Annotated in this window: 57 protein-coding genes and 1 pseudogene (2 of these 58 running past the window's edge); 14 read left to right on the forward strand and 44 right to left on the reverse strand. The window is 44.7% G+C overall.

Going from position 1 to position 57,671, the window contains the following annotated elements; genetic code table 11:
- Window positions 1-212, reverse strand: the 5' portion of a protein-coding gene (locus tag L1076_RS01490; RefSeq protein ID WP_186174801.1) for a PaaI family thioesterase. 202 nt of this gene lie to the left of the window's left edge; the window shows 212 of its 414 coding nt (coding positions 1-212); its start codon is at window positions 210-212; the stop codon falls past the left edge of the window.
- Between the two features lie 295 nt (window positions 213-507).
- On the opposite strand from L1076_RS01490, the gene L1076_RS01495 reads away from it, so the two are divergent.
- Complete coding sequence (locus L1076_RS01495; RefSeq protein ID WP_237302983.1) at window positions 508-2,268, forward strand: ABC transporter ATP-binding protein/permease; 1,761 nt, start codon at window positions 508-510, stop codon at window positions 2,266-2,268.
- A gap of 609 nt (window positions 2,269-2,877) precedes the next feature.
- On the opposite strand, the gene L1076_RS01500 is transcribed toward L1076_RS01495, so the two are convergent.
- The 3 genes from L1076_RS01500 to L1076_RS01510 all read right to left on the reverse strand — a co-directional run bounded on the left by L1076_RS01500 (window position 2,878) and on the right by L1076_RS01510 (window position 4,525).
- Window positions 2,878-3,336: a hypothetical protein gene (locus tag L1076_RS01500; RefSeq protein WP_009704523.1), complete on the reverse strand. Its 459-nt coding sequence runs from the start codon at window positions 3,334-3,336 to the stop codon at window positions 2,878-2,880.
- A gap of 112 nt (window positions 3,337-3,448) precedes the next feature.
- Window positions 3,449-3,640, reverse strand: coding sequence for a hypothetical protein (locus tag L1076_RS01505; RefSeq protein WP_009704524.1), 192 nt, complete (start codon window positions 3,638-3,640; stop codon window positions 3,449-3,451).
- A gap of 198 nt (window positions 3,641-3,838) precedes the next feature.
- The gene (locus tag L1076_RS01510) at window positions 3,839-4,525 is read right to left on the reverse strand and encodes a glutathione S-transferase (protein ID WP_237302984.1); all 687 of its coding nucleotides are present in this window, start codon (window positions 4,523-4,525) and stop codon (window positions 3,839-3,841) included.
- 252 nt (window positions 4,526-4,777) lie between these two features.
- Between L1076_RS01510 and L1076_RS01515 the strand changes: the two genes are divergently transcribed.
- Complete coding sequence (locus tag L1076_RS01515; protein ID WP_078609420.1) at window positions 4,778-5,170, forward strand: hypothetical protein; 393 nt, start codon at window positions 4,778-4,780, stop codon at window positions 5,168-5,170.
- Window positions 5,171-5,186: 16 nt separating this feature from the next.
- On the opposite strand, the gene L1076_RS01520 is transcribed toward L1076_RS01515, so the two are convergent.
- Complete coding sequence (locus L1076_RS01520; protein WP_237302985.1) at window positions 5,187-6,191, reverse strand: metal-dependent hydrolase; 1,005 nt, start codon at window positions 6,189-6,191, stop codon at window positions 5,187-5,189.
- Between the two features lie 284 nt (window positions 6,192-6,475).
- Here L1076_RS01520 and L1076_RS01525 point away from each other — a divergent pair, with 284 nt between their 5' ends.
- Window positions 6,476-7,267, forward strand: a complete 792-nt coding sequence (locus L1076_RS01525; RefSeq protein WP_237302986.1) for a CLCA_X family protein — start codon at window positions 6,476-6,478, stop codon at window positions 7,265-7,267.
- A gap of 114 nt (window positions 7,268-7,381) precedes the next feature.
- Window positions 7,382-8,713, forward strand: coding sequence for an MFS transporter (locus L1076_RS01530; RefSeq protein ID WP_237302987.1), 1,332 nt, complete (start codon window positions 7,382-7,384; stop codon window positions 8,711-8,713).
- Between the two features lie 46 nt (window positions 8,714-8,759).
- Here the strand turns inward: L1076_RS01530 and L1076_RS01535 are convergent, their stop codons facing one another.
- From L1076_RS01535 to L1076_RS01565, 7 genes are all read right to left on the reverse strand, one after another.
- Window positions 8,760-9,242 (reverse strand): tetratricopeptide repeat protein, encoded by a 483-nt coding sequence (locus tag L1076_RS01535; RefSeq protein WP_237302988.1) that lies wholly within the window; start codon window positions 9,240-9,242, stop codon window positions 8,760-8,762.
- A 62-nt stretch (window positions 9,243-9,304) separates the two neighbouring features.
- Window positions 9,305-9,808, reverse strand: coding sequence for a YgjV family protein (locus tag L1076_RS01540; RefSeq protein WP_237302989.1), 504 nt, complete (start codon window positions 9,806-9,808; stop codon window positions 9,305-9,307).
- 185 nt (window positions 9,809-9,993) lie between these two features.
- Window positions 9,994-10,815, reverse strand: a complete 822-nt coding sequence (locus L1076_RS01545) for an alpha/beta fold hydrolase (RefSeq protein WP_045405249.1) — start codon at window positions 10,813-10,815, stop codon at window positions 9,994-9,996.
- A 252-nt stretch (window positions 10,816-11,067) separates the two neighbouring features.
- Window positions 11,068-11,445, reverse strand: coding sequence for a VOC family protein (locus L1076_RS01550; protein WP_045405248.1), 378 nt, complete (start codon window positions 11,443-11,445; stop codon window positions 11,068-11,070).
- 184 nt (window positions 11,446-11,629) lie between these two features.
- Window positions 11,630-12,379 carry a phosphatase PAP2 family protein gene (locus L1076_RS01555; protein WP_039839456.1) on the reverse strand — a complete coding sequence of 250 codons (750 nt, stop codon included), beginning with the start codon at window positions 12,377-12,379 and terminating at the stop codon, window positions 11,630-11,632.
- Window positions 12,380-12,511: 132 nt separating this feature from the next.
- A complete protein-coding gene (locus tag L1076_RS01560) occupies window positions 12,512-12,763 on the reverse strand; it encodes a YceK/YidQ family lipoprotein (RefSeq protein WP_237302990.1) in 252 nt (83 codons plus the stop codon).
- Window positions 12,764-13,087: 324 nt separating this feature from the next.
- Entirely contained in the window at window positions 13,088-13,564 is a 477-nt protein-coding gene (locus L1076_RS01565; RefSeq protein ID WP_237302991.1) for a YHS domain-containing (seleno)protein, read from the reverse strand.
- A 110-nt stretch (window positions 13,565-13,674) separates the two neighbouring features.
- On the opposite strand from L1076_RS01565, the gene L1076_RS01570 reads away from it, so the two are divergent.
- The gene (locus L1076_RS01570; RefSeq protein ID WP_237302992.1) at window positions 13,675-14,514 is read left to right on the forward strand and encodes an AraC family transcriptional regulator; all 840 of its coding nucleotides are present in this window, start codon (window positions 13,675-13,677) and stop codon (window positions 14,512-14,514) included.
- Here the strand turns inward: L1076_RS01570 and L1076_RS01575 are convergent.
- Window positions 14,501-14,851 carry a DUF3147 family protein gene (locus L1076_RS01575; RefSeq protein WP_005440716.1) on the reverse strand — a complete coding sequence of 117 codons (351 nt, stop codon included), beginning with the start codon at window positions 14,849-14,851 and terminating at the stop codon, window positions 14,501-14,503. The two genes, L1076_RS01570 and L1076_RS01575, sit on opposite strands and share 14 nt — an antisense overlap.
- A gap of 695 nt (window positions 14,852-15,546) precedes the next feature.
- The gene (locus L1076_RS01580; RefSeq protein ID WP_237302993.1) at window positions 15,547-16,176 is read right to left on the reverse strand and encodes an SGNH/GDSL hydrolase family protein; all 630 of its coding nucleotides are present in this window, start codon (window positions 16,174-16,176) and stop codon (window positions 15,547-15,549) included.
- A gap of 235 nt (window positions 16,177-16,411) precedes the next feature.
- Here L1076_RS01580 and L1076_RS26960 point away from each other — a divergent pair.
- A pseudogene (locus L1076_RS26960) lies at window positions 16,412-16,513 on the forward strand (zinc-binding dehydrogenase); the annotation flags it as partial.
- A gap of 66 nt (window positions 16,514-16,579) precedes the next feature.
- Here L1076_RS26960 and L1076_RS01590 read toward each other — a convergent pair.
- Window positions 16,580-17,020 carry a YtoQ family protein gene (locus tag L1076_RS01590; protein WP_042604139.1) on the reverse strand — a complete coding sequence of 147 codons (441 nt, stop codon included), beginning with the start codon at window positions 17,018-17,020 and terminating at the stop codon, window positions 16,580-16,582.
- Between the two features lie 375 nt (window positions 17,021-17,395).
- Here L1076_RS01590 and L1076_RS01595 point away from each other — a divergent pair, with 375 nt between their 5' ends.
- Window positions 17,396-18,001 carry a transcriptional regulator gene (locus L1076_RS01595; RefSeq protein WP_237303270.1) on the forward strand — a complete coding sequence of 202 codons (606 nt, stop codon included), beginning with the start codon at window positions 17,396-17,398 and terminating at the stop codon, window positions 17,999-18,001.
- 68 nt (window positions 18,002-18,069) lie between these two features.
- Here L1076_RS01595 and L1076_RS01600 read toward each other — a convergent pair whose 3' ends face one another.
- The 5 genes from L1076_RS01600 to L1076_RS01620 form a co-directional block, all read right to left on the reverse strand.
- On the reverse strand, window positions 18,070-18,531 hold the full coding sequence (locus L1076_RS01600; RefSeq protein WP_042604138.1) for a hypothetical protein: 462 nt from the start codon (window positions 18,529-18,531) through the stop codon (window positions 18,070-18,072).
- Window positions 18,528-19,214, reverse strand: coding sequence for a winged helix-turn-helix domain-containing protein (locus tag L1076_RS01605; protein ID WP_042604137.1), 687 nt, complete (start codon window positions 19,212-19,214; stop codon window positions 18,528-18,530). Before L1076_RS01605 ends, L1076_RS01600 begins: the two co-directional genes overlap by 4 nt.
- Window positions 19,215-19,333: 119 nt before the next feature.
- A complete protein-coding gene (locus tag L1076_RS01610) occupies window positions 19,334-20,659 on the reverse strand; it encodes a diguanylate cyclase (RefSeq protein WP_237302994.1) in 1,326 nt (441 codons plus the stop codon).
- 360 nt (window positions 20,660-21,019) lie between these two features.
- Window positions 21,020-22,150: an AI-2E family transporter gene (locus tag L1076_RS01615; protein WP_045405423.1), complete on the reverse strand. Its 1,131-nt coding sequence runs from the start codon at window positions 22,148-22,150 to the stop codon at window positions 21,020-21,022.
- Between the two features lie 233 nt (window positions 22,151-22,383).
- Window positions 22,384-23,013 carry a DJ-1/PfpI family protein gene (locus tag L1076_RS01620; protein ID WP_237302995.1) on the reverse strand — a complete coding sequence of 210 codons (630 nt, stop codon included), beginning with the start codon at window positions 23,011-23,013 and terminating at the stop codon, window positions 22,384-22,386.
- A 308-nt stretch (window positions 23,014-23,321) separates the two neighbouring features.
- Between L1076_RS01620 and L1076_RS01625 the strand changes: the two genes are divergently transcribed.
- A complete protein-coding gene (locus tag L1076_RS01625; RefSeq protein WP_042602864.1) occupies window positions 23,322-23,894 on the forward strand; it encodes a YceI family protein in 573 nt (190 codons plus the stop codon).
- Between the two features lie 100 nt (window positions 23,895-23,994).
- On the opposite strand, the gene L1076_RS01630 is transcribed toward L1076_RS01625, so the two are convergent.
- From L1076_RS01630 to L1076_RS01665, 8 genes are all read right to left on the reverse strand, one after another.
- Window positions 23,995-24,591, reverse strand: coding sequence for a cytochrome b/b6 domain-containing protein (locus L1076_RS01630; protein ID WP_237302996.1), 597 nt, complete (start codon window positions 24,589-24,591; stop codon window positions 23,995-23,997).
- Between the two features lie 136 nt (window positions 24,592-24,727).
- Window positions 24,728-27,616 (reverse strand): Ig-like domain-containing protein, encoded by a 2,889-nt coding sequence (locus L1076_RS01635; RefSeq protein ID WP_237302997.1) that lies wholly within the window; start codon window positions 27,614-27,616, stop codon window positions 24,728-24,730.
- Window positions 27,617-28,445: 829 nt separating this feature from the next.
- Window positions 28,446-29,306 (reverse strand): hypothetical protein, encoded by an 861-nt coding sequence (locus L1076_RS01640; RefSeq protein WP_237302998.1) that lies wholly within the window; start codon window positions 29,304-29,306, stop codon window positions 28,446-28,448.
- 123 nt (window positions 29,307-29,429) lie between these two features.
- Complete coding sequence (locus tag L1076_RS01645) at window positions 29,430-30,308, reverse strand: helix-turn-helix transcriptional regulator (protein WP_237302999.1); 879 nt, start codon at window positions 30,306-30,308, stop codon at window positions 29,430-29,432.
- Between the two features lie 225 nt (window positions 30,309-30,533).
- On the reverse strand, window positions 30,534-31,853 hold the full coding sequence (gene mepM, locus L1076_RS01650; RefSeq protein ID WP_237303000.1) for a murein DD-endopeptidase MepM: 1,320 nt from the start codon (window positions 31,851-31,853) through the stop codon (window positions 30,534-30,536).
- 196 nt (window positions 31,854-32,049) lie between these two features.
- Window positions 32,050-32,922, reverse strand: coding sequence for an NAD(P)-dependent oxidoreductase (locus L1076_RS01655; RefSeq protein ID WP_237303001.1), 873 nt, complete (start codon window positions 32,920-32,922; stop codon window positions 32,050-32,052).
- Window positions 32,923-32,957: 35 nt separating this feature from the next.
- Complete coding sequence (locus tag L1076_RS01660) at window positions 32,958-33,497, reverse strand: AAA family ATPase (protein WP_237303002.1); 540 nt, start codon at window positions 33,495-33,497, stop codon at window positions 32,958-32,960.
- 43 nt (window positions 33,498-33,540) lie between these two features.
- Window positions 33,541-33,720 (reverse strand): hypothetical protein, encoded by a 180-nt coding sequence (locus L1076_RS01665; protein WP_237303003.1) that lies wholly within the window; start codon window positions 33,718-33,720, stop codon window positions 33,541-33,543.
- A gap of 544 nt (window positions 33,721-34,264) precedes the next feature.
- Here L1076_RS01665 and L1076_RS01670 point away from each other — a divergent pair.
- From L1076_RS01670 to L1076_RS01685, 4 genes are all read left to right on the forward strand, one after another.
- Complete coding sequence (locus L1076_RS01670; protein WP_054755267.1) at window positions 34,265-35,596, forward strand: cytochrome ubiquinol oxidase subunit I; 1,332 nt, start codon at window positions 34,265-34,267, stop codon at window positions 35,594-35,596.
- Between the two features lie 2 nt (window positions 35,597-35,598).
- On the forward strand, window positions 35,599-36,591 hold the full coding sequence (locus L1076_RS01675; RefSeq protein WP_237303004.1) for a cytochrome d ubiquinol oxidase subunit II: 993 nt from the start codon (window positions 35,599-35,601) through the stop codon (window positions 36,589-36,591).
- Between the two features lie 283 nt (window positions 36,592-36,874).
- Window positions 36,875-37,876, forward strand: a complete 1,002-nt coding sequence (locus tag L1076_RS01680; protein WP_237303005.1) for an NADH:flavin oxidoreductase — start codon at window positions 36,875-36,877, stop codon at window positions 37,874-37,876.
- Between the two features lie 214 nt (window positions 37,877-38,090).
- Complete coding sequence (locus tag L1076_RS01685) at window positions 38,091-38,798, forward strand: response regulator transcription factor (RefSeq protein ID WP_237303006.1); 708 nt, start codon at window positions 38,091-38,093, stop codon at window positions 38,796-38,798.
- Window positions 38,799-39,141: 343 nt separating this feature from the next.
- On the opposite strand, the gene L1076_RS27045 is transcribed toward L1076_RS01685, so the two are convergent.
- From L1076_RS27045 to L1076_RS01725, 8 genes are all read right to left on the reverse strand, one after another.
- Window positions 39,142-40,413 carry a HAMP domain-containing sensor histidine kinase gene (locus L1076_RS27045; protein ID WP_038878091.1) on the reverse strand — a complete coding sequence of 424 codons (1,272 nt, stop codon included), beginning with the start codon at window positions 40,411-40,413 and terminating at the stop codon, window positions 39,142-39,144.
- 11 nt (window positions 40,414-40,424) lie between these two features.
- Window positions 40,425-41,117, reverse strand: a complete 693-nt coding sequence (locus L1076_RS01695) for a response regulator transcription factor (protein WP_080774363.1) — start codon at window positions 41,115-41,117, stop codon at window positions 40,425-40,427.
- Window positions 41,118-41,134: 17 nt separating this feature from the next.
- Window positions 41,135-41,677 (reverse strand): prepilin-type N-terminal cleavage/methylation domain-containing protein, encoded by a 543-nt coding sequence (locus L1076_RS01700; protein WP_039976492.1) that lies wholly within the window; start codon window positions 41,675-41,677, stop codon window positions 41,135-41,137.
- Window positions 41,678-41,715: 38 nt separating this feature from the next.
- Window positions 41,716-43,413, reverse strand: a complete 1,698-nt coding sequence (locus L1076_RS01705) for a GGDEF domain-containing protein (protein WP_237303007.1) — start codon at window positions 43,411-43,413, stop codon at window positions 41,716-41,718.
- A 330-nt stretch (window positions 43,414-43,743) separates the two neighbouring features.
- Window positions 43,744-44,217: a prepilin-type N-terminal cleavage/methylation domain-containing protein gene (locus L1076_RS01710; protein ID WP_237303008.1), complete on the reverse strand. Its 474-nt coding sequence runs from the start codon at window positions 44,215-44,217 to the stop codon at window positions 43,744-43,746.
- A 220-nt stretch (window positions 44,218-44,437) separates the two neighbouring features.
- On the reverse strand, window positions 44,438-46,099 hold the full coding sequence (locus tag L1076_RS01715) for a SpoIIE family protein phosphatase (protein WP_237303009.1): 1,662 nt from the start codon (window positions 46,097-46,099) through the stop codon (window positions 44,438-44,440).
- Between the two features lie 26 nt (window positions 46,100-46,125).
- Complete coding sequence (locus L1076_RS01720; protein ID WP_038878106.1) at window positions 46,126-46,386, reverse strand: hypothetical protein; 261 nt, start codon at window positions 46,384-46,386, stop codon at window positions 46,126-46,128.
- A gap of 254 nt (window positions 46,387-46,640) precedes the next feature.
- Window positions 46,641-47,255: a glutathione S-transferase gene (locus L1076_RS01725; RefSeq protein WP_237303010.1), complete on the reverse strand. Its 615-nt coding sequence runs from the start codon at window positions 47,253-47,255 to the stop codon at window positions 46,641-46,643.
- Between the two features lie 284 nt (window positions 47,256-47,539).
- Between L1076_RS01725 and L1076_RS01730 the strand changes: the two genes are divergently transcribed.
- Window positions 47,540-48,115, forward strand: a complete 576-nt coding sequence (locus L1076_RS01730) for a TetR/AcrR family transcriptional regulator (protein WP_005375904.1) — start codon at window positions 47,540-47,542, stop codon at window positions 48,113-48,115.
- A 1-nt stretch (window position 48,116) separates the two neighbouring features.
- Window positions 48,117-48,521 (forward strand): PPC domain-containing DNA-binding protein, encoded by a 405-nt coding sequence (locus tag L1076_RS01735; RefSeq protein WP_104027736.1) that lies wholly within the window; start codon window positions 48,117-48,119, stop codon window positions 48,519-48,521.
- A 98-nt stretch (window positions 48,522-48,619) separates the two neighbouring features.
- On the opposite strand, the gene nirD is transcribed toward L1076_RS01735, so the two are convergent.
- From nirD to L1076_RS01775, 8 genes are all read right to left on the reverse strand, one after another.
- Entirely contained in the window at window positions 48,620-48,955 is a 336-nt protein-coding gene (gene nirD, locus L1076_RS01740) for a nitrite reductase small subunit NirD (RefSeq protein ID WP_237303011.1), read from the reverse strand.
- The gene (gene nirB / locus L1076_RS01745) at window positions 48,956-51,475 is read right to left on the reverse strand and encodes a nitrite reductase large subunit NirB (RefSeq protein WP_237303012.1); all 2,520 of its coding nucleotides are present in this window, start codon (window positions 51,473-51,475) and stop codon (window positions 48,956-48,958) included.
- 10 nt (window positions 51,476-51,485) lie between these two features.
- Window positions 51,486-52,322 (reverse strand): ABC transporter ATP-binding protein, encoded by an 837-nt coding sequence (locus L1076_RS01750; RefSeq protein ID WP_005450080.1) that lies wholly within the window; start codon window positions 52,320-52,322, stop codon window positions 51,486-51,488.
- An 11-nt stretch (window positions 52,323-52,333) separates the two neighbouring features.
- Window positions 52,334-53,299, reverse strand: a complete 966-nt coding sequence (locus L1076_RS01755) for an ABC transporter permease (RefSeq protein WP_038871666.1) — start codon at window positions 53,297-53,299, stop codon at window positions 52,334-52,336.
- Between the two features lie 80 nt (window positions 53,300-53,379).
- The gene (locus L1076_RS01760; protein WP_005387573.1) at window positions 53,380-54,744 is read right to left on the reverse strand and encodes a CmpA/NrtA family ABC transporter substrate-binding protein; all 1,365 of its coding nucleotides are present in this window, start codon (window positions 54,742-54,744) and stop codon (window positions 53,380-53,382) included.
- Window positions 54,745-55,009: 265 nt separating this feature from the next.
- Window positions 55,010-55,591: an ANTAR domain-containing protein gene (locus L1076_RS01765; RefSeq protein ID WP_165935418.1), complete on the reverse strand. Its 582-nt coding sequence runs from the start codon at window positions 55,589-55,591 to the stop codon at window positions 55,010-55,012.
- Between the two features lie 73 nt (window positions 55,592-55,664).
- Complete coding sequence (locus L1076_RS01770) at window positions 55,665-56,582, reverse strand: dienelactone hydrolase family protein (RefSeq protein ID WP_005375880.1); 918 nt, start codon at window positions 56,580-56,582, stop codon at window positions 55,665-55,667.
- Between the two features lie 229 nt (window positions 56,583-56,811).
- On the reverse strand, window positions 56,812-57,671 hold the 3' portion of the coding sequence (locus L1076_RS01775) for a glycosyl transferase family protein (RefSeq protein ID WP_237303013.1). The gene runs 94 nt beyond the window's last position; the window shows 860 of its 954 coding nt (coding positions 95-954); its start codon lies beyond the right edge, outside the window — the gene reads right to left on this strand; it ends in the stop codon at window positions 56,812-56,814.

Raw genomic sequence — 57,671 nt, forward strand, 5'->3', positions numbered from 1 at the left:
AAAAGGCAGTGTGTCATGGCAGTATCGTGCAGCGCGCTGATGGCACCGCCTTGCATTACGCCTTGATAGCCTTGAACCTTTTCTGTCGGCACGATTTTCCCCTGCACGCCACCACTCGGCATTGCCGTAAATTGAATCGTATCGTGCGCGTTGAAAAATGGCTGGCAGCAGACTGCGCAATGTTGGTGGTTTTTAGGAGCGTGAATAGACATAAGTACCTCTGCGATTGAGATTGTCTGTGGAACAAAACAGAATGAGTAAAGAGAACAAAGAAAAGAAGCGTTAGACTTGGCGAGCAACTGACATGGTGAATTCCTTTATCTACTTAGGCTGTCACTTTATGCCCTGTAATTAGCATATGCCAATAATAAAAAGTGAGAAATTAGGTTTCATCGGTTGAATGCCTCCGCCAAAGAATTTCTCTCTTATCGAATCTGACTCACCACTGGTTTCACGTACCAAAGTCGCTTACTATGCCAAGTACCTATAACGCTTTGTGAGCCACTCATGAGCAGTAAAAATAATAAAAATCTCAGCATTCTTCTTAAACTCAACACCTTCGTTTCACCTTATAAATGGCGCGTTGCTGCGGCTTTAGTTGCCCTCATCGCAACAGCTAGCCTGACATTATCTGTCGGCTACGGCGTGCGCATTCTTATAGACCAAGGCTTTGCTCAACAGTCGCTGCAAGAGCTCACCAATGCGATTCAATTTATCGTCGGTGTGACGCTGTGTATCGCGGTGGGAACGTTCTTCCGTTTCTATCTGGTTTCTTCTGTGGGCGAACGCGTCAGCGCAGACATTCGTCTTGCAGTGTTTAACCACGTGATTACGCTGCATCCTAGTTATTTTGAGACCAATAGTAGCGGCGATATTATGTCTCGCCTCACCACTGACACGACGTTGCTGCAAAGCATTATTGGGTCGTCGTTTTCTATGGCGATGCGCAGCGCACTTATGTGTATTGGTGCGATCATCATGTTGTTCGCAACAAACTTTAAGCTCACTTTGATTGTGCTGGCTTCTGTACCATTCGTGCTGGTTCCGATTTTGGTTTATGGGAGACGAGTACGTGCCCTATCACGCCAAAGCCAAGACACCATGGCCGATGTCGGCAGCTACGCAGGCGAAGCGATTGAGCACATCAAAACGGTTCAAAGCTTTAGCTCAGAGCAGCATGAACGCGCGGCATTTGCTGTCGAAGTAGAAAAAGCTTACGAGGTGGGTAGACAGCGAGTAAAACAGCGCGCGATTCTGATTTCTGGCGTTATCGTAATTGTATTTAGCGCCATTGCTGGCATGCTTTGGGTTGGCGGCAGCGATGTGATTCACGGCAAGATGTCTGCTGGCGATCTAGCGGCATTTGTGTTCTACGCCATCATGGTTGCGTCTTCTATGGCAACGATTTCCGAAGTCATGGGGGAACTACAAAGAGCCGCCGGTGCAACAGAAAGGTTGATTGAGATCCTTCAAGTGGAAAGCGACATCAGCGCGCCAAGCAATCACCTTCCGATCACCGATGATATGCCAGCGGAAGTGACGTTTGATTCAGTGAACTTCAACTACCCTTCTCGCCCCGATCAACCCGCTATCAAAGGGTTAAACCTGACCGCGGAGAAAGGTAAGGTATTGGCTTTAGTTGGCCCTTCTGGCGCTGGTAAAACGACCTTATTCGAATTGCTGCAACGCTTCTACGACCCGCAACAAGGCCAAGTATTGTTTGGTGGAGAAGACATTCGACAGTTCGAACCGAATGATCTTCGCCGTCAAATGGCATTGGTTCCACAGCAACCCGCTTTGTTTAGTCACGATGTATTCCACAACATTCGTTACGGCAATCCAGACGCTACTGACGAGCAAGTGATTGAGGCGGCGAAGAAAGCACACGCGCATGAGTTTATTGAGAAGCTACCGGACGGTTACCATAGCTTTTTGGGTGAACGTGGCGTGAGATTGTCTGGCGGTCAAAAACAGCGCATCGCGATTGCTCGTGCGATTCTGAAAGATCCAAAAATCCTTTTGCTTGATGAGGCCACCAGCGCACTGGACAGTGAAAGTGAGCACCATGTTCAACAAGCACTTGAAGCACTGATGAAAGACCGTACCACACTGATCATTGCTCACCGACTTTCAACCATCCAGCACGCCGATAAAATTGCGGTGTTAGACGGTGGCGAGTTGATTGACCTTGGCAACCATCAGTCGTTAATGCAAAGCTGCGAACTCTATCAGCGCCTTGTCACGTTGCAGTTTAAGCACCTAGAGTAACCTTCCATAAAGCCCGCTGAAACTAGCGGGCTTTGTTTTTTAAGTCCGTTTGCACCAACACATCAACAACAAGAACCGCAGTCCTAGTTTTTACCAAATGGATAGAGCGTTCATTCTTTCTTGTCATTATCAACTGCACCGGGCTTTGAGCCTTCGTTCAGACTTCAAGTACTGATCCGAATCAGCATCAACACCTGTATTAAATATGAAATGCTAACTTGAGAAAGCGACACAAATAGTACTATGCCTGCCCGCTCCAAAAGCATAGATAGAAATGACAAGACTCAACATCATAATCTTCGGCACTGCGATAGTATCGGGCTGCTCAACAACTGAATTATCAGCGAACATATCTAAACCATCCTCCATTATCGAACAAAATATATTTGTTACTTCCTGGGGGCAGCCTGTCGATCTAGATTCCATAGAATGCTTTAAAGATTGGGTTCCATTTATTTTACAAACTAAGCAACACTCCAACGGACGGAAGGTCTCTATAGTAAAGTGTATTCCTTCAAATGCTTGACGATACAACAATGTGGTTTTCCCACGAAAAAGGCGAACCAGTTGGCTCGCCTTTCATGCTATATCTTTTATCCTCAGTAAGACTTAGCCTTCTGGGTTTTCCTTCGCGTTGATTTCCGCGTACGTGTGTAGAAGCTCTGTTAGCGTCTTCACCCATGCGAATACGTCTGTCGGTGTGTTTTGTAGCAGCTTTTCTACTTGCTCACAGTGCGTTTCAAGTGTGATGGCTTCTTCTAGACGGAATGAAATTGCGTAGAAGTGCCAAAGCACAAGACGCGTCATACGCTCGCTGTTTTGCTTCGCGTTGTCCGAATCATCAAACGCTTGCTGAATTTCACTTAGTGCGATTGCGGTCATGCGTAACATCGCATCTAGGCGCGCTGACAACATGCGGTCTTCACTGTCTACTTCTTCTTGGTCAAAGGTAAACAGTTCGTTCATCACATCTTCTGGCACCATTTTACTGATCATGCGAGCACTAAACTCTTCCAGTTCATGGCGTGGCATAGTCACAAGACAATCGAATGTGTAATCACGAAGCATAAAATCACTCTACATCAGTTATTAACTTTTAGTTTGCGCATTCTAAGGGCTGTGATTTCAATTACCACTTTTTATTTGTTTGGATGTGTAGATAAAGTCTAGTAGCAGCGCGTTACTCTGAGGATTTGCTTTTCTGGAAGTACTGAACCACTTTCCAGATCAAGAAACCAGCGACACCGACTAGCAACACAGAACGAAGAAGAATAGGCGCATCGTGTTCAAGTTGGCTTGCGTGAGGGACAATACTTGCAAACAACCGACTGGTAAAAAGCAGCCCCATCACCAACATAACAATCTTGTTCATACGCGCTACCTTTTAAGTTCAAGCACTGCGCACTAAACGCAGCTATCGAGTTGTTTGCTAATTAAGAGCCTTGGCCCTGAGTGAACGTAAAAGGATGCGCGTCGTAGGTGTGATCGTCAATGGATGAGGCAGTAAGCTAATATTGCAAATGTGAAGATGTGCTAGATGATTCCGCCCAAATAGCCTTAGAAACAGCGCTTAATTGCCAAAGTATTGATCCTCCCGATCATCTAACCACAAGTCATAGTTTTTCATCACTTTGGAGAACTGAGGACTTTGAATATAGCCATTCAGCCACGCTTTTAAGTTTGGGTAAGGGCTTTGTCTAAACCACTGTTTATCGATACGTGCGTACTTACGGATGAAAGGCAGAATAGCGATATCGACCAAGCTTTCTCGTTCCGAAAACAAAAAAGAGTGCTGCGTTAAAAGAGACTCAAGCGTAATGAGTTCCCTTTCACACTCTTTACGCAGTTCATCTGCATTATCTTCATGGTAACGCTTCGCACAGCCAAAAGCGTTCATCGCGGGTACAAAGTGCGATTCAAACTCTCCAATCACTTCGAGCATCTTGGACAATGCCTCTGGATGACCGCTTTCCAAAAGGTCATCCGGGTCACACTCAGAAAGCGCCCAAACCATAATGTCTAAGCTTTCTTCAAGTACCTGTTTTTGAGGTGTAGTGTCCATTTGAGAACGCTTGGGAATGACTAGTACAGGCACACTGCCTTTCGGTGATACCTCTAGCATTTCTGATGGCTTGTTAACGAGCTTGATAGAACGAATAAGCACGCATTGCTGGGCTTTGAGCAACGCAAATCTTGCACGAATCGCGTAGGGGCAATTGTGCAAAGAATAAAGAATGGGTGCCGTACCGTTCGTCATATTTGGTTCCATCAATCCGTTGCCTTTGCTTCTATCTATTACTGTCTCTTCTTACTATTTCACTGTCTAGCTATTTCAATTTCAGAGTAGCAAATTCGGTTTGCTCTATTCCATATAGAAATCATAAATCTTCATTTGAAATTACATTACTTTCGAAAAGAGGAAATCAATTTGAAGAAAGTTCACCGCATTTTGTGGTGCGGGCTGTGGTTAAAATTACCGTGAAATCCAGCAACACAAAGCAACACCATTATGAACAACGAAGCGAAACAACTTTTTCATTACCTCTGTAAGCAATACGATGAGTTATCTAAGGACTTCGAATCTCGTCCTTTCCCTGAGTTTTCAGAAACCATTACTCACCCGTTGGGTTACTGCTTTGTCCGTTGTCCTGTGGGGAGTCAGCGCTTTTCCATTGTGTCGATCAACTTTGATCCTTCGGTACGTGGCCAAGGGGTTTTAACGGCGTTTATCAACTACGTAAGAAACAACCCGTATCACTATCAAGGTGTTGAAGTTGCCATCATTGAAAACAAGAACCTAGCAAAAAGACTGCTGTCTCTTGGCTGGGAATACAAATCCTTGTTTAGCAAACTTTTCTTCTCCAAAAAGCCAACATTGATTAAAGACTTTCAGTGCGCTTAATGACGCAGAGTCACCCTCAGTCATTGCCTTTCAGCATATCGATAAATGCTTGTCTTGATTCTTGCGAAGTGTCTCGATGTGTTGTGTAGGCCACATGGTCGTTTTCATCAGCAGATGAAGAAAGCTCGATGCCCCACAAGGCTTTTATCTGATTTGGAACCATTGAGTAACGCACGTCTATAATGCGCCTTTCATCGTCTGGGTCACGCGCGACAAAGCCATCAGAGAACCAACGAAATCGCTCAATATCTAAGGCCTGCTGCGATGTTGAGCTTAACCAAGGGAAGTCTTTACCGACGTCCAGTTTGGCAACCGACTCTCCAGAATAGATTTTGGTAGTCGTCCCTACTCTTATGGCATCCACGTAATACTGGCCCTCGGCTTCGTAGATGACTTTCCAAACCAAACTATTCGCGAACGTAGGTTTGGCCTCTAAGCGCACTGGAGCATGTTGCCTTGCTTGTGCAAGCTCCCATCCTGCTTCTTCTGCTCTTTCTCTTTGAATCATGCCGAACGCAAGATAAGCAAACGCCCAAACTATCGCGATTCGCGCATACCAAGGGTTACGTTTCAGCAAAACAAACACGACGCCAATTAGAACAGGAAGCGTGAAGACAGGGTCAATAACAGAAACGGTATTCCACGCAAACCGCTCGTTGGTAAACGGCCACAAAAGTTGAGTTCCGTAACTGGTACACGCATCCAATAAACCGTGTGTACCGTAGCCGAGCGCACAATACCACCAGCTTTGCGTGAACGATAAACCAAGCCTTTTAGCAAAAAGCGGATAGAAAACCAAAGCGCAGAGTAAGCTGCCAATAGGAATAAACAGCAATGAGTGAGTGAACTGTCGGTGATATTGCAAAAACAGCAGCGGATCATTGGAAGAGCGAATCAATATGTCCAAATCTGGTGCCATACCGGCAAGCATTCCAAGGACACCTACCGCCACCAAGTGCTGTTTTTTGCTTACTGATAGAGACAATGACGCCCCAACCAACCCTTGTGTTAACGGGTCCACGGCGAAATCTCCCAATCATGCTTAAAAACCAGAAATGTTTGCCACATAAAATATCCGTATTTCGATGACTCGAATCCATAGAGTGGAATCACATCAAAGCTATTGAAAATCAAAGCGAATAAATCGCGTGTTAGTTTTAGTGTAGATGGATTGGACAAGTTCGCGAGCCTGCGTAAAACGAGATAGGACGAAATCTCCGACTCTGCCTTCTATTGCGGTATAATCTGACGTCTTATGTTTTGAGTATAAGTTTCCACTCCTTCAGCACCACTTCGAGGCATGTCTTGCAGTTAACCAGTTTTAAATACAAAACGCGTAAAGGCCCTGATTATCGCCACGGCGACCAGGTGTCGTTTGTCGACATCAAAGAAACATTTGGCATCGGCGGAATTCGTATTGGTAAGTGGGTGAACAAAGAAGAAAAAGACCTTGCAGCAAACTTAATATTCGATTCTCTCGCAGACTTAGCGTACATCCTTGCGCTACCGCCTTCGGCGATTGGACTTCGTGGTAATTTGAGCCTTGCTTTTGGTACTGGCGGCCGCAAAGGCGTTCAAGCGCATTACGCTCCGAATCAACGTGAATTAGCCTTGGCAAAGAATGCTGGTGCAGGAGCGCTTGCTCATGAGTTTTGGCATGCGTTCGATCATTACATTGCCGAGAAGGCTTTCGACATTGGCGATCGTTCGGGGCCGCAGCACCAAATCTTATTTGCGAGTGATTGCTGGCTGAAAAATGCCGATCATTTCCCGCACCCACTCAACGAGCGATTACTGAAGATTTTTGACGCCACATTGCTCACGCTAGACGGCCAAGATAGACATGACTATGTGTCTCGAAGTGTAAAAGCAGACCAAGCGATGGGTTCAAGCTACTTTTCACAACCTACCGAGATGATGGCACGAGCATTTGAAGCCGTTGTGGAGTCTTGTTCTGGTATTGAAAACGCATACCTAGTTTCTGGCACAACAAAGACGGATACCCTGCCTCTTTACCCCGACATCGCCCACAGAAACGCGATATATGAAGCGCTTCAAGCGTACTTTCGTCCACTGGGTGACGCGTTGAGTCGTTAACTAAGGAATAGCGACTATTCAGAAAAATCTCGCGATTTCAAAGCACAAACTTTTCCCATCAATCTAAAAAAGGTTTATACATAACGTTATGTTATTCATATTGCTGAATGTTTCATGACGCTGAAAGAAATCCTCAAAATCCGTAACGTTCGCTGCTTCCTCATGTTCCGAAGCAGTTACTTTGCGCGCTTCTATTACCCCGTATTCACCCTACTCTATTTGGATTACGGATTGACGCTGTCTCAATTCGCTATGCTCAATGTTGTTTGGGCAGCGACGATTGTACTTGCGGAGGTCCCTTCCGGCGCTTTTGCTGATACCTTGGGGCGAAAACGACTGGTGGTGCTGTCGTCCATCGTCATGTTCATCGAAATCGCAATGATCGCCTTTGTCCCGACTGGGAATCCCACTTTTGTTTTCGTTGTGTTTTTGATTAACCGAGTGCTGAGCGGCTTAGCGATGGCGTTAGCAAGTGGCGCAGATGAGGCGTTGGCTTACGACACATTGAAAGAGCAAGGCAAGGAAGAGCTGTGGCCTAGAGTGTTGCAGATTCAGCTTCGTATTGCTTCGAGTGTGGGTATTGTGGTCACGCTTGTGGGTGCTGCTATGTACGACGTGAACTTTATGGCCAACGTTTATCAGTTCCTTGGATTCGAAAAACCAGAAACCACGCAAGACATCATGCGCATCCCTGTTTACGCGACATTGTTTGTTGCGTTGATCGCCATCTACGCCGCATTCAGCATGAGAGAAGAGAAAAAGGTAATACCAAGCAGTGAAGGTAAGTTGGCTTCTACCATGGCCAGCATGAAGCTCACACTCAACACCGCGAAGTGGGTATTATCTACACCTTACGTACTGTTCAATCTGCTCTACTACAGTTTGTTCGAGCACACTTCACGAATGTTTTTGACCATGAACAGTCAGTACTACCGTGCGATTGATATTCCAATTATCTACTTTGGTTTAATCGGCGCTGGCATTAGCCTCTTGCAGATTATCTTAGCTGGCCAAAGCCGCCGCTTGGCAGAGAGCATGGCACCGAAGACGTTCATTTTAGTCATGGGCATCGCAACGATGGCGACCTACTATTGGATAAGCTTAGGTTGGTCAATTTACGGGGTGATTCCTGCGCTGATTCTGATCTTTATTATCATGACGATGAACATTTTCATCAGCTATCACTTGAACAAGAAAACAGAATCTCACAACCGAGCGACGGTATTAAGCTTCAAAGGTTTGATGTTCAACTTGGGCTACGGCTTGATAGGTATGCTCTATGCCTACTACTACAAACTGCTCTCACAAAACTATACCGAAGCACAGATAGAACAACACATCGACTTTATCGCATCGCTGTCTTCGTTCTTCTACTATTTCACGTTCTTGTTCATCGTTATCAGCGTCTATTTCTATATCAAAGATAAAAAACAGGCGATCTTTTAGATCGCCTGTGCCATTGTCTGTTTACTGTTTCACTAACTATCTACTTCTACCACGTTCTGTCTAAGTCTTTTGCATAAAGAGATATCGCACGCTGATACTCTTTAATCGCCTCACTGTTCGTGGTTGAAAGCAGCAACTCTAATAACAACGACGTCGCTTCTTTATGGCGACCGAGGTTGTATAAGCACATCGCGTAAAACGGTTGAACTTCGAGCGCATTTGGGTATTCATTTATGATTTGCTCAAAGTAACTCAGTGCTTCTTGGTATTTTCCAAGGCTACGGTAGGTACTCGCTAAACCAAATAAGGCATCAAACCTTTCTTCTACAGTAAGTATCCCCGCAACAGACGCCGTATAGTGCTCAATAGCCTCTTGCTCTCTGCCTTCATTGTCGTATGACCAGGCAATATGCAGGTGTGCTTTTGCAGCGTAGTTTTCATCACTAAATAACGGAGTGAGTAACGATCTAGATTCCTGAAACTTTGATGCTTTACGCAACTCGATTGCCTGCTTGATGACCGATTCCATCACCTTCTCCCTCGGCGTTTATATATCGTGTGTTTATGACATAGATACATTAAATTACATCATCATGCTAGTTCAGGTTTCTTAACATAGTAGCGGTAATAACCCGCGAGATTACTGGAGATAAACAGGACTTCCATTAGTACGGCTGTTGGTGAGCCAATAAGGTAGTTGTGAAGCAACCAGAAGGATGTGCCGACAATCATCAGCTGACGCAAGCGACGATCATCCTCTTGAAATGCCGCCACTGTTTGAAAGACAGAACCAAAACAACTCACGATGCTCGTCACACCGGTAAACGTCATCGCCGTTGCAATGACAGACGCTCCGCAGAAGAAGTATTTTAACTTTGAAGATGTAGAGAAGATGCGGGTCAGATAACGCAAAGTAGCGATACCCATTAAAGAGGCCCCTGTCCATTGTTCTAATAATGCAAAGTGACTTGATATTAAAACGCCCGCACAGAATAAGCTGGCAACAATCTTCTTTCTCTCTTTAAATTGAAACGACAACAAATCGAAACAAATAGCAATTGCTACGAGAACCTGTGACAAGAAAAACGCATCCATACTTACACCTATCGTTACAAATTCTTACAACTGGCGCAGCGTATGATCGACTTAAAACTGACACCACTAGCTTCGTGCTACAAGATGAATAAATGTGGATGTCGTTCACAAGTGTGGCGTACTAAATTCGAAAAGAGCGGACGAAGAGAAGCCTCTTTCAAGGCTTCACGACCTTGTAAATAATACTAGCTCACTGTCGCAGTAATAAACTTATCGACCTCGACATAAAAAGTCTTAGGATCGTTTTGAACCCAATGATTGGCACCTTCAAATGCAACATTGTTAATCGAAGATATAAAATCGATAGCGCGATGGCATCCCGCTAAACTCTGTGTTCCCCAAAAATAAACTTTTGGAATCGATAAGTTCTCATAGATTTGCCCCCACTCCACAACACCTCTTCCATCCTTTGTACTGTGTTGCGCATAAATCTCACTGGCCGTTTCACCCAATACTATTGGTTCACACCGTCTCAATGAGGAAAGGTATTTTATACCTGCTCCATGCTTCCAAGACATCGTAAAACGCTTTGCAAAACCTTCCCCTTTGACCCACGCTTGGAATTCAGGCTTATTTAGTTTCACGTAATGCTCAGCGATGATTTGAGATAAGATAATACTCTCCTCATGCAATCCACCTTCAGCATTAATGAAGCCGCGTATGATGCCTTTACTGTCGTAGTGACACACTAAAGTAGATGTATCACCACCCCAAGAATGCCCAAGAAGGAAGCATTGTTTTATATCTAACTGCTCTAAAGCCTTTAAAATTCGTTTGGCTTGAACATCCGTTGCATGAGATCTATTGGAAGCTGGAGAATAACCATAACCACATAAATCAAACATGACTAGGTTGTAGTTGGGTAGCCAATCCAGTGCATCGGCGAAGCACAAATGTGATTCCCCCAAACCATGGATAAGCACTAATGTTTCTTGAGATTCTATGATTGGCGTGGACAAGCAATACAACTTGTCGCCTTCGATGTCTATCCACTGTTCTACTAACACACAACCCTCGCGTTTCGACTACTGAACTAGGATTCATCATAACGAATTCACCCTGCAACGAAAGGTGTGTTTTATAAAAACCTGCAAATTTGCAAAGCAGAGTTATCTGGCGATCTATCCCATGAACGCGTTCTCGGTGATGTCGATTTGTCGAGCAGACATGTACATTAGTAGTAGTCAATTGGCAACAGAAACCCTGTTAAAGGTGAGCACGCACTGCCTCGCTCACCTCTGCTAATATGCTTAGGAATCTTAATTGTTAGCGACTCGCCAAGGCGGATTCTTTCGGTTCTCTCCAGCCCAATACAGCTTTAGCTCATTACCTGATGGGTCGTTAAGCATTGCTTCCCTCCACAGATAATCTTTGTCTGTAGGTTCTTGAACAAACTCGATGCCTTTTCTCTTTAAACTATCAACTAACGCATCAAGATTTTTGTGTTCAAAATAGATCACGCTGTTGCTTTTTGATTCTGGATCACCGAGATAAAGTGAAAAAGTGGCATCTCCTTCAACGCACTCAAAGCGCGCATAGTTTTCTGTTTCAACAATCAGGTTGAATCCTAGCGTTTGATAAAACTCGATAGATGACTTGATGTCTTTAACGGTTAACAGCACTTGATTTAGATTCATAGAAGTTCCTTTTCTAATTGGTTTCTTACCGATTTGTGTGGGTTGTGTTTGAGGTTACGAAGATAAAACCTCAAGCTAACTTAAGGTCAAGAAATGATTTCAGCCGTTGTTTGAAGTCTATATAGCAAGAGCTAAAAATGAAAAAGGCGGCACTGTGGCCGCCTGTATCTGTATCGATTTGTCGTTATTGGGTTAGCGCGATGTACTCTTGTTGCGCAGCTTGTAAGTCTTCAGCAAATTGTTTATCTGCCTTGAGCTTATCAAACACGATGTGCGCCACTTTTTGCCCTGCTTCTACATCACTCATCCAGTGTGCGTTACAAACGACTCGGCTGTAGCCGTAATCCGCCCCTCTCTCTGTCAGTGCTTTTGCATTGTTCGGCGCAATTGCGGCCGCAACGAGTGAAACCCCATAGCCTGATGCAGTATGACCAGAAGGGTAAGATCCATCTTTAGATAAGTAGTCTTCGGCATAAGGTGTACAAGAAGGTAAGCCGTTTACCGCAAATGGACGCGCTTTGTTGTAGTGCTTTTTAGAGTCAGATGTCGCAAGACCAAAAGAAGCGATGCTGCGCCCTAAAACGGTATACATAGCCGGAGTGTCTTCCTTAGTAATCTTCACGCCTAGAACATCACCATATATCTTGGCAAAGTATTCTGGAGTAATACGCGCGTCTTGTGTCGCTTGAGCCATTCTCGCTGGGTCATCAACTGAAAAGTCGATAGCACCCACACGCTTGTCTTCGAGATCTTGTTTGCTGCCTTCTGCTGGTGGCGGTGCAATCAAATCTACCGTGTGTACTGTTTCAATGTATGGTTGGTAAAACTGATAGTTTCCGTAGTCGATGCGTTCAAGCGAATTGATGTCTGTTGGTGCAGAGAACACGTGAAATGCAGGTAAAGTTAGCGCTACGCAAATTAGAGCTTTCTTCATTTGCTTTCCCTCCAGAATTAAAGGTTTGTAGGAATATTCTTAACAACTGGATCCAATATTATCCGCAGCCCTTTAGTGCTGGAAGTTATAACGATTATTCCTAAAAGTTAATAATGGAATGAAGCAAAGCAACTAAATCATACTGCCACTTGGGCAGCCTTGTGACAAAACACTGCCGTAACTGGTCGTTGGAGTAAATAACATGATTAAATCAGCAGGCAGGAATACAAGATCAGTAACCAATGACAAAGGCATATCCACAAAAGAAATAGGATATAAAGCGTAAGACATGGCTGAACCATCCAAGAAGCATGGCTGGCGCGCAACGGACAACGCCGTACCTGAAAATGGTTTACCGTAACCCCCTCTCGCATGTGCATCCATAGATGAACATCCCACTGTCAAAGAAGCCATTGCAATAACGCAGAGCACTTTAAGTTTTTTTAGAAGATTGTTTTTCATGTCTGATAGGTTCCAACTGATTGTTATTGATATAAATTATCATTCGACAACAATAATCCTATCTGCATTTATAAAACAACCTATCTAACTAATTCGATTGAGAATAAGTCAATTTTCGTGACAAATGTATCGCTTCAACCTTGGGTAAATAACAACTTATAAACGTCCGTTCCCTCGAGCCAATACACAAAGGCGAACCAATTGGCTCGCCTTAAATATGTGAGGAAAGGATAAAAACGACGTCCGTTACAGCTTATCTGCACCAACAACTTTAATCGTTGTCCAGTTGGTGTTGGCGCCTTGAATAAAGCCTTGCGTATCTTCTAGCCAGCGCTTCTGCACCGATTTATCCAAGTTTAGGTAGAGTTTGCCACCTTCAATCTTCCAAGCCTCAGGGTCCGTTTCAAACTTCTTGCCCATAGCAACACCAAATGCACAGTAACCACCGTATTGCGGCGCATACGCTTGAGGATCAGCTTTGAACTGGTCTCGGTTTGCTGCGTTCACAAAGTGATAAATCGCATTGTTGTACGTAGCTGAATATTCGGCCTTCCCTTGAGCTGGGCCATTATCCGTGAAGTAAGCCACCGGATCGTAACCCTTGATAGCGAGATCATTTGCATCAACGCTCATGCCCACATCCGCAGCCATCAGTGAAAAACTGGTTCCGAGTAAAGCGGTAATTAAAGTGAGTTTTCGACCAGTTGATTTAATGCGTGACATAGTAAGCTCCTTGTCTGTGTTTGTTTGCCTTGTGTGAATAAATTAGCCAACTCTTCCGGTCTATAAAGGGACAAAAGACCAAAAAAGTACGCGAATCGTTCGGAGGTAACATGGATCTGTTGTCACAGCTGATGAAGCACTTCTCAATACGCACAGGCGTTTTTTATTCTGGACACTTGTGTGGCATCTCCTCGTTCCAAGCAGAGCAGCATAACCGAGGCCATTTGCATGTTTTGAATGCTGGTGAATTGATACTGACAAGCGCAAACGAGAAGGCTCAAAAGCTAACAGAGCCTTGCATCGTTTATCTGCCAAACAATACGCCGCATAGAATTGAAGGAAACGAAGAAACAGAATTGGTTTGCGCCAATGTGGATTATCGAGGTGGGCAGATCAACCCTCTATTGTCTGTCTTGCCGGATGTCGTCGTTATCCCTTTTAACGCAGTGCCGAACCTAACTCCGGTCTTGGATATGCTGTCTTCGGAAGCAAGAGGAAATGGCATCGGACAAGAGTTTTTATTGGATAAGCTGAGCGATACCTTAATGGCTTTGATCTTTCGTTATCTTATCGAGGAAAAGCAAATTGAACACGGCTTGTTTGCTGCGCTCGCTCACCCACGTCTAGCTCCCGTTATGACCGCCATTCATCAGCTCCCTGCCCGTCATTTTCATCTAAATGAACTGGCGTCATTGGCGGCCATGTCTCGCACTCAGTTTATTGAGACGTTCAAACAAGCGGTTGGGGAAACTCCGGGAGATTATGTACAAAAATGGCGTGTATCCGTCGCCCAATCTTTATTACTACAAAGTAAACCGCTCAACTGGGTGTCTGACGAGGTGGGATACAACAGCTACTCGGGCTTTTCTCGTGCTTTCCAAAATGTATCTGGTATGTCACCTCGCCAATGGATACAAAACCAAAAGGAAGACGAGCTTAAAGCAAGTTGATACCAAATTGTTTCGCGATCAAATTCGTTATCGCAAAACAAATTACGGATACAACACAACTAATAAGCAAGGTAATCCAAAAGGAATACTTGCTCAACAGATAAGGGAAAAGAAGAAACATTGGCAGTGTTGGTACAACAAACCAAAAGGTATAAAACGCGTGGTTAGACAGCTTCTCTGTGCCTTGCCCTTCGATATACATCCATACCAACGCCAATATGGTCACGGTTGGCAATGCAGCCACAAGCGCACCTAACCTATCACTTCGCTTCGCGACTTCAGAAATGAGCACCACAATCGCGGCGGTGGTTAAGTACTTTGTCACAATCCATAGCATTTTCGCTTCCTTGCTTACTTCGGACACTAATTAATCGACATTCTAGAAACCTACTCCAGTTGATTCTAGATGTTTTCTAAAGACTTACGGTACACCTTTGTCACATAACCAGACGGGTCGTAAGCGTTCTCTATTCTATCCCAACCAAATTTTTCATAAAGACCATCGTGGTCAGTCGTCAGATAAAGGCTTTGGAAAACCTTGTTCCAGAACTGAAAGAGTAAACTGCTAAGATACAGCAAAGGTCTGACTATTGACAAAAATAATAAGTGGTTACAAAACGACCATTGCTTTGTTTATAAAATTGGAGAAAGATGACAATACAGCGATTTATAAGAGGTGGTGTTATGACTTTAGTTCTTACCGTTCTTATTTTCCTAAGTTGTATTGCGATGCTCGCAGTTGGTGTGATGTTTTCACGTAGGCCGATCAAAGGCGGAGGTTGTTGCAAAGCGTCCAATGTTGCGGATGTGGGCGCACGTAAAAGGCAGTCCCGCAAGGACACATAAAGTTCCAGCACACGAAAGCCCAGACAGCGGTTTAGCCTTGGCGTAAACACTCTACGCATGGATAAAGCACCAAGCTGCTTACGTCACCGCCTTTAGGGCGCAGGCATACTCGCCCTACTTCTCAACCCTTTCAATACAGGCTTTTCCTTAGACGAAAAGCCTGTTTACTCTGTAATCTCTTAACATCTATGATTTTTGAAAAGCCGCTAACACCATGGGTTGCAGTGCTTTCGCCAATTTATCATGCTGGTCTTGTTGCCAATGAATTCCCTCTTTGGGACAAGATTCCACCACGGTTCCGGCATCAAGAAATGCACATCCCAGCTCTTCCGCTCGATTTCGATAATGAAGGCCAAATTCCTTGGACTTCTCCGCCCCGCCAATAAACATACTGCCGAAGAAACCAATCTCATGCACGGGTGGCGGCGCGACTAAAAGAACTTGCGGCGCTTCCCGCTTTGCCCAGTTATCAAAGTTAAGAACCTCTTGCGCTAAGCGAGCTGCCCCACGAGAGATATCGAAAGCGGATAAACCCAAGCAGTTTTTCATGTCGTTCGTGCCGAGCATAATGATGACCAAGTCGGGCAGATGAGATTCCAAGCAAGGGCGTAAATAGCGAAGGCCATTTTTCTCACCTTCAAAAGGATCATCATGCACAGTGGTTCGCCCCGGCTGCCCTTCCTCTATGACCTCATAACCATCCGGTAGAGACATTCGTAACAAAGATGGCCATCGTTCATTTGGTCCGTAACGGCGATCTTCATTCGGTACAGCGCCCCAGGTATTTGAATCGCCAAAACAAAGTATGGTCGGCATTAAACGTATTCCTCACTAAAACTATCGCTTTGCAGTCTATCAAAAACGTTTATCAAGTCTGTGATTTAATTCGAAAGTTCATGCCCATAAACAAGCTCGATTGGCTTGCGAACTTAAGAACGATAAACACGTCAGCAGTTGAACACAAAAAGGCGAACCACTTGGCTCACCTTTCTAGTGCTTGCTAAGAAACTAACGCAACAGCTTAGTTGATGTCTTATGTGGCGCACTAAAACCGGTTCTCGATGAACACGAGTTTACCCTTGAGCAAGCTGGCACTGCGCATGATCGTCTAGCCAGTGGTCAAGCGATTGGTAAAGTCGTCGTGAATATCTAAGTTTTGTCTTAGTGATATTAAGAGCGCAATTCAAAAAGACCTCCGTGATGGAGGTCTTTTTTTCAGTTATGGAGTCACCGTGTATGCAATTAACTCGACGATCTGTTCTGGCGTTGTTGCCCATGCTTGCGCTGAAGCATCAACTTCTTTAAGTGCATGGACAATGTTTTCATCATGCAAAGTGATGTAAGGCTTACCTAAAGCGGCACAGAAACCTGCATCAAAAGCCGCATTCCACTGCTTGTATTTGTCACCAAATCGAATCACGGCAAGGTCGCAAGACTTAATGGCGGTCTGAATTCGAATCGCATTTACTTTCGCTGATTTATGATCGCGCCAAAAAGGATTGTCTTCCGAGCCCAAACCATCGCCCGCTGCATCGCTGGATTCATGATGCGTGTTGGCAGAAATAAACGACACAGCCAGATCTTTTGCTTCACAGCCTTTGATGATTTGCTCACGCCAATCGGTGTGGATCTCACCCGACAAATACACTTTTAACTTCATAATCACTCACATTGTTTTTGTTATGTGCTTGAATTTAAACCGCATGCACACGCCATTTACAAGGTTCTAAGCGCATATCTGTGAATCTGGCATTAAATGCCAAGTTAAAAACAGGCAACGGAATTTCCCGTATTACAACGATAGGTTTGCGTAGGAAGCATTAAAAGTACGAATTTTCAGCCGCTTACCAAAGCGCAAAAAACCATAAATTATTATAAAAACGAACTTTGACCTTTTTTCCGCAACATTCTGCGCAATTCGTTTCTCTTTTTGTTCATCAGTATCTAGCTTAGCCACCACTTTCACCACGATGTGAAAGAGCACAAAGGTAACAACGAGTTATCAATTAGCAGCTATTACACTAGGAAATACATGATGCAAAATAAGACAGCAGCACTTTTCGCTCTAGCAGCATTAACAGCAGCAACAACGTTCAACGTTAACGCAGCAGTAAAATACGAACCGTTTGTTGGTATTGATGCTGGCGCACGCTTAAGTGGTCAAGCTGAATCGAAATATGACGGAAAAGAAGAGCACCTAGACCTAAAATCATCAATGGTATTTGGCGTGGAAGGTGGTGTAATCCTTAACCAAGCGCATCAGTTCAGCATCGGTTACGACTACCGCGGAGTAAGTCTTGACTACAGCGACGATGACCTTGAAGTTGGCACGCTATACGCGCAATACGATTACCTTGTACCTATCACGCAAAAACTGGCATGGACCATTGGTGGCAAGCTTGGCTACGAGATGTATAACTCAGATTCTGATGGTGCGGACGAGCTAAATGGCGTCGTTCTGAGCGCGCAAACAGGACTAAACTACCGCTTTAACGCTTGGAGCGTGGGTACTGAAGTAAGCTACCTGCACCACACAAATGAGGTCGAATATTCAGAGACCTACAACGGCCAGAAACATACTTCATCATATAAGATTGGTGACGAAGTACTGCTAACAGCAAATGTGAAATACCACTTCTAATAACAACAACCTTAGTTGGCTTCTTCTCCCGGGAAACCGGGAGTTTTTTCGTTTTAAAAAGTAAATAATTACCAAACTCGGCTCAGCATTAAGTGATTTCGTTCTCGCGCTATCACATCAAGATTTTCATCGTGATAGATGAGTTGGTTCTTAGACGTACCAGAAAGAAACAGGGAGCTGTAGCTCGCCGCTTGGTAACCATCCAATACCTTAGTCGTTTGAATCGGCTCAGTCTTATAGAAAAACTCAAATTCGCCATTAAATGACTTGGTGATTTTACCTGTGACCGCAAAGAGCGCAACGCCCTCTAGACCATCTCCCTCTATGGATATCGTTGACTCTAGGTTTTCGTTATTTAAATCAACTTCTATGCGTTCTTTCCAAACACCGTTGTCCGCTGAGTATTGTTGTACGGTGGTGGTGTATCTTCCACTAAGCAGAAGCTTCTTACCACTCACGTACAACGAAACACTGTAAAGCATAGAAGCGAGTAAAAACAAACCAATCCAAGGTCTCAAAATGCGTATCATCCGAGCTCCTTAATTACCTTGGGGAGTGTCTCCACTTCAAACAGATAGTTCTCGCTACGTCGGTGCACGTTGTCGTAAACCGATAGGGTGTAAAGTCCTTCTGTTTGTGCCACAGAATAGAAACAATCACATTTGGAATGTTCAATTAAAGATTCTATCTTCAATGGTAATACCATCCCTTTTGGCTTAAGTACCCGATGGTGGTTGAGTTCCATGATCTCATAACCATCATGGCGATAAGAAACCAAATGCGTGTTGGTGACCCTAGAGAAATTGAAGAAAGACAACACTATGAGAACTAGAGAAACAGACGCCAGCAAGGCTTTCGCTAACGTAAGTGAATTGAAAGCACGACGAGTTGACGTTGATTCATGGGCTCCCGCACAGCTGCAATAGAGCATGTATCCGACACCCGCAATGGTTCGTAGCTCTACGCAATCAGAGATAGCAATGGCAAGCCTCAGCTTTTGCACCGACTTTTGCAGGGAAGAGTCCGTTACAATGGTATCCGGCCACCCTACTTGTTTGAGCGTTTCTTTATCAAGAACTTGACTTGCATTGTCCAGAAACGCTTTAAATAAAAGACATTCGTTGTAATTTAATGAACGTTCTAAACGATCTTTTCTGACGCTCATCTTTTCGATGTCGAATACCAAATCGTCACAAGTGTACTGCTTACTCACTTTACTTTGCCCGAGAGGTCTTGCTTAAAAGGCCGAGCATTGTAGTAGAAATGGCTACCGCACATCTAGGATACAAGAACTCATCAGACCAGCTTTACTACCAATATCCGAGGGCTTTATCAAGCTTTCACGTAAACCCGATTTCTGCCAGATTGCTTAGCTTTGTATAGCGCTTCATCCGCTTCAGCTAAAGCGATTCTTATACCATCAGCAGAATCAAAATGAGCAACACCAATACTCACGGTGATTTCTATCTTCAAATCATTAATAAGAATTGGAGTAGCAGCGACCTCTTGTCGAAGCTCCTCACAGAACAACATTGCTTCTGAGCTCTTAATACCAGGCATAAGAAGAACAAATTCCTCGCCACCAGTACGTGACAAAGTAAAATTCAAATCGGTCTTCGCCCCACACAGTAAAGCAAACTGAACCAGAACCACATCGCCAATTTCGTGGCCGTAGGTATCATTGATGGCTTTAAAGAAGTCGATATCAAAAACGGCAATAGAACCGGAAACCTCTTGCTCTTTTAACGCATAAAATCGATTTTCTAAGCCACGGCGATTCAACAAGCCAGTAAGGAAGTCTGTGTATGCTTCGTTTTGTAGATCGAAACGCTGTTTTTCAGACCGTCGATACTGATTGAAAAACTTCACGGGAGACATGATTAAAAGCAATGTAATAAACAACGTCGAGAATATAGCGGCTCTAGCCAGTAATCCCGAGTCGCTTTGTGAAATTGAGACCTGCCAGTTGGTATTAAATATTGTCACTATGCTGATATCAACATCACAATCAATATGACCTTTACTACTGATCACTTTTTCATGAAAATTACGATTATCCGGATCGAACCCAACAATCGAATAATTAGATATATTTTTATCTTCCAGAATGCTTTCTAATGAATTTAGAATGGTTTCTAAATAAATAATGGAAGACGAAAAACCAATAAATCCAGATTCATTAGTAATTGCTTTACGAAGGATAAAGGCTTGCTTACCATTCTGAACAAGCTTAACCGGACCAATTACCGTATTTTTACGACAATTAATCGACTGCTCTGCTCCTAGCCTTCTGCTTTGATCTTGAAGCACATTGTGACCAATCGCTCGTTTGTTTTCGTCGTATGGGTAGACAAGCGTCACGACGCCTTGTGGCAAATAGAGCAAAGAATCAACGTTGCTATAGGAAAACAACAGAGTTCGGCTCAGTTTGTTAAACGCTTCAAGTGAGATGCTGCTGTCTTCAGAAAGCACCACGACTTCTTTCAAGACTTCAGCCGTGATTAACGCGTCATTAAAAACCTTCTTCATCTCTTTGTTTATCGTACTGATTACATTTGCAGATTCTTTTTGGTTATTAATTCGACTCAACTCAGTCGCAAGGAATTCGGTTAATATTAGTATCGACATGACTAATACTACTTTGATGCTTTTGTTCACTGTAACCTTCCCAGTTCGTGTCGTTCTCCATATCCTTTATTTGATTCTCAAAATTCCATCTATATTTCAGTTATTTCTTTTCTTATCGCAATTATTATGATTACGATAATCAAGAAACAGGGATTATACGCATAATAGAATAACCGTCGATGCCCAATGAGTATCGTTAAGACAAAACTTTTTTATCAAAATTGATTAATTTTCTATCGATCGATGTCATTGATCGACACGATCGATTGTGTTGATTAAAAAGATTGATCCAAACGGTAAATTTTTGTGTGGAACAGTTCAATTCACAGACAACAAAAAAGACGGCCATCAGTACCGTCTTTTGCTCAATTGAGTATCTCGTTCGTCTTTCTACTTCCTAGATTCTTGTCCTTGTGTTCCTGCATCCTTAATCACATCAGCAACGTCTTGGGTTTCTGTGTCTACCCACTTCATAAATACTTGGTAACCCGCCGCTAAGAACGCAGCACCAATGAACATGCCAAGAATACCACCCGACATCATGCCGCCCACTGCACCAATAAGAACAATAGGCATAGGAACTTCGAGGCCGCGGCCAAGAATTAACGGCTTTAAGAAGTTATCGATTAAACTTGCAGCAAGGAGCAAAACCGTGAAGACAACATTATGAACCGTGCCGCTATCTCCTGCCCACAATATACCCACGGCAACTAGCGCGATAATGGTGACTGGCAGTTGCACAATCGCAAAGATCAACGCAATAAGCGTAAACAATGCTGCGGCAGGTACGCCGGATAACGCCACGACACCACCGAATGCCATTGCCGTTAAGAAAGCGATACCGATGATGCCCACGGCAACTTGCCGGATGGTGGCGGTGGTGAGTTGATGTAAATCTGGCCCTCTCACCTCATCCGTAAAACTAATGAAGATCTTACGTATCGACTTTGCAGCAGGTTGTGCCCAAGCGAGCATGACACCCGCAATGATAATAGCACCGATGAGCATGAATACACTTTTAGCGGCCCCCGTTGCACTATCGACAAACCAACTAAAGAAACCTTTAATTTGAGGCTGGCGTTTCTCGATAAATGTAGGTAAGTCATCCGCAGCTTCATACCAAACAGCATGAACTTTTTCACCAACTAAAGGCCAAGTTTTGACGCTGTCTGCAGGCTTAGCGATGACCAAAGTGCCATCTCGATAAGATTCAAATGCACCGAGTGTTTTCGATGCAAAAGAATTACCCACCATGGCCGTTGGCGTGCCAAGAATCAAGACACCAATGATGGCAATTAGTGTTGCAGCACGAGCCGAGCTTAATCCAAGCTTTCTTTCAATGACGAGTTTGACTGGATAGAGCGCAATGGCAAGCACCAGCGCCCAAAGTAAGATAGGAAGAAATGGTAAAAACGCCCACCAACAGACAATAACGATCAGCGTCGTGACTGAGAATCGAATCAAAGACGTGGTAAACGCTTTGGCAAGTACTTTCTCTAAATTTTCATTTGGATTGCTCAACTGTTTTTCCCTTTGGTTTCGCGCCATATTCTTATTTATCGGTAATCCGATAATCGATGACGCGTGAATGGACACAACACAGTATTTATCCGCACCTAATGAAAGACCGATGGCTTAGATAGCCGCGGTCTTAAAACAAGCGCTTATATAAAACCTAGTACACTTCCCCGTACATTCAACGGTTTAGTGAACAAGTTTGTGTTCAGTCACAAAGGGAAAATCAGAGTTATTGCTTATTCCGCTGAGCAAGGCACTTGGTTAAGCATTTCTGCTTCCATGATTGTGTTCGCGATAAGAGACTCGAATATCTCCAACTGCCCTGCGGGTATCAACTGGTTTTGGATTTCGCGTCGCTTATCAGAATCAAACAGGCGCTCTGCTAACCAACCAACGAGGTACATCAATGATAAACAACCTCCCGCCGTTGCAATATTACCCTCAATAACCAAAGGAACATCTTGAACGTCTCCTCCCATGCCCTTTAACACCGCTTTAGCATCTGGGTTCGTTGTGAGCTTTTTACCGTCAAGCAAGCCCAATTCATGCAAGATAAAAGAACCCGCGCAGATAGAGCCAATTAGCTGCCTGTCTGGGTTGAGCTTCATCGCGGACATGAACTCACTATCTTGAAGCGCGACTGGTATGCCTTTCTTGCCACTCGCGATAAGCACAACGTCTTGCGTTGCAACTTCAGAGATATGACCGTCCGTCTTTACCGTCATACCGAGATGAGAAACATGCTCTGGCTTGGTCCCTAGCACTTTGACTGTCCAACTGTCTTGCGTCCTTCCTAACAGGTCATACATCAAGAAAAAGTCTACGTCTGTGAAATCATCAAACAACACAATCCCAACGGTATACATAAGCCAACCAACCTAACGAATGATAAAATGTGCGAACAGTGTAACGGCAACCTAAGCAAGTCGCGAATCATCAATTAGAAATAAATTCACACATTCGCACCTGCTTATTAAGTTATTGCTAATTAGCGTATTTTTGACATTCAAAGCAGACATAACATCAGTTGTATTGATATCAAACCATGACATTTGAGCACTCAATCACATCGAAAAAATCACCCAAATCAATCGATTTAATTCCTTATTAACTTTTATAAATCCGAACTACTATCAAGTGGAACCATCGTTCAACATAAATAAGGTTAACAATAATGAAAAAGGCTTTCTCTACACTAAGCATCGCGGTCGCACTGTTTTCTAGTGCCGCATTTGCTGCAGACAGCTACACGCTTGATTCCGATCTATCTTCCCTAAGTTTCGCAACCATCAAAAAGCAATATATTGTTGAGCCCGCGACCATTGACACCCTTTCCGGCACACTCAACAGTGATGGGCAGTTTGATGTGGCTATCGACCTAAACAGCATCAATACAGGCATTCCAATTCGTAATACGCGCCTGAACGAGATCTTCTTTGAATCGGCAAAACATGCGCCAGTAACAGTAACAGGCAAAGTGGATTGGGCATCTCTGGGTGAAGGCTCACACAAAGTAAAAGTACCGGCTGAAGTCACGCTGTTTGGTAAGACGAAATCCGTCGAATTCCCAGTCGTGGTCCTCAATGCAGGTAATACGGTAATGGTCAGTTCGAGTGCCCCTGTCATCATCGGTGCTGGCGATTTTGGTATCCCGACTGACAACTTAACGAACCTTGCAGCAACGGTTGGTGGGATTAAGATTTCAGACCGAGTTCCACTTACTCTGAATCTCACCTTTAAAAAGTAGTTATTTAGCCCAAAACGGCTTGATAACGCGAAACAAAGGCTTGGAGGCTCACCAAGCCTTTTTTCTCTCTATAGTATTTCAGCCAACCTTTCCGTTTGGTTTAAGATTGGCTTTGCTTGGATACGTTAAACGCCATGCTTCTTAATACATCATTCTTATTCACGAAATGATGCTTTAGAGCTGCGAGCACATGCAGCAACACCAAAGTTGCGAGAGTCGCGCAGCCTAAACGATGAACCATAAAAAAGAACGCATTCACTTCAGCATTTGAAATTGGGTTTGGAATAGTAAACAGCCAAAAGAATGGGTACTCGTGCTTAAGCATTAAAAAGCCACTGACAAACACAACGAACATCACTAGATAGAGAGCGCCATGTGCAAGTTTGGCCATACTTTTCTGAGTGTTTGGAATCGTGTCTGGTAGCTCTGGAGCATTACGAAAAAATGACCACCCCCACCTGACAATCAAGAGCACCGAAGCAATCGTTGCAAATGACATATTGAGCGTGGATAAAACGTGGAACAGTTGCGGCATGTCCATGACGAATAACATGCCGTAGCCTGCAATCGTTGCATAGATAATAATGACTGCCATTATCCAATGAAGCCATTTACTGAACGCGTCATAGTGTTGAGTGGGTGTATTTTGGACGTGCGGAATCGCTTTCTGGTGCTGACCAGAATCTAATTTCGACATATTGTCACCACTGATTTTTATTGAGATTGGCATGGGAATACGGCGAACAAAAGCGTTCCCATGATGAAGATTGAAGAAATAACGGAAGGCATGAGAGCCTTCCGTCGTTCAAGTAGATTACAAGATGAGGTGAGTACTACTTGCTTACACTGATCATGTCATTAAAGTAGTCAACTTGCTCTGCCATGCTCAAACCTTGGTTGTTAGAACCTAACGTCCACATAAAGAAACCACCGTAACCGTTATCTTTCTGCCATTTAGCACGGTCTAGGTTGTTCTGACGCGTTTCAACAAAGTTACCACCAGGTGCCCATTGGCTGTTGATCGTGTTACCTAAAACAATCTTCGACTTGTCTCCAATATATTCAGCATAGTTTGCCATCGCGACGTCGTAGAGGAAGTTTCGACCTGCGTCATATGTCATTACGTTGAAGAAATCGAAGTCGTTCTTGGTTGCTTTCAGCAAATCGATCACTTCACCGTGGTGAGATGAACGACCTGATGGTTCAATGTAAGAACAATTTTCGAACACACTCGCATCCATACACGCAACTGGGTCTGCACCTACGTGGTAAGTCGTCAGAGACAGCACTTTCGTATTGCCTACTTTCTCACGGATCAGTTTGATTAGAGCAGTTAGATCTTGGTTCTCTTTATCCGTGATTCGAGCGGCTTTTTCGAAGTCAAAATCTAAGCCATCAATGTGTACGTAGCCTGCTAGCTGGTACTTACTGTAATCACAGCTGCCATCAGGTTTTGATGCAAGACATTCACCTTCCATCTCTTCTGGTGTCAGATTCTTTTTGTACACAGGGAATGGCGTATGTACCAAATCAACCAATCCAGTTGCGACCGCTTCACGGCTTTGTGGCGTGCTGATCGCTGACCAAATGCTTTCGTACGTTTGACCACCGAACGCCACCATCATAGTCACGTTTTCATTGTCATGCTTAAGCGTTGACCATGCTAGGTACTGTGTTGGCATCCAATCCGGATTGTAATCTGGTGGCGTTAGCATGCCATCGGAGATCGTAATGTTACCGCTCGCGTCCCACTTACCAAATGACAATAGGTAACCGTCACCCTCTGAATTGAACAACTGCTCGTAGTCATTCAACCCCCAAGATGTTAGGTAACTGATAGAGCGATCTGGGTTATCGGCTAAACCGCCGCCACCTGTACTTTCTTTGACCGTAATGTTCGACGTTGCCGAAGTTTGCTCTTGGCTTGCTGTGTTTACCGCTTTAGCCGTGATCGTGTAAGCGCCCTTCTGTGCACCTAGCCATTCGTATTCGTATGGCGCTTCAGTGTCTTTGAATAGCTCATTACCATTGGCGATAAAGCTTACTGAAGTAATATCACCTTCGTAGCTCTTCGCGTCTGCTTTGATTGAAATTGCACGACCTTCAAAGTAGCTCGAACCGTCCACTGGAGAGGACAGCGAAACCACCAAGTCTTTATCGGTGATCGCCAGAGAAATTGGTGCGGCTTCTGCACTGGCACCTTGGTCATCGTAAGCGACAACGGTTAGCGTATATTGGCCTTCGTCTTGTGCAGGAACTGTAATGGTGTAGGTATCGCCTTGTGTAGGAGTGCTTGATGTTGCCACCACTTGACCATTCAATTGAACGTCAACACGAGCAACTTCAGTATCGTCAGTCGCATCAACAATCACACCGAACGCTTGGTTTGGTGCAATTTTTTGTCCATCTTGAGGAGATTGAACATCCACCACTGGAACTGGGTTAGGATCACATTGCCCTACTTCGTCCCACGCGTCTTTCCACGCATCCGGATAATCTGGGTGACCTGTCCCCGGCGTCCAAACTGGGTTTCCACACCAACCGGCTACGGTACATGAATAGATGTTGTCGATATTGGTAACTTCATCACCCACCTTGTATGGCACGCCATCTTCGTATTGAGGAACATCGCCACAACTGGTGCCCGTGTCTGTCACAGTAATGGTTAGGCTCTTACGAGTAATATGTTGTTCGTCATCTTGAGCTTCTGCGCGAAGCGTTGCTGAACCCGCAGTTTGTGCAGTCCAATCACAAGAGAAATCTTGTGTCGTTTTTGCGTCTAACTGACATACTTCAGCATCGTTAGCAAAGAACTTAACCGTCGCTAAGTCATCATCCGCATCGGTGACATTGGCTGAGATCGAAATCGTGTCACCTTTTTGGTGAGAAGATCCTGCATCTGGCGAGATAAACTCAATCACAGGAGGATTCGGCGCGGTAGATTCTGATTCAACCGTGACTTGTACCGATTGTTCAGTCAGCTTTTCGCCACTCTCGTTAAACGCCATGACAGCAATTGAAGCAGCACCAATTTCCGCTGGTAGCCAAGCTTGTTGATACTCAGTCGTTCCTTCTACTACAGGTTGTTCTGCCAGCTTGGTATTGTTGATCCAGAACTCTAGCTTGCTTGCACCTTCACCCTCTACGCTCGTGATGATGTCTACATTCGAGCCAGTGTAAACCACAGAGTTTTGTGCCGGCGCTAAGATATCCAATGAGAACTCTGGTGGAGGAACAACTTCACCATCGACTTTCACCACCACGGAATCTTCAAACGCATTGAGATCCTTCAGTTCGCCGCCAAAAGAGATGGTTAACGCCGCCGACTCACCAGATGCCAACTCACTGTCTACCCAAGATCCTGCTGGGAATTTGAGTGTTACAGCGTTCAACACGCCGTCAGCTTGTGTTGTATGAGCAATCTCCCATGATGGGTATGAAAGGTGATTTGATGCCCAACCAATGTCGTTAATTGCGACAGGCAGTACGAACTCAATCACTGCCTCACGCATGTCTGCGCCGTCTGAGCCAGTGTTTTTGATGTCTAACTTATAGGTGCTCCAGTATTCGCTTTCTGATTGTGCAACAGCATCGGTGCTGAACTCCGCCGCCATGGCTTGTGAAATCGGATTCAACAATAAACCAGAACAAAGCATTGTTAACCCTAACGTGCGATAACCAATGGAGTTTGTCTGCGTAGCACTGCTCTTTCTTAGATACATAATTAAGTCCTTAGTCTTATATTAATTATTTAGGTACTGTACAAAGACCTGCAATTGTCGGTTCAACTATTTTTTGCAAGCACACTTAATTTATAAGTAAAAATAACCAAGGCAAAAATTCCTTCTTACTTCTGGGATAAATATCAAAATTTATTTCAAATAATAATTACAGATATAGTTTTATAAAACCAATCATTATATGAGTCCAACTAAACCTCATTATGTAGAATAATCTTAATTAGCTTATTTTAATTTAACTCACAGTAGCTTTGCCACAATCAAAAGAAAGGCGTTGTTTTGAGAAAATAGACAGCAACTTCTAGAGTTCTAACAGCAAGATAGCAACAAAAGCCTCGTTTCACATTCAACAAAAAGAACTACCTCTGAGTTAAATAAAACCGTAAAAACATTAACTTAACTGTTTTTAATGTAGTATTTTTCGCACAATAAATAAGTAGAAGATATAATTAAAACAATTTAATAGACAGCACAAATAACAGGAGTGTAAAAGTGAAGAAAATCAAATAAATCGATTTTAAAAATATTATCTGGAATTAAAGTCACACATTTTTCATGCGCCACAACAAAAATACGAAAGAGAAAAATCAGAGCCTTAATTCTATTCATATTTCATAAAGGCCTTAATAATCCAGTTCTCACTTAATGTCATTAATTTCTGTACAAATAAAAGCCAAAGTTAAGCTGTTTTTATTTTACACCTGTATCACATTGATTTATTTTCGAACTATTATTGGGTATATAACTCGCTAAAACGAAAAAAGAGAGCCCACTATGTGACTCTCTTTTCCGTGCATGTTGTCTTTAGATGCTATTTAAAGCCGAACTTACCATTGCCGTTCTTCCACTCTGACTTCGGTGGAATCGCTTCAATCGTGTCCCAATGCTCTACAATTTTGCCATTGTCGACGCGGAATAAGTCATAGAACGCGACGTGTTGATTCATGAACTGACCTTCACTCACTGATAACACGAAGTTCCCTTCACCGATAATCAAATGGTTCTTGCTGTATACCATCGGCATGCCCGCTTCCGCTAATTGCTTCAATGCAACACCCAAACCGCTCAAGCCGTCAGCCACCGCTACGTTGTGTTGGATATAGTCACTGTCTTTATCACCGATGAACTTACTGATCTGAGACATGTCTCCTTTCATCAGAATGGTTTGTACAAAATCAGAAACGATTGCTTTGTTCTCATCCGTTTTGTTTACATCTGTAATTTCTGTTGCACCGTCAAATTGTGTGCGGCCACTTGGATTAGGTTTCGCTACGTCTTGTAAGTTATCCCAGTGCTCGACGATCAAACCATCTTCAAAACGGAAAATATCAAAGCCAGCTTTCGGTCCGAAAAAGTCGTATTCCGTGTGCAATGCCACGTATTCGCCATCTTGAATGGTACGAATCACTTTCGCTTTAGCAGTGCCTTCTGGCAGCATCTTCAATACTTCGCCAAAGCCCGCTAAACCATCTGCAACCGCAAGATTATGCTGAATGTACTTATTTGGATTGATGTATGAAATCGCGTTTTGGTCGCCCGTTTCAATGCTTGAGATAACCGCGACGGCTTTATCACGATTCGACAATTCATCGGCATTTACAGCGAAAGAAGCACTAGCAAAAACGGTGGATGCGATAACAGAGCTAGCGAAAAAGCGAGTCAATTTGTTCATATTATTTTCCTCTTGTTGGCTTGAGAACAATAATAGGGATGAATCAAAGACTCGTCTGTGTGGATGTGCGTCGGAAAATGGTCAATATCGAACATGAACACAAAAAGGCGTTCATACTCAACATCATAACTGTGGTTCGGCGTACTGCTTCTGGAATCGGCTTGGTGTCATATCAGTTTGATTTTTAAAATATCGAACAAAATTACTCGCATCTTCAAAACCAAAGTCAAAAGCTAACTGCTGTGTCGTAACGTTACTCACCACCAAGCGGCGCTTAATCTCTATTGTGACAAACGCGTCGATCATCTGTTTTGCGGTTAAGTTGGTTGCCAGCTTGCAGATAACATTTAACGTTTTATACGTTGACCCGATCTGCCCCGCATACCAGTTCGCATCACGGATATGTTCATAATTAGCCTGGAGTAAATCAAAGAAACGTGCAAGCTTGTAGCTCTGCTCTTTGGTTAATTTATCGTGCCTCTCTTCAGGTCGAAGACGATGCAGCATTAGAGCGAAAGAAGAGAAAAGATACATGACGATCAACGCATCGGAATGCTGACTTTCAATTTCCTTGATAACCTCACCAATAAGCAGTTTGGCGCTTTGGCAGGTAGCTTCGTCTAAGCTCAATAGTGGCGAACGAGCTTGGTTTAAATGCGTTGGTGTGTAGTTAGGTAAACGCATGTTGGCATGCACTTGGTCTAAAAACGCTTGGGTGAAAATGATCACTTTACCGGAGGGCTTGTTGGACAAGTCGAAGGCTTGCACCTGCTCACGACGAACAAAGAGGATGCTGCCAGATTCAAACGGATACTGCTTAAAATCCACCATGTGCACACCACTGCCTTTTTCGATGTAAACCATCATAAAGAAGGTAATGCGATGCGGCTTTTGAGGTGAATGGCTTTTGTACTCTTGGCCATGCAAGCTTTCTAGATCGAAGATTTCAATCTCTGCTTGATTCGATTTCTTATGGTCAAAGCCTACGGTTGGTATTTGCATTCACCCTCCACTCGTTACTACTTGTATTTTGGTCAATTTCAGCAGGAATGCGAATCGAACTGTATCACATCGAGTAACTAAGGTAGCGCTTGAGGTGGTGAATGTCTGTCTAACCTCCCTAAACCAACATGCTGCTTAAAATAGCCCAGTCCATAAAACAACATGGCTCTTAAAACACAAAGGCAAGCCGAAGCCTGCCTTTGTTCATTGAACTATGCAAAGAGTCTAAGACGTTTTTTTACCCTCGCTCGCTTTTGCGTTGCTTGCATTTTGCTCGGTAGCAACCATGTCATCAAACTCAGAAACTCGTGCTAGGAACGCAGGTTTGTCTTTGTTTAGAATCGAACTCGCCAACGGCAAATCGGCGGTCATCGAATCCACGGCACGGTTGCGCACAAGTACTTCAAAGTGCAAGTGTGGGCCTGTTATGCGACCTGTCGCCCCCGAAAGCGCAATCTTTTGTCCACGCTTAACATGATCGCCTTTCTTGACTAAGAAACGGCTCAAGTGCAGATAACGAGTTTTGTACACACTGTTGTGCTCAATCACCAAGTATTTACCTGCGTAAGGGTGGTTACGAATAGCAATCACTTTGCCATCACCCGTTGAGTAAACTGGCGAACCCACAGGCGTCGCGAAATCGGTACCGTTATGCGGTTGAATGCGGCCTGTTACAGGGTGTCTTCGGTTCGGGTTAAACGGAGACGTAATACGTCGGAATTGTTTGTCAACTGGATAACGGTTAAAGGCTTGCTCTAGGCTGTTTCCATCACGGTCATAGAAGCGACCATCTTCAGCCAAAAACGCTTCTACATCTTTACCACGCATCTTGATGGCAATGCCCTGCACTTCGGTATTGCCGGTTAAGTGGTCATCCACGTACTGACGACGCACCAACACATGAAAGCTATCGCCAGCACGCAGCTCGCGGGCAAAATTCACTTTGTCACGAAGCACGCGCGTAATGTTGGCAATCTGGGTAGTAGTTAATCCTTGTCGGTGCGCAGAAGATGAGAAACTGCCGTTGATTTCACCGGAGTACATTTCCTCGCGCCATTCACCCGACTCTTCAACAAAGTCATAAGCGAATGTGCCATCGTCGTTTTGTGTATAAATCGAACGTTCGACAAGGCTTTCGTGGAAGATCACTTGTTGCAGTGTCTTGGTGTCTCTATCCACCACAAACTCAAGGTGGTCACCTGGTTTGATGGTATCTAGTTTCAAGGAGGTTAAATCGGCTTCAAGAAGCTTTTGCGTGGTTTCGTATGGGACGCCCCATGAGGAGAAGATCGTGCTGAGTGTGTCACCTACTTTAACGAAGTAGTGAATGCGTGCAATGTTGTCGTGATCTTGTGTTGCCAGTTCGGCGCTTGGTGTCGTGTCGTCTGTCTGAGCCTCATGTACGTGAGCGCTCTCTAGCTCGGAATAAGGCGTGACCTTAATGGTGATTTCTTCTGGTTTCGTTTCTGCTTGATAGGTGAGATAAGCTGCAAGAGAGAATGCGCTAGCAGCGACAGCAATGAGTGAATAACGAACAAACTTCATAGTACTTGGGATAATAGGAAACAGTAATTGTTATGTTATAACATCAACGAAATACAATTTAAACCGTGCGTAATTGAGAACTTTGTTTCTAAGCTTTGCGAACGCGACTAACTGCCTATTTTTCATCATTAAACTACAAAGTAAAAAGGATAATTTATCGTTATCCCTTTCTAAGATTATCAATTCTGTTTTTAGTTCACCGAACTGGCAAAACTTCTGCAAATTCTTTGTCGAGCAACTCCAGCACACTTTCAAAACCGTGTTCTGGTAGCCAACCCAGTTCACCCTGCGCGGCGGAAGAATCGTACACGCGATCGAGCTTTGTCGGCAATTTCCATCCGCGTTCATCAAAGCTTTGTGCTAACTCTGGTACATGATCACGAAGCAGCGAATCAGCGTCGTCATACAGGCGTTGGCAGTCTTGAGTGGTAAAAGGCGTTTTGCCGGAGATAATGAAACGTCGAAAACCGTTTAATCGTTTTTCGATCGCACACAGGTGTGCACTTGCGACATCACGCGCATCCACTCCACGAGTAAGACGATAAGCTGCCATAAGATCAGCCGACTCGGGAAAGCAACGCGACATTTGCAAAACCGTCACGGGCAGATTAAATAGGTCCGAAATCTGTTCCAGTTTCTGCTCTGCTTCCACTTTACTACGATGGTATATCGACTTTGGTTGAGGCGTTATCGTTTCATCTATCCAGCCAGCAATGTCTTGTGGTGTAGAAGCATGCCCATACAATGCGGTCGTACTGGTGAAAACAAAGTGCTTCACTCCGCATTGAATGCTCTGCAAAGCGAGCTTTTCTGTTGCCTCTACATTAATACTGTTGAACTCAGAGTCGTCGACTAAACCAACATGAGGTGCATGCAGCGCCGCGGTATGAATTACTGCATCAACACCTTCTAGGGCTTTGGCTATCAGCTCTGTGTCACGAATGTCACCAACGTAATCCGCCGTTGAACATGGAGTACGATCAATGCCTACAACCTCATGCAGTCTCATCAACTTAATGTAGATAGCTCGCCCAACCCGCCCTGCAGTTCCCGTAATTAAAACTTTCAACGTTATTACCTATTGTTTTTGCTTTCGCACTCATTTTACTCATATTTCAGGCAATCGAGAACAAATTGCGCTCTCTGTTTCACCGCCATTGGCGGGACTTCTATCAAGTCATAACCAAATAATTGGTAAGCCTTGAGCATAGCTTGGTAGGTTCTTACCGCTTCTGGAAAGTCTTGTTTTCGCTCTGCGTCGTTCGTAAATATGGCTTCCCAAGGCGGAAAGACAAAGACTGGGTTGGCGTAACGTATATGCTGACACGCATCCATTAATGCTTGTGAAATGGGTAAGTTCTCCAATTGGCTATAACCGTATGAATCCACAATACAGCGGTCAAAGAACACAAGTTCACTGAGTTCTTCGAAAGCTTGATGGTGGTTTTTCTCTTCACGTACCATCTCATCACGAAAGGCTGTTTTGTCTTTCCACGGTAAAGCATCACCACCGAGAGCGACTTGCTGTTTGATCACTTTGCGCCCCACTTCTAGCGCGCAATTGTAACCAAGCTCAATCAGCTTTTCTATTACAGAGGTTTTGCCCGCACCCGGGCCACCTGTAAATACGATTAGGTTGTTCATGTAGACCTCGATTGTTTAAGCGTAATGTTCGCCTTCCGCCCTTTTATGTCGGTCGTTGGTTATTCTCGAATCGGTGTTGTAGAAGAAGTTTGATCTCTGAAAGAAGCCAGTTAATCAATGGGGTATCTTGAGTTTGATAGAGGTAATAGGCGTACACATCCATATTTTGCTTGGGTAAGCCTGTGCTGGAGGTAACCGTAAGATGAATAGCGACTGTCGTCATGACAATGGCGACTGGGAAGAAGGCATCAGAATATTAATGAGCGTTGAAGTTAGCCTTCGAAGAATCGGATTTCAACCCCTATTTATTCATTTTAAATAATCTTGCTCGTCCCATTTGATAGGAGAACACGAGTATTTGACTTTCCTTCGCAACCTATCGCTATGTAACCCTATATTTGCTGCAACTCCAAGCGTATGTGCGAGTAGAAAATGAAAGCCCAAAGCGAAATATCCTTACTAAAAACCTTGTTTTTTGTAATTTTATTTCACATATTACGAAGTGAGACTAAGGATAATTCGAATCCATTATCATCAAAAACCACCTCGTTATATTTCCTTTCTTTTACTCACTTTTCGCGACTATTAGCGGCATTTTGAGACAATTTCCCACACTCCTTTCTTTGTCTTAGTTGATATAAATCATGGTTAGAAGAAAACAGAATCACCTGTATTTCTCGAGACATGAATCCAAACCGCCCGGTTTTTTCGTAACTAAATTACAGATAGACACGATTTTTAGCACGGCACGTTTTTGAGGAACCAAGATGTTAGATACCCTCATGTTGTCGCGGATCCAGTTCGCGGCCAATATCAGCTTTCATATTCTCTTCCCGACCATCACGATCGCACTGGCGTGGATGTTGGTGTTTTTCAAATGGCGATATATCCGCACTCAGGCCCCCGTATGGCTTGATGTTTATTACTTCTGGGTCAAAGTCTTTGCATTGACCTTCGCCCTAGGCGTGGTGTCTGGCATCACCATGAGTTTCCAATTTGGTACCAACTGGCCAGGCTTTATGGAACGCGTTGGCAATGTAGCTGGTCCTCTTTTAGGTTATGAGGTCATGACCGCTTTCTTTATGGAAGCCACCTTTCTAGGTGTAATGTTGTTCGGGCGAGGACGCGTGCCAGAATGGGTTCACACTCTTGCCACCGTTCTCGTCGCTGTCGGTACGAGCATGTCCGCATTTTGGATTTTGGTTCTCAATAGTTGGATGCACACCCCAAGTGGTTATGAAGTGATTGACGGCATTGTGCATGTAACCAGTTGGAAAGAGGTCATTTTCAATCCTTCTTTGCCATACCGTCTTCTACACACGCTATTAGCATCGGCGTTGACTGCCAGCTTTTTGATTGCAGGTATCTCGGCTTATCAAATAATGAAAAAGCCAGATCATCGCTCAGCCAAACTTGGCCTAAAAGTCGCGCTGTTTGCTGCGGCTGGATTCATCCCAATTCAAATCTTTGTCGGTGACCTTCACGGGTTAAACACGCTTGAACATCAACCTGCAAAAATTGCAGCAATGGAAGGCGTGTGGGAGACCGAGCAAGGCGCGCCTCTTCTTTTGTTTGCGATGCCAAATGAAGAAACTCGCAGCAATGATTTTGAAGTGGGCATCCCTAAGCTGGCGAGTTTGATTCTTACTCATGATTTAGAAGGCGAAATCCAAGGACTTAACGAGTTTGCGCCTGACCACCCGCCAGTGAAGCCCTTGTTCTTTGGTTTCCGCGTGATGGTTGGTGTAGGTGTCCTTATGTTGCTGGTTAGCTGGTATGGCGCGGTGAAGCTGGCACGCAAAAAAGCGCTACCTAGACCTTACCTGTACACGGTATTAGCCATGACGTTCTCTGGTTGGATAGCCACACTTGCGGGTTGGTATGTTACTGAGATTGGTCGACAACCTTGGTTGGTCAGCGGTGTATTGCGTACATCAGAAGCCGTCACCACAGTTGCGAGCAGTAGCGTGATGACTTCGCTCATAATGTATTTGGCCATTTACGCTGCACTGCTGGTTGCGTACATCCATACCCTGTTCTATTTGGCGCGCAAAGACGTTGCAGCCCATGAAGTCCCACTGACACAACAAGAGGCCTAATCATGCTCGACTATCTACCAGAAATATATCTTCTGCTGCTTGGCTTCTCGGTCTTTATGTATGCCGTGCTCGACGGCTACGACCTTGGCGTCGGTATCCTTTTACCGAGCGACAATGAAGCGCAACGTGACAGAATGATAGCGTCTATTGGCCCTTTCTGGGACGCAAACGAAACGTGGTTGGTGTTAGCCGTTGGTATTCTGCTGATTGCCTTTCCTACCGCTCATAGCTTGATTTTGACTGAGCTTTATATGCCGACCGCCATCATGCTGATCGCTCTGATCATGCGTGGCGTGGCGTTCGACTTCCGAGCTAAAGCGAACTCGGATCATAAACCTCATTGGGATTGGTGCTTCAGAATTGGCTCGTTAGTCACTGCTCTAACTCAGGGTTACATGGTCGGTCGTTACATCATGGGATTTGAGCAATCAACCGAAGCATTTGGCTTTGCATGGTTAAGCGCACTTTGTGTAACAGCGGCGTACGTTTACATCGGTGGCGCATGGTTGGTACTAAAAACGGAAGGTGATTTGCAGATACGTTCGGCCCGTTGGTCTCGTCGTGCTGGTTGGTTGGCAGCTTTGGGAATCTTAGTCGTCAGCGTTGTAAACCCGATTGTAAATCAACAAGTCGCCCTGCGTTGGTTCAGCTTCCCAGAAGTCTTGTTGCTTGCACCCATTCCGTTGATTGTGCTGGCAACTATCTTCCTCGTTGATCGCTATTTGCGTCAGGTTCCAATGGTGAATGATCTGGGTGTGCGCTGGCCTTTCTTTGGTGTCACCGTCATTTTCGCCTTGAGCTTTCTCGGTCTTGCGTACAGCTTCTTCCCAGAAGTTGTGCCGGGATTAATGACCGCACAAGAAGCCGCTTCATCACCTGCGACCTTAATGATTGTGGGCTTCGGTGTGATGATTGTTATGCCGATGATTTTGCTTTACACCTTTATGGTATATCGAATCTTCAAAGGCAAAGCGACAGAGCTTAGCTACAAGTAGACAAGACAATTACCTACATAGAAACGCCGCTGATTTAGCGGCGTTTTAACAACACCCTTTCAAGCTTTGATAGCTCCACGATTGGCTGGTGATCTCATGAAACGCTGATTACGTAAGATAAGCCTCTGAAAAGCAGTCAATATTGGCTGCTTTTTGATTATACTCAAGTAACCTCAAAATTCTTGGGTAATAACGCTAGGCCTTTAGTTCTTAAGTTTCACTTAATGAATAACACTCTCTGGCTTAAAATGACGACGGAATTACAGATATTACGAGGGACCGTATGACCCGCTTCTCTTCATTGACAGTTGCGCACCACCACTTGAAAAACCGCGTTGTTGTGCCACCAATGGCATCTCAAACCTCCACTACCGAAGGTCTCGCAACTTCAAGCACCATAAAACACTACGGCAAACTGGCACAATCCGGTGCAGGTCTTGTTATGGTTGAATACAGTTTTGTCGATTTTTCTGGACGAAGTGAACCGAACCAATTGGGCGCGCACAGTGATGACTGCGTGGAAGGAATGAAAGCGATCGCCCAAGTTATCCACGATCACGGCGCAAAAGCAGGCTTTCAAATCACGCATTGCGGTGGCAAAGCAACGTTAGAAACCTGTCCAAATTTAATGGGGCCTTCCGGAATAACCGTACCCGCTTGCGACCGTGTGTTACCGCAACCGAGAGCGATGACGTTGGAAGACATGCTTATTTGGCGTAAGCAGTTCATCGATGCAGCGCTTCGTGCCGACAAAGCCGGTTTTGATTTTGTTGAACTGCACTGCGCACACGGCTATGGATTAAACCAAGTTCTCTCCCCAGTCACGAACCAACGTGATGACCTATACGGTGGTTCATTAGAGAACCGCTCTCGTTTAGTGGTCGAGATCATCGAAGCAATCAAAGCCAAGAGCAATATTGGCATGATGGTGCGCATTCCAGGTCAGGACCTTTACCCAGAAGGATTAACGCAAGAAGACATGGTGAAAGTGTGTAAGTTATTCATTAACGCTGGCTTGGATTTGATTAACGTCTCATCGGGTATTGGTGGTTGGAACCGTCCTAAAGACCGCCGCGGCGAAGGCTTTTTAGTCTCAGAATCCGCTTTTCTAAAACAAGCTGACTTGGGTATCCCAATCATTGGTGTGGGTGGTATCGAGAGTGCCGAATACATTGACCAAGCGGTCAACAACGGTTGGCTCGATTTGGCTGCCGTCGGTCGTGCCATATTGAAAGATCCCCTCGCCTTTAATCAGCAGATCATGCAAAAAGAGGTCAATGCTTAACAGTAATTCAACACGTGGAGGCTCTTTTTTATCTCAAATCTTGGGCATGTCCCCAGCTCCAATCAACGTGGCTGAATGAAGTATAGCTCGTTGAAACGTTATCTTTCTTATGCCGCACGGAGTGAACTTTTAATGATAGGAAGTGGTTCAAGTCGTCAATAAAGAATTGAAATTAAGTATTTGTTTTTCATCCACTCAGGCTCAATAATCAATTATGCCTTACAGAATTGGATTGGGAAGAATCGTGGCGCCACCAAATACGCTTCAACTGCTATTAGTCGAAGACAATCTAGAGCTAGCAGAAACAACCGTTGAACACTTTGAACTCGAAGGTGTTGAATGTGATCACGTACCTAACGGTATTGCTGCTCTCGATTTGATTGCTAAAACACATTACCACGTGGTGATTCTTGACCTCAACTTGCCTCGACTCTCTGGTTTGGAGGTATGTCAAAAGTTACGGGAACAAGGTAACGATGTCCCCGTTATTATGCTGACAGCAAGAGATACGCTGAACGATAAGATCATCGGTTTTGAGACTGGCGCAGACGATTATTTAACTAAACCGTTCGCATTCGAAGAGTTGTTTATGCGCGTCAAGGTACTGTCTCGTCGACGCAGTGGCGAGGTAAATCTGCTCCAGCTAAAAGATCTACAAATGAACGTCAAAGAGCGCAACGTAAAGCGTGCCAATGATGAAATTAAACTCTCACCTACGGGTTATCGTATTTTGGAAGTACTACTTAGAGCGACACCCAATCCAATCAGTCGTGAAGACTTAATCCAGAAGGTATGGGGAGATGAACAACCGGACACCAACAGCTTAAAAGTGCACATGTTCAAATTAAGGCATGCACTCGATGATAATTACGAAGAGAAGCTACTCCAAACCATCAAAAACTTTGGGTTCGTCTTAAAGTAACCTCTCAGACACTTAGCAAGCATCAGTCAGTAATCTTACTTCCGGAGTACTGATGTTTTGGTACATCACTTGGCATTGGAAGTTGATGCTTTTCTTATCCAAATCAGAAGTGAAGAAAATATAGATTTGGTTGTTTGGCGTGCTTTGTCAGTAAACAGATCGGCTGCGTGTCGATCTCTCTGAAACGTCGTCACAGAAACCACATCGGTTTCCATTATTCAACTCTATGGCGTCTTTCTGTGAATTCAAAAATCGAGGGTAATAGCCACCGAAAAATATGAAGAATCACAATCGCGATAACGAACTCGTTTAAGGTAAACCCTTTGCTATCGTCTTAATTCTCTTATGCAAACGTCACTTTCACGACTCTACCGTTGGCTAATACTTGTTCATCATATTGCCAGTAGTACTTGTCACAAATCTTTTTAATCAGTAATAGACCCAAACCAAAACCGGTTGTTTCGTGGGTCAGATTTGTTTTTGCATCAGTGTTGATGACTTCGACCTCTAAACCGGTTTGCTTAATAATCACTTTACCTTCTATGGTGTGCTGAAACGCATTACGAATTAGGTTAGTAATGACGATTTTGCACATGCCTGATAAGTGCAAGCATTCGAAACTGTCGACGTTGACCTCAACTTCAACGGCCTTCCCATCTAATAAGTAGCGTTGTTCATTCACCACCAGCTCCGCCAATACGCCTAGGCTTGTCATCGTTTCTTTAAGCTCAGTTGAGTTTTCATGATTGAGCCATAACAAGCTTTCACATAGGTCAGACATCGCCAGGCTGTTATTTTCGATTCTCTGAATATTTTTAAGTAATCGCTCTTTTGGCATATCGCTGGCGATCATTTTTTTCATTAACTCAGAATTGGAACGAATTACTGCAATTGGCGTCCGTAACTCGTGGCTCGCATAACGTATGAACTCTTGCTCTTTCTTCACACTTCTTTGAACTGCAGATAAAGACGAATTGATCACTCGGGCCATCATGTTCAATTCAGAAAACTTAAAGTCAGGTATGTTGGAACGATCATCTTTTTCACGAATATTCATCGCCCATGTTTTTAGTTCTTCGACTGGTTTTGTGATTTTGCGAAGAATAAAGAACACACCGATTAAAAACAGGGTTAACAATACCGCGACAAACAACACGATATAATTGAGTTGCGGTAACAAATTTATGTTAAGTGTATCGGTGAAATCATCGAATGCATTTTTGTTGATTTTGACTGCGACAAATTTGGTTTGAGCATCCACTTCGCTTTTTATCAACAAATAGATGAAGCGGTTGGCGTTTCTCCCTGCGCGATACTCAGTCTCTGTCGCTTTAAATAACTTCCCTACCGCGAGATCCTTTTCAACAAACTTGAGTTGAAATGCCAAAGGTAAGTCATCCCAATTGGCGGTAATGATAAATGGCGGGTTAATGATGGGTTTGCCTACTTGCGGCTCTTCCGTTTCCGCTTTCACCAGCATGACACCTTTGGTCATAAGATCGATACCAGTATAGAGGTTATAGGTGCTATAAGAGCCCGCAACAACGGCAAGGATTAACCCTAACACCGCAGAGACGGTGATTACGTACACTCTAAGGCTGTCTTTGATCTTCACTGATGACTTTCCTATTGATGCCGTGACTTGGACTTGAGCACATAGCCAAAGTTAGGAAGCGTATGAATAAGCTTGATGTTTTGTCCCTTATCCACCGCCTGACGCAGCTTAAACATGTGAACTTTCAAGCTGTTACTTTCTGGTGACGCATCGCCCCAGACCAATCGCATTATCTTACTTCGACTTACTGGTGAAGGACTAGCGCTCATCATCACTTTCAAAATATTGTAGCAAGTCGGTGATAAATTGAGAGAATCTTCCCCTCGAAAGACCTCCCTACTGCTGATATCGAGTACCAAGTCACCCACAACGAGCCGCTCTGGCGCGCCACTTCTACGTTTTAACAACACCTGTACACGAGCGAGCAGTTCTTCAAGGGCAAAAGGCTTGACCATGTAGTCATCAGCACCAACCTGAAAGCCTGCTAATTTATCGCTCAGATCGCTTCTCGCGCTCAGAATCAAAATAGGTAAGTCAATACCATCTAAACGCAACTCTTCACAGACTTTTAAACCTGACAATTGGGGTAAGTTAACGTCCAGAATGACCAGATCATAGTCATCTGAACGAGCTAACTTTAACGCCATCATACCATTGGATGCATGGTCACAATGAATCCCATTCATCTCTAAGTATTCCATGATGGTCTTTGCTAATTCAATATTGTCGTCGACCAACAAAAGGTGCTTGTGCATTACATCCATTTACCTACATTCCATCACTAACAATCTTCGGTCTCTAACGTTGTCATGCTTTTCCCAGTGCGGCTTGCCGTCGCTGGCACGTAATGAATGCGGCAATGAAACGAGGTTAAGTCGTCCCAATCACCATAAAACTGGGGAAAAATCCAAAATCCGCCATCGTAATCAGTTTCAAAATTCAGCGTATCTTCACCATGATAATCTTGATTAAGAGGTGAGACATCGGCATCAACCAACTCATTAAATTGTTCGTATGCTTGGCGCTGGAAGACATCAAACCAAGGATAGTTGTCTTCATTGGTTAAACGAATTTGTTGCCCATTTAGCACCAAACAACGCATTTGCTTGTGGTAATCACAAGGTTGGATATTAGCCGAAGGAAGTTGTGATTTGGCAGATGCCAACGCAAATGCAGACTCGATCGCCCCTTGAGTAGCCTTTAGAGTGGCAACTCTCGCCTCTGATTGTATTCCCAAGAATTTAGGCGCAGCAATAACGGCTAAGATACCTAAAATAACGATGACAACGACCAGTTCGATCAGAGTAAAACCTTTATTCTTCATAAAATCTCCAAACCGTTGAGACGTCCTTGTCTATAGATTTAAATAACGTAGTCAACGCTGCGCTGACGTTTAATATGACGTTTGGCTGTGTACATGTTTCTGTCGGCAATTTCGATGGCAGTATTGACATCGTGGTTGTTCACTTTTGATAGGCCGTACGCAAAGGACAAGTCGTACCCTTTTTCTGCAAAGTAACGCGTCATTTTCACGTTTAACGAATTGAGTCTGTTTTCGATATCGTCGTAAGTAGAGGTATCAAAAATGATTACAAACTCATCACCTCCATAACGAATCACCACGTCTTTATCTCGAAGTGATGATTTCAATAAACACGCAAAATCGACAAGGCAGCTGTCTCCGACTCTATGACCAAACGCATCGTTAACGGCTTTAAAGCCATTCATATCCAAAAAGGCAACGATCCGGTTTTCATACGCTCCTAAGTGGTACTTCAAAAACGAGCGGGTATAACACTTGGTTAGCTCATCTTTACTCACATCCACCAAACCAACGTTTGAGGGGCAAACCGTCGTGATGATAAATTTCTTGTCGTTATAAACCATCTTCTCTCGAATGGTGTCGTACTCGATGCCATCAAAGTATTCTTTGTCCTTGCGAAACATCAATTCATCATCGAACAAGACGTGTTTGTCCTTCTCTAAACACAAGCGGTAGCTTTCATTTTCTTGGATGATTTCCTGTGGATCGATCCCGACTATACTGCCTCCAACTAACTCACGATGTGCTGTATTGTCATACACGACAACACCTTGTTCGTTTCGTATGATCACCAGTTTTTCTGTTGAGTCGATCAAGGAAACGACTCCATTACCGAGAATCGAAGAGTTATTGAAGTAGATATCTCGTAAGTTTTTCAGCGTTACCTTAATGTCTTCGTTATGAACCAAACCAAGAATGTCGTTGTCCGCGATAAAATGGTTTACTCGTTCATCATTTAGCGTCTCAACATCATTTTCGACCAGAAAATTGTATAGTTTGTAATCCAAATCTAGTCCCATGCGAAGCATCGCTTCAACAGGTACTTCTTGGTCTTGATTCGTGAACGAGTCTAGCTTAACAATTTCGTCTAACGGCATAGGAGGATGAAAGTAAAACCCTTGAATCGTCGGACTTTCCGCAAATAGTTCAATAAGCTCTTTTTGACGCTTACTTTCTACCCCTTCAAAAACGATTTTGTGCGTACACAAAGTTTTAATTTTTGAGTATAGAAATGATAGGTGCTTAAATTTGCAGTAATTGTTTTCAATATCACGAACTAAAGAACGATCAAACTTAACCTCATCCGCACCTATCGTTAGCGCTAAATCTGCACGAGCAAAATCTTTGCCGAAGTCATCAATAGACAGCTTGATGCCGTTGTCTTTTAGCAGCGCAACATGATTAAGAAATTCGTCGTTGAGCTCAACACCTTGATGCTCAACCAACTCTAAAGAAACATTCTTTCCTTTTAGCTGCTTGATCGCACTGAAGACAAAGTAATCATTCAAAACACTGGTTGGGTAGATGTTGATGGATACCGGAATTTGAATGTCAAACTTCGCGATGTCTTCCAAACAACGCTTCATCACTGATAGATCAAGCGCCATGTTGTCTTTCACTTCGGCGAAAAATTCAGGCAGTGTTTTTTCAACGTCGACTGGTCGTAGCAAAGCTTCAAGACCAACGATCACGCCATCTTTTAGTTTTGGTTGGTACAACAAGTTGAAATCTGACATTAAGAGACCTTTATAAGTGTTTTTATTGAGTTGGTATTCACGTAGTTCGCTGACCAACACGTTTAATGACACTCGCCTCTACTTCCTGTTAATCATTAACAAGGTTAAATTCCATCTCAAAGCCAACGCTTTAAGAGGCATAGTGTGTGATATGAGTCATATCTTAAATTTCTCATGGTTAACGCTAAGTTAACGCCAGCCTCCGTTTTAATGATTAATTTTTATCGTCACCATAACGGTATGTTTTAAGAGGCTTTTAAGGGAACTTTTTAAGGGAATACGCACAACTTTTGAGCACAAAAAAGCCACTTTAAAAAGTGGCTCTAAGAATCATTTTGTTAACCCACTGCACTCTGCCGGATCTTTGATAACCACGGCTGTTGCTGCACTAGTCACACCGGCTTGTGTGTACTTGATGCAAGTTTTGTCATAACCCGCAATGCCAAAGTAAATTGAAGCGCTACCAGGGATTTCTTTGTGTGCCCAGTCTTCTCTCAAGCCATGCACCACAATAGATAGGTCATTCAAGGTCGCTTTTGGGTATCCATAAGCGATAGCCAAATCAAGCGTTCCTGTGCCATCAGTATCCAATTTAGCCTCTTCTGCGCGTTCGATACCCATCAACGCCGCTTTGCCGTAAACAATGCCCATGGCACCGTTCATCGCCCCTCTTAACCCAGCAATTGCCGCGTTTCTCGCATCATCTTGCAAATTCAAGAATCGAGGCGCTGCCGTCACAGATAAAATACCTAAGATGACAATGACCACGACCAATTCAATTAAGGTAAAACCTTTCGCCTTCATTTTTTATTTCCCAACTACAAACGAGAGAAAAATCACGATGACAAGAGGCAGAAGCCCTGACTCTCCATCGGTTGACGGAGAATATACGACGGGGAAAGTTAACGCAGGGTTAACTCAAAACGGGCAGAAAAAATAAAGTTTAGGCAATCGATTAGCGCGCACAAACTAATGCGTGTTAATGCGTGTAAGAGGAAGATCTTAGCAACATCACAAGCAAAAGTTACGATTTAGACGCTATTGCGACCGTAAAGCAATTGCGCTCCCCTTGATGTGATACAGAAAACGCGTTTGTCATTTGGGCAATGAGCATTAAGCCTCGTCCTGAAGGCATCCAACTCTGTTCATCAAATAGATTTGGCGCCTCTATTTGCTTTGAGGTGTAGCTTTGGAAGGTTTCATCAGTAATGCGATTGCCATAATCAAATACACGCACTTCTATGTTGTGCTGCTTACCTTGTATTAGTTCGCATTCTAACTCGACCGTTTTTCCGGTTTGTTCTTGATACGCATGGATGAAAGCATTGTTCATCAACTCAACCACACACAACTCTAGGGTTTGCATGGCATGAGAAGAAACTGAATGTTGTTGAAGGAACTCAACCAATTCGAGACTCGCTTGGCGTGAAACTTCTAAAGACGCTTGATAGGATTTCTGGAATACCGCACTCGGCGAATTGACGGCTTGCGACTGCCTAGAACCCAACCATTGCACTTTCAACACGCTCACATCATCGTCGAGTTCCGGTTTTCCTTGCCAGTTTTGCACTTGCTCCAAAACGGCATTGGTTTGTGCCTTTTCTGGTATCGCTTGACTCCCTTCGATGTTGGATAGCAGTCGGTCAATGCCGTAAAGCTCCTCTCCTTGCTTGGCTTCTATTAGGCCATCGGAGAAAAACCAAAGGGCGTCATTAGGCTTAAGTTGGATACTTCCACCTTGGTACATCATCGGCTCTAATGCCCCGACAATGAAGTTGTTGTCGCCAACAAGTTCCAAGCGGTTTTGTTCCGTCTGTTGCCAAACGAATTTAGGGTGTCCTGCAGTGCAATAATTCAGCTCACCGGTTTCGGTGTTCAACACGGCGTATTCGATAGTGAAGTAAAGCTTGCTGTTTTGCGCTTGCTGGTAGCGCCGATTAAGCCTTTCAATCACAGCGGCAGGCTCACTGATGCGGTATTTATTGTCGCTCCAGTCTAACGTTATGGACTCCGATTGGTGACGTTGTGACAAAGTTTGCTGGACTGAAAATGCCATCAGCGCTGAAGAAATACCATGGCCCGATACATCAAATACGTAGAAAGCAACATGTTGCTCATCAAGCTCGACATAACCAAACATGTCGCCACCGATCTTGGAACAAGGCACATAAGTAAAGCTGAATTTTGCCGTGTGAATTTGTTCTTCCACTGGTAATAACTGAGTCATCAAATCACTCGCAGCGTCGAGATCTTGTTGAATAGTTTGATAGGCTAAATCGAGCTCTTGGTTTTTTGTCGTGAGCGTATTGTGCAGTTCTAAGGTACGAAAACCCGCTCGGATGCGCGCTTGTAGTTCCTCTACAGATGTCTTCTTGTCGACAAAGTCATCGGCGCCTGCATCCATGCCTTTGATGATGGATTCTTGATCGTTACGGGAAGAGAGAAGCACAAAGAAGATATAACGAGAAAACGCCGACGATTTAAGCTCACGGCAAAGCTCAATGCCACTGATGCCCGGCATCATCAAATCACTGAGGACAAACTGAATGTCAGTTCGGTGAGTCAGCACTTCTAACGCAGACTCACCATCTTCAACGGCAATGACCTCGTACCCTTGCTTTTGCAGTGCACTGGTCATATAGAGCAACACCGTTTTACTGTCATCGACCAACAAAATTGATTTCATAATGCTCCCTGCTTATGACGCAGTGCCTAACGAAGGATGGCGTTAGTGGACTGTTCGTCTCTAAATCGAGTGTAATCTTCTGATAATAGTTGGTGTTGGTAGCGGGTATAAGACAACGCCTCATTCGAGACAACGATTTGGTTTTCTTTTTCCACCAGTTGCCCGCGCAGCAATTCAATTTGTTGATGTTGTTGAGTGTGGTTTTGATACATCGCAACTAATCCACACACAGACGCTACGAGCAGCGTACACAACACGCCATTGATGGTTTTACTTCGAACACGCATAACCTCTCCTTGTCGCTTGGTGTCCTTCATTACTTGGTGAAGTCCAATAATGATTGGGACGTCTACAAACTAAGAACTCAAGGTTCCAAAACGCCGTGAGAGCCAATTGATGTTGTTTCATTAATAGAGTTAATTATAGGAGAAAGGCAGAAAAAGAAGAGAAAACCTGAACAAATTGAAGATCTTTGCGCTTAAAACGACAAAAAGCAGCAAGTCTACAAAAGCCTTGCTGCTTAGAAAAATCACGCTAGAAGTTAACCTTGAAACGCTTCACGCACCGATACTTGTTCAAACCAACGTGCAATATTTGGGTAGGTTTCGAACACCTCAATATTCAAACCATTTACGGCAAAACCAACAAAAATGTAGCCGGTAATGTCTACGATGGTGAAGTTGTCCGTGGCGATGTGCTCGCTTTCTGATAGGCGCTTGTCGAGAATTGGTAGGAATTCTAATACGCGAGATTTCGACTCGTCACCCCACGCAGCTACGCAGTTTTCACGGTCTTGGTAAATTGCTGTGATATTACGAAACGCCTGAAAAGCCGTGTACAAACCTTGGAATTCGACAACGCGATGCCACATTTCCACCTGAGCACGTTCGAGCTGGTTAGCACCAAACAACGCCAGATCATTTTCAAACGCTTCATCTAGGTAACGACAAATCGCCACGCTTTCACAGATCGCAGTGCCATCATCCAGTTCTAGTAGAGGCACTTTGCCGTTCACGCTTTTCGATTTAAACGGTTCAGATAGGTTATCGCCCTCACGAACGTTCAGCGCAATTCGCTCAACCTCGCCACCGACTTCCTTTAGAAAAATGCTAACTCGCTTACAACTTGGAGTCATTGCGGTTTCATAGAGCTTCATTTCACATCCTTTTATCTTTTTCTAACCGATTGGTTAGGATATACTGTAGCCAGTTTATAAACGATCAGTCAAGAACTTCACTATCAAAAATTTTCAAACAGTTGTGGGTCTGTTTGCTGAGCGAGATTTTTGATGCCGTTTGTGAGTTCACATGAATTTGGGGGCTGATACCCAAGAATAGATGGGTATTCATCATATTGGTTCAGTTCGAACGCTAGAGGTTCTCTGTACCATCCCTCCAAAGCAATTTAATTACCCGATAAGCAGACCCAGGCAGGTAATTTATGGCAAGAAAAGCCAATTTCGACCGAGATGAAAAGCTTCTCGTGGCTATGGATGTGTTTTGGCGCAAGGGCTTTGCGAACACGTCTATCTCGGATCTCACAGACGAGTTGAACATCAACCGCTTCAGTCTTTACAACACCTATGGTGACAAGCAACAGCTCTACTACGAAGCGCTCGATACCTACTTGAAAAAGGTCTCGCTACCGTCACTGAATGATTTGGAAAAAGACGACGCGTCTTTACCTGAGTTGGAATCGTTCCTTAAATCTTTTGCTGAGCTGCAGCGCAAACGCAACTGTGGGTGTTTTATTCAAAATGCGTTGATTGAGCACGCTGGGGAAGACGATGACGTACTGCGCAAAGGGCATTTTTTGTTTGACCATCTTATCGACATCATTGCGGATGCACTGACTAATGCGCAGAAAGAAACCTTAGTGCCGAAAACGCTGAAACCAGAAGAACTCGCTCGTTTTGTTCTCAACAACATGCAAGGCATGCGCGTACTTGGCAAAGCCAAACGTTATGCCGACTTGGATACGGCGCTTTCCTGCTTGCTGGTTTTGATTAGGAAATGACATGTCGATTGAAGTGATAGCGGTACGTCTTACCAAAGGCATGGACTTAAAGCTCAGCCTTGCGAAATTGGTCGAGCAGCATGGTATCAAAGCTGGCTCGATTGCCTCATGCGTTGGCTGTGTCTCTGACCTCAACCTTCGTTTGGCAAGTGCAGAGAGTACGTTAACCAAGCAAGAGCCATTTGAAATCGTCTCTGTGATGGGAACCCTAACGCCTGAACATCAGCACGTTCATATCTCGGTGTCTGATCGTGAAGGACGAGTCTGGGGCGGGCATTTAATGGAAGGCACGGTTATTGATACCACCGCAGAATTGATCATCCATTCTTACTCAGAACTTGAGTTCACTAGAGCGATGGACGACTCGACTGGCTATACCGAACTACAAGTGAATCCTTCCAAATAGTAAAAAGCTCCAGAGCCATACTGTACTGTCTCTGGAGCTTTATTCGCTTGTCTCTTACGCCAATAACTTATTCATATCGAGCAAGCTAATTTCGAGGATCATTCCTCGGCTAAGTAACAAACCTGATTATCGTCGACTGTTACTTGCCACGTTTTTAGACAGTGCGCATCGTCTTCCAAACATTGCCCACTCTTTAAACTGAAATGCTGTTTGTACAGTGGTGACGCAACACACATCTCACCATCGATATCACCGACAATCCCTCGACTCATCACATAAGCGTTACCGATTGGGTCCCAATCTTGAACGGCGTAAACACCACTATCAGGAATGTAGAATAACGCGACATGCTTGCCTTCAATCAATACAGTGGCACCGATAAACGGCATTAAGTCATCAAGCTGACACAATTTCACTTTGGTTAAAGCTGCCATTTACACCTCCTGTTTCACGGGAATACGCTGACCGCGTACACGTTGGTACGGTAAGACTTTGCTGCCCGACGTGCTGTTCAAGAAAGGACGGAAACGTTGCAATTTTTGAGGATTATCCAGCGTACTCTTCCACTCACATTGATAGGTATCTACGACGCGCGCCATTTGTTCATCCAAAGAATCACATAAATTCAGAGAGTCATCCAAAATCACTTGTTTAAGGTAATCTAGGCCCCCTTCCATGTTCTCCATCCACACCGACGTGCGCTGCAAGCGATCAGCGGTGCTGACGTAGAACATCAATACTCGGTCGATCATGGTGATCAACTCTGATTTGGATAGGTCGGATGCAAACAAATCCGCGTGTCTTGGTCTCATACCGCCATTACCGCAAACGTATAGATTCCAGCCGTTTTCGGTGGCGATCACCCCAATGTCTTTACTTTGCGCTTCTGCACACTCGCGAGTACAGCCCGATACGGCAAACTTAAGCTTATGGGGCGCTCGCAATCCTTTGTAGCGGTTCTCTAACTCAATGGCTAATCCAACTGAATCATCAACACCATAACGACACCAAGTAGACCCCACACAAGATTTCACGGTGCGGACCGACTTGCCGTAGGCGTGCCCTGTTTCAAAACCGGCATCAATTAAGGTTTGCCAGATTTCAGGAAGCTGTTCTAACTGCGCGCCAAATAAATCCACCCGCTGACCGCCAGTGATCTTGGTGTACAGATCGTATTGCTGAGCAACTTCGCCTAGCACGATGAGTTTGTCTGGTGTGATTTCGCCGCCCGGAACACGAGGTACAATCGAGTAAGAGCCATCTTTTTGCAGGTTCGCCATAAAGGCATCGTTGGAATCTTGCAGAGATTGATGCTGCAGCTCCATGATGTGTTCATTCCACAAAGAAGCAAACACAGATGCTGCTGTCGGCTTACAGATATCACACCCATGCCCTTTGCCATGCAGTGCAATTAAGGTGTCGAAGTCTTTGATTTGTTCCACTTGGCAAATATGGAACATCTCTTGTCGACTGAGCTCAAAGTGCTCACAAAGGTGGTTGTTGACCTCTACCCCCATGGCTGCCAATTGAGTATCCAATACCGACTTCACCATATTGCTACAGCCACCACAGCCAGTACCGGCTTTGGTGTTGGCTTTAAGGTCCGTCAGGTTGGTAGTGCCAGCTTGAATCTCGGCAACTAAGTCGCCTTTTGTGACGTTGTGACAAGAGCAGATGATGGCGCTGTCTGGCATCTCTCCGTCCAGCATTCCAGTATCAAACAGCAGATTCGCCGCGTGGTCTGGCAGGACCGTTTTGTTCAAATAACACTGTAAGAGCGCATCGTAGTCACTGTTGTCACCAACGAGAATCGCACCAAGTAATTGGGTGCCGCTCGCATCAACCACCAGCTTTTTGTAGATGCCTGCAACCGCATCTTGCAAGACCATTTCCTGTGCGCCTTCGGTTTGCATTTGTGCATCGCCGATAGACGCCACATCCACCCCAAGTAGCTTGAGTTTGGTGCTCATGTCTGCACCTTTAAAACCTTCGCTTGGCATCCCAGTCAAGACATCGGCAGTGGTTCTCGCCATGGTGTAACCGGGTGCGACTAAACCAAAGATCTTTTGCTCCCAAAGAGCACATTCGCCAATCGCATAAATATTCTCATCGCTGGTTTGGCATTGATTGTTAATCACAATGCCGCCTCGCTCGCCTATTTCTAGCTCAGCCAGCCTTGCCAACTCATCTTGAGGACGAATGCCTGCGGAGAAGACAATCACATCCACTTCGAGAGGATCTTTGTCTTTAAACACCATACGATGCTTAGCCGTTTCACCATCGCAGATTCGCTCCGTCCCCGTTGAGGTACGCACGGTTAGCCCTAGCGCTTCAATCTTCTCTTTTAGCACTAAGCCAGCACCATCATCTAACTGTACGGGCATGAGGCGAGGTGCAAACTCAATGACGTGAGTTTCTAACCCCAAGAGTTTAAGTGCGTTTGCCGCTTCTAAACCCAACAAGCCGCCGCCAATCACTGCGCCCGTTCTTGCGCCTTCACATGCTTTTTTGATTTGTGAAAGGTCATCAAGCGTGCGATAGACAAACACGTTGTCTCGGTCTTTACCTTCAATTGGCGGCACAAATGGGTAAGAACCGGTCGCGAGCACAAGTTCGTCGTAACCCAGCACATCTTCACCATCAAGAAGAATGCGCTTTTGCTCTCTGTCGATGCCTGTTACTTGGCTGCCAAGTACGAGTTGGATGCCATGCATGTCGTACCATTCTTGGTTGCTCAGCATCAAATCATCATGAGACTTACCCGCAAACAAAGAGGACAACTGTACACGGTCATACGCGATAAAGCGCTCTGCACCAATCACGGTAATTCGGTGCTCCAAATGCGCGTTTTTCTGCACTAATTGCTCGACGAGGTGTTGCCCGACCATACCGTTGCCTACCACAACGATGTGGCTCAATGCGTTCTTTACTGGAATCGTTAAAGGACTGTTCATCGCTGCCTCCTTATGCCGTTTGCGCTGCGGTTTTGGGTTTGTCTTCTTTCGAAGCAGGAATCTCGACTTTGGATTGCTTCTCGTAAAGGAACTTCAGCACCGCTTGTCGACACTTCTGATACTGCGCATCATCTGCCAGTGCTACACGCTCACGAGGGCGAGGTAGATTCACTTCTAACACTTCTCCAATGGTTGCTGCCGGTCCGTTAGTCATCATCACGATTTTGTCAGATAGCAGCACCGCTTCATCCACATCGTGAGTAATCATGATCACGGTGTTGTTTAGCTCGGCTTGAATCTTCATCAGTGCATCCTGCAAATGCGCACGAGTTAACGCATCCAACGCACCAAATGGTTCATCCATCAGCAAAACCTTTGGTTGAAGTGCCAGTGCTCTCGCAATGCCGACTCGCTGCTTCATACCGCCCGAGATTTCATCCGGCTTTTTGTGCGCGGCATGCTGCATTTGAATCAACTCCAAGTAGTGATTCACTTGTTCCTGAATCCACGCTTTGCCCTTTTTGCCGGCAATTTGTTTTACAGCTAGCTCAACGTTTTGATACACGGTTAACCAAGGTAATAATGAATGGTTTTGGAACACCACTGCGCGGTCTGGTCCCGGTCCAGCTACTTCTCGTCCATCGACGATCACGCCGCCGTCTGTTGGCATGTGTAGCCCTGCGACTAAGTTCAATACCGTTGATTTACCGCAGCCAGAGTGGCCAATCAGCGATACAAACTCGCCTTTATTGATTTGTAAATCGACGTTCTTAAGCGCGATGAACTCGCCATCTGGCGTTGGGAATCGCATCCCTAAACGCGTTAGATCTAATAATGCTTTTTCCATGATCGTTTCCCTTATCTCAACGCTTGTTGTTTATTCCAAGACAACCATTTTTGAAGTTGCAGCATGCCTCTATCGAGCATCAAACCGATAAAACCGATGGTGATGACAGCCACCATGATGCGCCCCAATGATGCTGAACTGCCGTTCTGGAACTCATCCCAAACGAACTTGCCTAACCCTGGGTTCTGCGCGAGCATCTCTGCTGCAATCAATACCATCCAAGCGATACCTAAAGAGAGACGTAAACCGGTGAAGATCATTGGAATGGCAGAAGGTAAAACGATGGTGCGTATGTGCTGCCACCACGAAAGTTGAAGCACTTTGCTCACATTGATTAAGTCTTTATCAACGCTCGTCACACCCACAGCGGTGTTAATCAGCGTCGGCCACAAGCTACACAGCGCCACTGTGATCAGAGAGTTAATGAACGACTTAGCAAACATCGGGTCATCACTCACATAAGTAGCACTCACCACCATAGTAACGATAGGCAGCCAAGCCAAAGGTGATACGGGCTTGAGCAATTGAATGATTGGGTTAAACGCTTGATACAGCCCTTGATTAAGACCAAGCACGATGCCAAGTGGAATCGCGATAACCGTCGCCAGCAAAAAGCCCGCAGTCACAGTCACTAAGCTTGTTATGATTTGGTCGAAGAACGTCGGTTTACCAGTGTAAGGACGAATCTTTACTTCGGCGTCTGGATTCTTGGCTAACTTCGCGGCATTGCGTTTTTCCTGACGCTCGATAAACGCTTGTTCTTTTTCTCGCTCTTGCCAATGGTCATCGACAAGGTTGCCGAATTGCTGAAAAGTTTGCACTGGCCCCGGTAGCGTACCTAATGAAGTTTGCACTTCTTTCGCTGCTAAGTGCCACATTGCCAAAAAGATCAGCAAACCAATGACGGGCAAAAGTACCAACCGACTTCGGTTCACTACCTGCTTAGCAGGAAAAAGGGAAATGACATTACTAGACATACTCACTCCTAAGAAATTTACATCCTTGTTATTGCGGGCAGACTCACCTGCCCGCTGTATTTTTTTTAGGACTGCTAACCCTAAACTTTGTCTTTTCCTTTAAGCCCGATAGAGAACTTCTCTAAATATTTATTTGGCTCGCGACCGTCATAAACGATGTTGTCGATAAAGTGTGTTTGTGGCGCACGGAAACCATCTTCAGCACTGAAATCTGGGAAGTCTTTTTTGCTCAACACACCATCTTCAATCAGTGCTTGAGCCGCTTGTTGGTAGATATCTGGACGGTAAACCTCTTTCGCCACATCCATGTACCAATCATCGGATTTCTCGCTTGAGATCTGTCCCCAACGGCGCATTTGAGTCAGGTACCAAATCGCATCGCTGTAATACGGATACGTGGCGTTATGACGGAAGAACACGTTGAAGTCTGGCACGTCTCGTTTGTCACCTTTCTCGTATTCAAATGTGCCCGTCATTGAATTGGCGATAACTTCGGCATCGGCTCCAACGTACTCGCTTTTTGATAGCATCTTCACTGCTTCTTGGCGGTTGGCATTGTCGTTTTCATCCAACCAATGTGCAGCTCGAATCAAGGCTTTCACTACGCGAATGTGTGTGTTTGGATACTTCTCAGCCCAAGCTTTGGAAACACCAAACACTTTCTCTGGGTTGTTCTTCCAGATCTCGTAATCGGTCACGACTGGCGTACCAATGCCTTTGAATACGGCTTGTTGGTTCCATGGTTCGCCTACGCAGTACCCTTTAATCGTGCCCGCTTCCATTGTGGCTGGCATTTGTGGTGGCGGCGTAACACTCAAAAGAACGTCAGCATCCAACTGACCACTGTTGTCACCGGATTCTGGTGCATAAAAACCAGGGTGAATCCCACCTGCCGCTAGCCAGTAACGCAACTCATAGTTGTGCGTCGATACAGGGAACACCATGCCCATGTTGAACGGTTTGCCTTTATCCAGATAACTGTCGACCACAGGCTTAAGTGCATCCGCTTTAATTGGGTGAACAGGTTTGCCATCTGGTTGTTTTGGAATGTATTGCTTCATCTGCTCCCAAGTATCATTGGAAACCGTGATTGCGTTGCCGTTCAAATCCATACTGAACGCGGTAATCACTTCCGCTTTTGTGCCGACACCAATCGTTGCGCCCAATGGCTGACCAGCAAGCATGTGCGCGCCAGCAAGCTCACCATCGATAACTCGGTCTAAAAGCACCTTCCAGTTTGCTTGAGCTTCTAAAGTGACGTACAAGCCTTCGTCTTCAAAAAAGCCTTTCTCATAAGCAACCGCCAGCGGTGCCATATCGGTTAACTTAATAAAACCAAACTTCAGGTCTTCAATTTCTGGCTCACCCAATTCTGCCTTTACGCTGACCGTGGTGAATACCGATAACGAAATTGCTGACACTTTCAGCATCGAACTCCATTTCATTGGTTTGCTCCCATAAAAAAAGCGCCACTACTCCGAAGAGCAGTAGCGCCGTTGCTAAGTCTACAATTACCGCCGTTGATAATTGAGATAAGCGATTCAACAATAAACCCAATTCTTCTAATCCAATTACTGTGCCAACTTATTTTTCACAGTAAATACAATAGATTAGTATATCTTGCCGTTTGTTATTCCCTGTTATTGCTTGCTGATAGTGCAACACGCACCACGTTAGAAAACGCACTATAACCCCAAAGTGGTAGAGCGACTAATCAAGCACCTCCAAAGTAGTTATCAAATTCTTGGCAACTTGTGCGAGCGTTTGGCTCGATTGCATGGCTGAATTTCTTAGCGCTTTATAAGCCTGTCCTTCATCAACGCTGTGCATCTTCATCAGCAGACCTTTCGCTTTTTCCACCAGCTTGCGCTCTTCAATCTTATTGGTCAGTAATTCAATTTCCGATTGCATACTTTCGAATTTCGCTCTCACTAATGTCGCATGTTCAATCCAAGGTTGAAGTGCAAACTCACTATCGTGCGGCATAAGAACATAGTCCATTTTTTCTGATAAACGATTGATATCATTGGATGATAATTGCTTTAAGACGATAAGAAGTGGTGCCGATTTTCTGCGGCAGAAATCGACGATCAAACGCAGTTCCGCGGTTGGTTGTTGCCATCCAACCACAACGCTTGCCGACGGTTCTCGTTGCATTAACGTTTCTAGTTGTGCCAATTGGCAGCCGATGATGTTGTCGTAATCTTTGCTCAATAAGCCGGACAATCGAGCCTGCTCTTGGAGGCTATCACAGCATACTATGATGGGTGTTTTTGACGTTGATTGAGTCATGCACATTCCTTGTTTATATCTCACTCACTAAGAGAGACATAACAAGGAATGTGCCAACTAAAGTAGACGCGCTTTAACTAGAGGCGAGATGTTCTTTGAAGAAGCCGAGTGTGCGCTCCCAAGCGAGTGCTGCTTCTTCCGGTGCGTAGCGTGCTGTTGAGTCGTTATGGAAGCCGTGGTTGACGTTCTCATACATTAGCGCTTGATACTGAGCGTCGGTTGCAATTAACTGCTGCTCATAAGCAGGCCATGTGTCGTTAACACGCTTATCGAGCCCTGCAAAGTGAATCATCAACGGCCCTTTGACTTGCTTTTGGATCTCTTGAGCCGCTGGTGTTCCATAAAAAGGCACACCTGCATCGAGCTCTTCAGGCATTACCGCTGCAAGCATATTGACAATGTATCCACCGAAGCAGAATCCAACCGCGCCCAATTTACCGTTGCCACCCTCGTATTGTTTGAGGAAGTTAGCCGCTGCAATAAAGTCTTGTTCGATCTTGGCTCTGTCCATCTCTTTCTGCATCGCGCGCCCCTCATCGTCGTTCCCCGGATAGCCGCCGAGTGGATAAAGTGCGTCTGGAGCGAAAGCAATAAAGCCGTCTTTTGCAAGTCGTCTTGCGACATCTTTGATATAAGGGTTCAGACCTCGATTTTCATGAATCACCAACACGGTCGGCGATTTTAAGGTCTTCTTCTGTGGCATCACCAAATAACCACGCCCTTCTCCATGCCCATTTGGAGATGGAAAGGTTTCGTAAGTTGCTTTGATGTCAGGATCGTTAAATGAAACTTGTTCTGCGAGTGCGTAATTCGGGGTTAACGCATCGACCAGTGCTGTCATGCTAAAGCCAAGCACAGCAAGGCCACCCAGCCTATTTAGAAACTCACGGCGCGTGATTTTTCCGTGGGCGTATTCGTCGTACCAATCGAAGGCTTCTTGCGGGATCGGATGGGAAGCCTTTTCACTAGGAGTGGTATGCTTTAGAACCATTATCCATGTCCTCTGTGTCTTACCATATGGGATTTTCTCATTCTCAAAAGCGCAGGGAGAAACGAACGCGATTGAGGCTAAAACTTCGGTTTCACCATTCTGATACGGAGCAAGGTGGTGAAACACATCATTGGCGAGCTAGGATCTTTTACCTTCTTCAAACAATAGATAATGGATTCAGATTCAACAACTTTGCGTCGTTGGTTTTACATTAATTGACAATAGTGCGTTATTGTTGGCCGCAATAGGCTTGCCAGTAAGAGAAAGCGCGTTCGAATGCTTTTTCTCTGTCGTGCATTTGTGCAAACAAGACCACTGTCATGGTAGCGAGAACCGTATTTGCCATTTGGTTCATGTCATCTTCTGACGTCCCAAACGGGCAGTTCGCAGGCATTGGCACCTCAGACAGCATTTGCTCCGTCCAGTAGTGCGATGTCACGCCGCTTGTTTGGCTTAACCATACGGTTTGACTTACTTTAGGGTTGTATTCTGACTCACCCGATTGTCCTTTGAATGACACAACGGCGTGAGCGGTTTGACCAATCTCGAATTCGACTTCAGCATGAAGTTGTTGGAAACCAGGATGAAAGCTACCGCGAATACCAACCGTCGCCTGCCCCGGATTCAATGCTCGAACCACGGTATTAATCGGCGTTCTAAGCCCATAGCGATTCTTCCAACCAATCATGGTTTCTGCTTGAGGAGCAAACGAACTCAACGGCAGATACACGATGTTTTGTGTTTCTAACACACGCTTTGCTTCTTCTGCTGATTCCGCTTTCGTAATAGCAAATTTGTCGAGGTAGTCTTCAGCGTGTAAACGACCAGATTGACGGTCGTGATAGCCGTGCATCAGCACTTTATGGCCATTATCGGCAAGGATCTTCGCTGCCAACAGATGCCAAGGCTGACCTGCCGCTTCACGTTTGCCTGCATAACATGGCCAATCAATATCTGCACCAATAGCTGGCATACGGGATTGGAATGCTTTCACAAAGCCAGCGATTTCTTGTTGAGTCTCGTTCTGTACGCGGATCAGCATCAACAGCATTGCCATCTGATCGTCGTCGCACTCACCGTTTAGGTATT

This window comes from Vibrio sp. MMG023 (genome assembly GCF_021654215.1).
Lineage (GTDB): Bacteria > Pseudomonadota > Gammaproteobacteria > Enterobacterales > Vibrionaceae > Vibrio > Vibrio jasicida.

Excerpts from the sequence above, each read along its gene's own strand:
- L1076_RS01495 (WP_237302983.1), top strand. The coding sequence starts at position 508 with ATGAGCAGTAAAAATAATAAAAATCTCAGCATTCTTCTTAAACTCAAC.
- L1076_RS01500 (WP_009704523.1), bottom strand. The coding sequence starts at position 3,336 with ATGCTTCGTGATTACACATTCGATTGTCTTGTGACTATGCCACGCCAT.
- L1076_RS01505 (WP_009704524.1), bottom strand. The coding sequence starts at position 3,640 with ATGAACAAGATTGTTATGTTGGTGATGGGGCTGCTTTTTACCAGTCGG.
- L1076_RS01510 (WP_237302984.1), bottom strand. The coding sequence starts at position 4,525 with ATGACGAACGGTACGGCACCCATTCTTTATTCTTTGCACAATTGCCCC.
- L1076_RS01515 (WP_078609420.1), top strand. The coding sequence starts at position 4,778 with ATGAACAACGAAGCGAAACAACTTTTTCATTACCTCTGTAAGCAATAC.
- L1076_RS01530 (WP_237302987.1), top strand. The coding sequence starts at position 7,382 with ATGACGCTGAAAGAAATCCTCAAAATCCGTAACGTTCGCTGCTTCCTC.
- L1076_RS01535 (WP_237302988.1), bottom strand. The coding sequence starts at position 9,242 with ATGGAATCGGTCATCAAGCAGGCAATCGAGTTGCGTAAAGCATCAAAG.
- L1076_RS01540 (WP_237302989.1), bottom strand. The coding sequence starts at position 9,808 with ATGGATGCGTTTTTCTTGTCACAGGTTCTCGTAGCAATTGCTATTTGT.
- L1076_RS01550 (WP_045405248.1), bottom strand. The coding sequence starts at position 11,445 with ATGAATCTAAATCAAGTGCTGTTAACCGTTAAAGACATCAAGTCATCT.
- L1076_RS01555 (WP_039839456.1), bottom strand. The coding sequence starts at position 12,379 with ATGAAGAAAGCTCTAATTTGCGTAGCGCTAACTTTACCTGCATTTCAC.
- L1076_RS01560 (WP_237302990.1), bottom strand. The coding sequence starts at position 12,763 with ATGGATGCACATGCGAGAGGGGGTTACGGTAAACCATTTTCAGGTACG.
- L1076_RS01565 (WP_237302991.1), bottom strand. The coding sequence starts at position 13,564 with ATGTCACGCATTAAATCAACTGGTCGAAAACTCACTTTAATTACCGCT.
- L1076_RS01570 (WP_237302992.1), top strand. The coding sequence starts at position 13,675 with ATGGATCTGTTGTCACAGCTGATGAAGCACTTCTCAATACGCACAGGC.
- L1076_RS01575 (WP_005440716.1), bottom strand. The coding sequence starts at position 14,851 with ATGCTATGGATTGTGACAAAGTACTTAACCACCGCCGCGATTGTGGTG.
- L1076_RS01580 (WP_237302993.1), bottom strand. The coding sequence starts at position 16,176 with ATGCCGACCATACTTTGTTTTGGCGATTCAAATACCTGGGGCGCTGTA.
- L1076_RS01590 (WP_042604139.1), bottom strand. The coding sequence starts at position 17,020 with ATGAAGTTAAAAGTGTATTTGTCGGGTGAGATCCACACCGATTGGCGT.
- L1076_RS01595 (WP_237303270.1), top strand. The coding sequence starts at position 17,396 with ATGCAAAATAAGACAGCAGCACTTTTCGCTCTAGCAGCATTAACAGCA.
- L1076_RS01600 (WP_042604138.1), bottom strand. The coding sequence starts at position 18,531 with ATGATACGCATTTTGAGACCTTGGATTGGTTTGTTTTTACTCGCTTCT.
- L1076_RS01620 (WP_237302995.1), bottom strand. The coding sequence starts at position 23,013 with ATGTATACCGTTGGGATTGTGTTGTTTGATGATTTCACAGACGTAGAC.
- L1076_RS01625 (WP_042602864.1), top strand. The coding sequence starts at position 23,322 with ATGAAAAAGGCTTTCTCTACACTAAGCATCGCGGTCGCACTGTTTTCT.
- L1076_RS01630 (WP_237302996.1), bottom strand. The coding sequence starts at position 24,591 with ATGTCGAAATTAGATTCTGGTCAGCACCAGAAAGCGATTCCGCACGTC.
- L1076_RS01635 (WP_237302997.1), bottom strand. The coding sequence starts at position 27,616 with ATGTATCTAAGAAAGAGCAGTGCTACGCAGACAAACTCCATTGGTTAT.
- L1076_RS01640 (WP_237302998.1), bottom strand. The coding sequence starts at position 29,306 with ATGAACAAATTGACTCGCTTTTTCGCTAGCTCTGTTATCGCATCCACC.
- L1076_RS01645 (WP_237302999.1), bottom strand. The coding sequence starts at position 30,308 with ATGCAAATACCAACCGTAGGCTTTGACCATAAGAAATCGAATCAAGCA.
- mepM (WP_237303000.1), bottom strand. The coding sequence starts at position 31,853 with ATGAAGTTTGTTCGTTATTCACTCATTGCTGTCGCTGCTAGCGCATTC.
- L1076_RS01660 (WP_237303002.1), bottom strand. The coding sequence starts at position 33,497 with ATGAACAACCTAATCGTATTTACAGGTGGCCCGGGTGCGGGCAAAACC.
- L1076_RS01665 (WP_237303003.1), bottom strand. The coding sequence starts at position 33,720 with ATGACGACAGTCGCTATTCATCTTACGGTTACCTCCAGCACAGGCTTA.
- L1076_RS01670 (WP_054755267.1), top strand. The coding sequence starts at position 34,265 with ATGTTAGATACCCTCATGTTGTCGCGGATCCAGTTCGCGGCCAATATC.
- L1076_RS01675 (WP_237303004.1), top strand. The coding sequence starts at position 35,599 with ATGCTCGACTATCTACCAGAAATATATCTTCTGCTGCTTGGCTTCTCG.
- L1076_RS01680 (WP_237303005.1), top strand. The coding sequence starts at position 36,875 with ATGACCCGCTTCTCTTCATTGACAGTTGCGCACCACCACTTGAAAAAC.
- L1076_RS01685 (WP_237303006.1), top strand. The coding sequence starts at position 38,091 with ATGCCTTACAGAATTGGATTGGGAAGAATCGTGGCGCCACCAAATACG.
- L1076_RS01695 (WP_080774363.1), bottom strand. The coding sequence starts at position 41,117 with ATGGATGTAATGCACAAGCACCTTTTGTTGGTCGACGACAATATTGAA.
- L1076_RS01700 (WP_039976492.1), bottom strand. The coding sequence starts at position 41,677 with ATGAAGAATAAAGGTTTTACTCTGATCGAACTGGTCGTTGTCATCGTT.
- L1076_RS01705 (WP_237303007.1), bottom strand. The coding sequence starts at position 43,413 with ATGTCAGATTTCAACTTGTTGTACCAACCAAAACTAAAAGATGGCGTG.
- L1076_RS01710 (WP_237303008.1), bottom strand. The coding sequence starts at position 44,217 with ATGAAGGCGAAAGGTTTTACCTTAATTGAATTGGTCGTGGTCATTGTC.
- L1076_RS01715 (WP_237303009.1), bottom strand. The coding sequence starts at position 46,099 with ATGAAATCAATTTTGTTGGTCGATGACAGTAAAACGGTGTTGCTCTAT.
- L1076_RS01720 (WP_038878106.1), bottom strand. The coding sequence starts at position 46,386 with ATGCGTGTTCGAAGTAAAACCATCAATGGCGTGTTGTGTACGCTGCTC.
- L1076_RS01725 (WP_237303010.1), bottom strand. The coding sequence starts at position 47,255 with ATGAAGCTCTATGAAACCGCAATGACTCCAAGTTGTAAGCGAGTTAGC.
- L1076_RS01730 (WP_005375904.1), top strand. The coding sequence starts at position 47,540 with ATGGCAAGAAAAGCCAATTTCGACCGAGATGAAAAGCTTCTCGTGGCT.
- L1076_RS01735 (WP_104027736.1), top strand. The coding sequence starts at position 48,117 with ATGTCGATTGAAGTGATAGCGGTACGTCTTACCAAAGGCATGGACTTA.
- nirD (WP_237303011.1), bottom strand. The coding sequence starts at position 48,955 with ATGGCAGCTTTAACCAAAGTGAAATTGTGTCAGCTTGATGACTTAATG.
- nirB (WP_237303012.1), bottom strand. The coding sequence starts at position 51,475 with ATGAACAGTCCTTTAACGATTCCAGTAAAGAACGCATTGAGCCACATC.
- L1076_RS01750 (WP_005450080.1), bottom strand. The coding sequence starts at position 52,322 with ATGGAAAAAGCATTATTAGATCTAACGCGTTTAGGGATGCGATTCCCA.
- L1076_RS01755 (WP_038871666.1), bottom strand. The coding sequence starts at position 53,299 with ATGTCTAGTAATGTCATTTCCCTTTTTCCTGCTAAGCAGGTAGTGAAC.
- L1076_RS01760 (WP_005387573.1), bottom strand. The coding sequence starts at position 54,744 with ATGAAATGGAGTTCGATGCTGAAAGTGTCAGCAATTTCGTTATCGGTA.
- L1076_RS01765 (WP_165935418.1), bottom strand. The coding sequence starts at position 55,591 with ATGACTCAATCAACGTCAAAAACACCCATCATAGTATGCTGTGATAGC.
- L1076_RS01770 (WP_005375880.1), bottom strand. The coding sequence starts at position 56,582 with ATGGTTCTAAAGCATACCACTCCTAGTGAAAAGGCTTCCCATCCGATC.